General features: G+C 64.0%; 57 protein-coding genes and 1 tRNA gene (1 of these 58 running past the window's edge). 18 read left to right on the forward strand and 40 right to left on the reverse strand.

The window, feature by feature from the left end; genetic code table 11:
* Positions 1–809, reverse strand: an 809-nt coding sequence (locus tag B7449_RS14465; RefSeq protein WP_082084897.1) for an NAD(P)H-hydrate epimerase, incomplete at its 3' end; no start/stop codon positions are given.
* 141 nt (positions 810–950) lie between these two features.
* On the opposite strand from B7449_RS14465, the gene B7449_RS14470 reads away from it, so the two are divergent.
* From B7449_RS14470 to B7449_RS14480, 3 genes are all read left to right on the forward strand, one after another.
* Positions 951–1,403, forward strand: coding sequence for a CopD family protein (locus B7449_RS14470; protein WP_010512931.1), 453 nt, complete (start codon positions 951–953; stop codon positions 1,401–1,403).
* 211 nt (positions 1,404–1,614) lie between these two features.
* On the forward strand, positions 1,615–3,192 hold the full coding sequence (locus B7449_RS14475; protein ID WP_039734610.1) for a DEAD/DEAH box helicase: 1,578 nt from the start codon (positions 1,615–1,617) through the stop codon (positions 3,190–3,192).
* A gap of 29 nt (positions 3,193–3,221) precedes the next feature.
* Positions 3,222–4,496 (forward strand): class I SAM-dependent RNA methyltransferase, encoded by a 1,275-nt coding sequence (locus B7449_RS14480; RefSeq protein ID WP_039734611.1) that lies wholly within the window; start codon positions 3,222–3,224, stop codon positions 4,494–4,496.
* A gap of 76 nt (positions 4,497–4,572) precedes the next feature.
* On the opposite strand, the gene B7449_RS14485 is transcribed toward B7449_RS14480, so the two are convergent.
* From B7449_RS14485 to B7449_RS14525, 9 genes are all read right to left on the reverse strand, one after another.
* On the reverse strand, positions 4,573–4,950 hold the full coding sequence (locus B7449_RS14485) for a HesB/IscA family protein (RefSeq protein WP_010512928.1): 378 nt from the start codon (positions 4,948–4,950) through the stop codon (positions 4,573–4,575).
* A 23-nt stretch (positions 4,951–4,973) separates the two neighbouring features.
* Positions 4,974–5,435: an SUF system Fe-S cluster assembly protein gene (locus B7449_RS14490; RefSeq protein ID WP_039734612.1), complete on the reverse strand. Its 462-nt coding sequence runs from the start codon at positions 5,433–5,435 to the stop codon at positions 4,974–4,976.
* 7 nt (positions 5,436–5,442) lie between these two features.
* The gene (gene sufU, locus B7449_RS14495) at positions 5,443–5,871 is read right to left on the reverse strand and encodes a Fe-S cluster assembly sulfur transfer protein SufU (protein WP_039734613.1); all 429 of its coding nucleotides are present in this window, start codon (positions 5,869–5,871) and stop codon (positions 5,443–5,445) included.
* A 14-nt stretch (positions 5,872–5,885) separates the two neighbouring features.
* On the reverse strand, positions 5,886–7,136 hold the full coding sequence (locus B7449_RS14500) for an aminotransferase class V-fold PLP-dependent enzyme (RefSeq protein ID WP_039734748.1): 1,251 nt from the start codon (positions 7,134–7,136) through the stop codon (positions 5,886–5,888).
* Positions 7,136–8,410 (reverse strand): Fe-S cluster assembly protein SufD, encoded by a 1,275-nt coding sequence (sufD, locus tag B7449_RS14505; RefSeq protein WP_039734614.1) that lies wholly within the window; start codon positions 8,408–8,410, stop codon positions 7,136–7,138. Before sufD ends, B7449_RS14500 begins: the two co-directional genes overlap by 1 nt.
* Positions 8,407–9,180 (reverse strand): Fe-S cluster assembly ATPase SufC, encoded by a 774-nt coding sequence (gene sufC / locus B7449_RS14510; RefSeq protein WP_039734615.1) that lies wholly within the window; start codon positions 9,178–9,180, stop codon positions 8,407–8,409. The genes sufD and sufC overlap by 4 nt, the downstream gene beginning before the upstream one ends.
* 15 nt (positions 9,181–9,195) lie before the next feature.
* A complete protein-coding gene (sufB, locus tag B7449_RS14515; RefSeq protein ID WP_039734616.1) occupies positions 9,196–10,686 on the reverse strand; it encodes a Fe-S cluster assembly protein SufB in 1,491 nt (496 codons plus the stop codon).
* 19 nt (positions 10,687–10,705) lie between these two features.
* Complete coding sequence (locus B7449_RS14520) at positions 10,706–11,167, reverse strand: SUF system Fe-S cluster assembly regulator (protein WP_048883752.1); 462 nt, start codon at positions 11,165–11,167, stop codon at positions 10,706–10,708.
* A 122-nt stretch (positions 11,168–11,289) separates the two neighbouring features.
* Positions 11,290–12,585 (reverse strand): DUF445 domain-containing protein, encoded by a 1,296-nt coding sequence (locus tag B7449_RS14525; protein ID WP_039734618.1) that lies wholly within the window; start codon positions 12,583–12,585, stop codon positions 11,290–11,292.
* Positions 12,586–12,738: 153 nt separating this feature from the next.
* Between B7449_RS14525 and B7449_RS14530 the strand changes: the two genes are divergently transcribed.
* Both B7449_RS14530 and B7449_RS14535 read left to right on the forward strand, forming a co-directional pair.
* Positions 12,739–15,543 (forward strand): phosphoenolpyruvate carboxylase, encoded by a 2,805-nt coding sequence (locus tag B7449_RS14530; protein ID WP_039734619.1) that lies wholly within the window; start codon positions 12,739–12,741, stop codon positions 15,541–15,543.
* A complete protein-coding gene (locus B7449_RS14535; RefSeq protein ID WP_039734620.1) occupies positions 15,524–16,396 on the forward strand; it encodes an MBL fold metallo-hydrolase in 873 nt (290 codons plus the stop codon). Before B7449_RS14530 ends, B7449_RS14535 begins: the two co-directional genes overlap by 20 nt.
* A gap of 457 nt (positions 16,397–16,853) precedes the next feature.
* Here B7449_RS14535 and fusA read toward each other — a convergent pair whose 3' ends face one another.
* The 4 genes from fusA to B7449_RS14555 all read right to left on the reverse strand — a co-directional run bounded on the left by fusA (position 16,854) and on the right by B7449_RS14555 (position 21,845).
* Positions 16,854–18,941, reverse strand: coding sequence for an elongation factor G (gene fusA / locus B7449_RS14540; RefSeq protein WP_039734621.1), 2,088 nt, complete (start codon positions 18,939–18,941; stop codon positions 16,854–16,856).
* Positions 18,942–19,156: 215 nt separating this feature from the next.
* On the reverse strand, positions 19,157–19,456 hold the full coding sequence (rpmB, locus tag B7449_RS14545) for a 50S ribosomal protein L28 (RefSeq protein ID WP_010512914.1): 300 nt from the start codon (positions 19,454–19,456) through the stop codon (positions 19,157–19,159).
* Positions 19,457–19,637: 181 nt separating this feature from the next.
* Positions 19,638–19,904 carry a hypothetical protein gene (locus B7449_RS14550; RefSeq protein WP_010512913.1) on the reverse strand — a complete coding sequence of 89 codons (267 nt, stop codon included), beginning with the start codon at positions 19,902–19,904 and terminating at the stop codon, positions 19,638–19,640.
* Positions 19,905–20,003: 99 nt separating this feature from the next.
* Positions 20,004–21,845: an ABCB family ABC transporter ATP-binding protein/permease gene (locus tag B7449_RS14555; RefSeq protein ID WP_039734622.1), complete on the reverse strand. Its 1,842-nt coding sequence runs from the start codon at positions 21,843–21,845 to the stop codon at positions 20,004–20,006.
* A gap of 112 nt (positions 21,846–21,957) precedes the next feature.
* Between B7449_RS14555 and B7449_RS14560 the strand changes: the two genes are divergently transcribed.
* The 3 genes from B7449_RS14560 to B7449_RS14570 all read left to right on the forward strand — a co-directional run bounded on the left by B7449_RS14560 (position 21,958) and on the right by B7449_RS14570 (position 26,142).
* Positions 21,958–22,809: an NUDIX hydrolase gene (locus B7449_RS14560; protein WP_039734749.1), complete on the forward strand. Its 852-nt coding sequence runs from the start codon at positions 21,958–21,960 to the stop codon at positions 22,807–22,809.
* Between the two features lie 26 nt (positions 22,810–22,835).
* Positions 22,836–24,917 (forward strand): S9 family peptidase, encoded by a 2,082-nt coding sequence (locus B7449_RS14565; protein WP_039734624.1) that lies wholly within the window; start codon positions 22,836–22,838, stop codon positions 24,915–24,917.
* A 70-nt stretch (positions 24,918–24,987) separates the two neighbouring features.
* Positions 24,988–26,142: an AI-2E family transporter gene (locus B7449_RS14570; RefSeq protein WP_039734625.1), complete on the forward strand. Its 1,155-nt coding sequence runs from the start codon at positions 24,988–24,990 to the stop codon at positions 26,140–26,142.
* Positions 26,143–26,235: 93 nt separating this feature from the next.
* On the opposite strand, the gene B7449_RS14575 is transcribed toward B7449_RS14570, so the two are convergent.
* The 7 genes from B7449_RS14575 to B7449_RS14605 form a co-directional block, all read right to left on the reverse strand.
* Positions 26,236–26,309: transfer RNA gene (locus B7449_RS14575), tRNA-Pro, on the reverse strand.
* Positions 26,310–26,393: 84 nt separating this feature from the next.
* Entirely contained in the window at positions 26,394–27,176 is a 783-nt protein-coding gene (locus B7449_RS14580; RefSeq protein WP_039734626.1) for a MerR family transcriptional regulator, read from the reverse strand.
* Positions 27,173–27,496: an integration host factor subunit alpha gene (locus B7449_RS14585; protein ID WP_039734628.1), complete on the reverse strand. Its 324-nt coding sequence runs from the start codon at positions 27,494–27,496 to the stop codon at positions 27,173–27,175. The genes B7449_RS14580 and B7449_RS14585 overlap by 4 nt, the downstream gene beginning before the upstream one ends.
* 99 nt (positions 27,497–27,595) lie before the next feature.
* Positions 27,596–28,567, reverse strand: coding sequence for a beta-ketoacyl-ACP synthase III (locus B7449_RS14590; RefSeq protein ID WP_039734629.1), 972 nt, complete (start codon positions 28,565–28,567; stop codon positions 27,596–27,598).
* Between the two features lie 81 nt (positions 28,568–28,648).
* The gene (plsX, locus tag B7449_RS14595) at positions 28,649–29,740 is read right to left on the reverse strand and encodes a phosphate acyltransferase PlsX (protein ID WP_039734630.1); all 1,092 of its coding nucleotides are present in this window, start codon (positions 29,738–29,740) and stop codon (positions 28,649–28,651) included.
* A gap of 166 nt (positions 29,741–29,906) precedes the next feature.
* Positions 29,907–30,110: a 50S ribosomal protein L32 gene (gene rpmF, locus B7449_RS14600; protein ID WP_010506434.1), complete on the reverse strand. Its 204-nt coding sequence runs from the start codon at positions 30,108–30,110 to the stop codon at positions 29,907–29,909.
* A 173-nt stretch (positions 30,111–30,283) separates the two neighbouring features.
* Positions 30,284–30,814: a YceD family protein gene (locus B7449_RS14605; protein WP_039734631.1), complete on the reverse strand. Its 531-nt coding sequence runs from the start codon at positions 30,812–30,814 to the stop codon at positions 30,284–30,286.
* Positions 30,815–31,003: 189 nt separating this feature from the next.
* Between B7449_RS14605 and B7449_RS14610 the strand changes: the two genes are divergently transcribed.
* A complete protein-coding gene (locus tag B7449_RS14610) occupies positions 31,004–31,573 on the forward strand; it encodes an outer membrane protein assembly factor BamE (protein WP_039734632.1) in 570 nt (189 codons plus the stop codon).
* Positions 31,574–31,591: 18 nt separating this feature from the next.
* On the opposite strand, the gene B7449_RS14615 is transcribed toward B7449_RS14610, so the two are convergent.
* Both B7449_RS14615 and rpsU read right to left on the reverse strand, forming a co-directional pair.
* Positions 31,592–32,989, reverse strand: a complete 1,398-nt coding sequence (locus tag B7449_RS14615; protein WP_039734633.1) for a sensor histidine kinase — start codon at positions 32,987–32,989, stop codon at positions 31,592–31,594.
* Positions 32,990–33,080: 91 nt separating this feature from the next.
* Positions 33,081–33,284 (reverse strand): 30S ribosomal protein S21, encoded by a 204-nt coding sequence (gene rpsU / locus B7449_RS14620; RefSeq protein WP_010506446.1) that lies wholly within the window; start codon positions 33,282–33,284, stop codon positions 33,081–33,083.
* Positions 33,285–33,523: 239 nt separating this feature from the next.
* Here rpsU and def point away from each other — a divergent pair, with 239 nt between their 5' ends.
* The 4 genes from def to B7449_RS14640 are packed head-to-tail and all read left to right on the forward strand — an operon-like array spanning position 33,524 to position 35,970.
* A complete protein-coding gene (def, locus tag B7449_RS14625; RefSeq protein ID WP_010512899.1) occupies positions 33,524–34,054 on the forward strand; it encodes a peptide deformylase in 531 nt (176 codons plus the stop codon).
* Positions 34,051–34,674 (forward strand): COQ9 family protein, encoded by a 624-nt coding sequence (locus B7449_RS14630; protein ID WP_039734634.1) that lies wholly within the window; start codon positions 34,051–34,053, stop codon positions 34,672–34,674. The genes def and B7449_RS14630 overlap by 4 nt, the downstream gene beginning before the upstream one ends.
* A 16-nt stretch (positions 34,675–34,690) precedes the next feature.
* Complete coding sequence (locus B7449_RS14635) at positions 34,691–35,236, forward strand: MarR family winged helix-turn-helix transcriptional regulator (protein WP_235720948.1); 546 nt, start codon at positions 34,691–34,693, stop codon at positions 35,234–35,236.
* Positions 35,233–35,970, forward strand: coding sequence for a response regulator (locus tag B7449_RS14640; protein WP_010512896.1), 738 nt, complete (start codon positions 35,233–35,235; stop codon positions 35,968–35,970). Before B7449_RS14635 ends, B7449_RS14640 begins: the two co-directional genes overlap by 4 nt.
* 181 nt (positions 35,971–36,151) lie before the next feature.
* Here B7449_RS14640 and leuB read toward each other — a convergent pair whose 3' ends face one another.
* From leuB to B7449_RS14705, 13 genes are all read right to left on the reverse strand, one after another.
* Entirely contained in the window at positions 36,152–37,270 is a 1,119-nt protein-coding gene (leuB, locus tag B7449_RS14645; protein ID WP_039734635.1) for a 3-isopropylmalate dehydrogenase, read from the reverse strand.
* Positions 37,271–37,329: 59 nt separating this feature from the next.
* Positions 37,330–37,953, reverse strand: a complete 624-nt coding sequence (gene leuD, locus B7449_RS14650; RefSeq protein WP_039734637.1) for a 3-isopropylmalate dehydratase small subunit — start codon at positions 37,951–37,953, stop codon at positions 37,330–37,332.
* Between the two features lie 2 nt (positions 37,954–37,955).
* Positions 37,956–39,359, reverse strand: coding sequence for a 3-isopropylmalate dehydratase large subunit (gene leuC / locus B7449_RS14655; protein WP_039734639.1), 1,404 nt, complete (start codon positions 39,357–39,359; stop codon positions 37,956–37,958).
* A gap of 139 nt (positions 39,360–39,498) precedes the next feature.
* Entirely contained in the window at positions 39,499–39,894 is a 396-nt protein-coding gene (rplS, locus tag B7449_RS14660) for a 50S ribosomal protein L19 (RefSeq protein ID WP_010506456.1), read from the reverse strand.
* 31 nt (positions 39,895–39,925) lie between these two features.
* On the reverse strand, positions 39,926–40,672 hold the full coding sequence (trmD, locus tag B7449_RS14665; RefSeq protein ID WP_039734641.1) for a tRNA (guanosine(37)-N1)-methyltransferase TrmD: 747 nt from the start codon (positions 40,670–40,672) through the stop codon (positions 39,926–39,928).
* A complete protein-coding gene (gene rimM, locus B7449_RS14670; RefSeq protein WP_039734643.1) occupies positions 40,669–41,220 on the reverse strand; it encodes a ribosome maturation factor RimM in 552 nt (183 codons plus the stop codon). The genes trmD and rimM overlap by 4 nt, the downstream gene beginning before the upstream one ends.
* 45 nt (positions 41,221–41,265) lie before the next feature.
* Positions 41,266–41,610: a 30S ribosomal protein S16 gene (gene rpsP / locus B7449_RS14675; protein ID WP_007399770.1), complete on the reverse strand. Its 345-nt coding sequence runs from the start codon at positions 41,608–41,610 to the stop codon at positions 41,266–41,268.
* 58 nt (positions 41,611–41,668) lie between these two features.
* Positions 41,669–43,063: a signal recognition particle protein gene (ffh, locus tag B7449_RS14680; protein WP_039734645.1), complete on the reverse strand. Its 1,395-nt coding sequence runs from the start codon at positions 43,061–43,063 to the stop codon at positions 41,669–41,671.
* A gap of 192 nt (positions 43,064–43,255) precedes the next feature.
* Positions 43,256–43,777, reverse strand: coding sequence for a periplasmic heavy metal sensor (locus B7449_RS14685; RefSeq protein ID WP_039734647.1), 522 nt, complete (start codon positions 43,775–43,777; stop codon positions 43,256–43,258).
* Between the two features lie 143 nt (positions 43,778–43,920).
* Positions 43,921–44,706 carry a phosphate ABC transporter ATP-binding protein PstB gene (gene pstB / locus B7449_RS14690; RefSeq protein ID WP_039734648.1) on the reverse strand — a complete coding sequence of 262 codons (786 nt, stop codon included), beginning with the start codon at positions 44,704–44,706 and terminating at the stop codon, positions 43,921–43,923.
* The gene (pstA, locus tag B7449_RS14695; RefSeq protein ID WP_039734649.1) at positions 44,703–45,614 is read right to left on the reverse strand and encodes a phosphate ABC transporter permease PstA; all 912 of its coding nucleotides are present in this window, start codon (positions 45,612–45,614) and stop codon (positions 44,703–44,705) included. Before pstA ends, pstB begins: the two co-directional genes overlap by 4 nt.
* Positions 45,615–46,577, reverse strand: a complete 963-nt coding sequence (gene pstC / locus B7449_RS14700) for a phosphate ABC transporter permease subunit PstC (protein WP_039734751.1) — start codon at positions 46,575–46,577, stop codon at positions 45,615–45,617. It abuts the gene before it with no gap.
* Positions 46,578–46,756: 179 nt separating this feature from the next.
* A complete protein-coding gene (locus tag B7449_RS14705) occupies positions 46,757–47,662 on the reverse strand; it encodes a nucleoside hydrolase (protein WP_039734650.1) in 906 nt (301 codons plus the stop codon).
* Here B7449_RS14705 and B7449_RS21105 point away from each other — a divergent pair.
* On the forward strand, positions 47,661–47,837 hold the full coding sequence (locus tag B7449_RS21105; protein WP_158003639.1) for a hypothetical protein: 177 nt from the start codon (positions 47,661–47,663) through the stop codon (positions 47,835–47,837). The two genes, B7449_RS14705 and B7449_RS21105, sit on opposite strands and share 2 nt — an antisense overlap.
* Before the next feature lie 77 nt (positions 47,838–47,914).
* On the opposite strand, the gene rnhA is transcribed toward B7449_RS21105, so the two are convergent.
* The 3 genes from rnhA to ispH are packed head-to-tail and all read right to left on the reverse strand — an operon-like array spanning position 47,915 to position 50,398.
* Positions 47,915–48,415 (reverse strand): ribonuclease HI, encoded by a 501-nt coding sequence (gene rnhA, locus B7449_RS14710; RefSeq protein WP_039734651.1) that lies wholly within the window; start codon positions 48,413–48,415, stop codon positions 47,915–47,917.
* Positions 48,415–49,383, reverse strand: coding sequence for a homoserine kinase (locus B7449_RS14715; protein WP_039734653.1), 969 nt, complete (start codon positions 49,381–49,383; stop codon positions 48,415–48,417). The genes rnhA and B7449_RS14715 overlap by 1 nt, the downstream gene beginning before the upstream one ends.
* A gap of 13 nt (positions 49,384–49,396) precedes the next feature.
* Entirely contained in the window at positions 49,397–50,398 is a 1,002-nt protein-coding gene (gene ispH / locus B7449_RS14720) for a 4-hydroxy-3-methylbut-2-enyl diphosphate reductase (RefSeq protein WP_010512880.1), read from the reverse strand.
* A 250-nt stretch (positions 50,399–50,648) separates the two neighbouring features.
* Here ispH and B7449_RS14725 point away from each other — a divergent pair, with 250 nt between their 5' ends.
* From B7449_RS14725 to B7449_RS14740, 4 genes are all read left to right on the forward strand, one after another.
* On the forward strand, positions 50,649–51,227 hold the full coding sequence (locus tag B7449_RS14725; protein WP_039734654.1) for a hypothetical protein: 579 nt from the start codon (positions 50,649–50,651) through the stop codon (positions 51,225–51,227).
* A gap of 9 nt (positions 51,228–51,236) precedes the next feature.
* A complete protein-coding gene (locus B7449_RS14730; RefSeq protein ID WP_039734655.1) occupies positions 51,237–53,174 on the forward strand; it encodes an OPT family oligopeptide transporter in 1,938 nt (645 codons plus the stop codon).
* Between the two features lie 62 nt (positions 53,175–53,236).
* Positions 53,237–54,910, forward strand: a complete 1,674-nt coding sequence (locus B7449_RS14735; RefSeq protein WP_039734656.1) for a M3 family oligoendopeptidase — start codon at positions 53,237–53,239, stop codon at positions 54,908–54,910.
* Between the two features lie 48 nt (positions 54,911–54,958).
* The gene (locus B7449_RS14740) at positions 54,959–55,255 is read left to right on the forward strand and encodes a hypothetical protein (protein ID WP_039734657.1); all 297 of its coding nucleotides are present in this window, start codon (positions 54,959–54,961) and stop codon (positions 55,253–55,255) included.
* Here B7449_RS14740 and B7449_RS14745 read toward each other — a convergent pair.
* Positions 55,250–55,847 carry the 3' portion of an SAM-dependent methyltransferase gene (locus B7449_RS14745; RefSeq protein WP_039734658.1) on the reverse strand. The gene runs 353 nt beyond the window's last position, so only the last 598 of its 951 coding nucleotides appear in the window; the start codon falls outside the window, past its right edge — the gene reads right to left on this strand; the stop codon is at positions 55,250–55,252. The genes B7449_RS14740 and B7449_RS14745 overlap by 6 nt on opposite strands.

The raw sequence follows: 55,847 nt of genomic DNA on the forward strand, positions 1-55,847 counted from the left end.
AGCCCGGCGCCCGCCGCCCGCGCGCCCGCCGCCGACAGCCGGGCCGCCCCCGGCATTTCGCGCCCGCCACATATGCTGACGACGCCGCGGCTGTATTTATAGCTGGTCGGCCCGCAGGCAGGCGTGCGCCACAGGCCCGGCGCATTATGCCATGTACGAATCGGCACCGACGCCACCGCGTCTTCTCCAATGCCGATATCCGCCAGCACGGTCCGGCCACACAGCGTATGGCCCGGCAACAGCAGATGCCCCGGCTTGAGCCTGCAGAACGTGACCGTCATCTCCACCTGCGGCGCGTATCCCCGGACCGCGCCGGTCGCGCCGTCCACGCCCGTTGGCATGTCGATCGCCACCACACGGGGGGCGGCCTTCAGCACGCAGGCCACGTCCGGGCCGATATCCCGGCTCAGCCCCGCGCCAAACACCGCATCGACCACCAGATCGAAACGGGCGGCATTTTCGGGCGTGAACGCCACGACCGGCCCACGCCACAACGCGGCGGCGGCGGCCGCATCTCCGCCGGGATGCGGCGGCGCCATGGCCGCGACCGAGACCGGCCAGCCTTCCTGCGCCAGCCTGCGCGCAGTCACATACCCGTCACCACCGTTATTGCCTGGACCACACAGCACCAGCACGCGACACGGGCGCATATGCCGACGGATGGCGCGGGCCACGGCCCGGCCCGCATTTTCCATAAGCGTCGCGACCGGCACATGGCGCGCGGCGGCGGCGTCGATGCGCCCCATTTCATCGGGCGTGGGCAGCAGCAGGTGGCGTGCGGCCATATGCGCTGTTTCATCCATGGTCATGATGTCCTTACCCCTTTCGGCAACTTTGGCTGCGTGAGTGGCCTTGCGCATGATACAGGAATGGGGAAACAAGCATTCCGGATCCTGTCCCGTGGCACGGATTGTTCTTTCTTTATCCATCTACCCCCGCAAGGAGGCGTCATGTCCTATTCCATAGTCTGGAGCCTTGTGCTCGCACTCCACATAACCGGCATGGCGGCCTGGGTGGGCGGCATGATCTATGCGGCGTTCGTGCTCAAGCCCAGCCTCGGCCTGCTGGACGGAACGCAGCGCGCCTCCGTTCACCTGCAGACGCTCGGCCGCTTTTTCCGTATCGTATGGCATACCATGCCGACGGTGCTGATTACGGGGTGGCTCCTGATTTATCACGATGGCGGGTTTGCAGTGGTGCCATGGCCGATCAACCTCATGCAGCTGTTCGGGCTGATCATGGCGGGCATATTCGCCCGTATCTATTTTGGCCCCTACCAGAAGGCGCGCCGGGCGCTGCGCCCGCAGCAGGGCACGTTCGACTCGATCCGTTCACTGGTCATGCTCAACACCGGCATCGGCGTGCTGACCATCATCTGTGGCTGCCTGGCCCATCCATTCTGAAAACAGGGAGAAATCCCTCACGTCCCCTTGATTTCCGTTGCAAACATGGGTAGGCACGGGGAATGTGGCACATCAGGGTTTCCAACCCCGACATGCCGCACTCCCCTTCCCTGCATTGCTGCAGGTACATCAGGGACGGCAGCCTGATACAGCGCGACACGGTGGCAATCGGACGGGGCCATATTCATCTGCTGATACGTTCGAGAGTAATTTGAGCGCCAAAAAAACGTCCTCCGCCCCGGCCCGCTCCGCAAAGAAGGCGGCAGCCCCAGCCCCCGCCGCCAGCACGGACGGGGTCGCCCCCACTGACACCCCCGCACCTGCAGATACCGCGGAACAGGAAGCACAGCCCCTGTTTTCCGAACTCGGTCTGTCCGAACCCATCCAGCACGCCATTGATGAGATGGGATACCGTCATCCCACCCCCATCCAGGCGCAGGCCATTCCGTATGTGCTGATGGGGCGCGACGTTCTTGGCGTTGCACAGACCGGGACCGGCAAGACCGCGTCCTTTACCCTGCCCATGCTGGAAATCCTGTCGGGGTCGCGGGCACGCGCGCGGATGCCGCGTTCGCTCATCCTTGAGCCGACGCGTGAGCTGGCGCTGCAGGTCGCGGAAAATTTCGTCAATTACGGCAAGCACCTCAAGCTGACCCATGCGCTGCTGATCGGCGGCGAAAGCATGGCGGAACAGAAGGAAGTGCTGAACCGCGGCGTTGACGTGCTGATCGCCACCCCGGGGCGGCTGATCGACCTGTTTGAACGCGGCGGCCTGCTGCTGACCCAGACCCGGCTACTGGTGATCGATGAAGCGGACCGCATGCTGGACATGGGCTTCATCCCCGATATCGAGAAGATCGTGGCCATGCTGTCGCCGCTGCGCCAGACCATGTTCTTTTCCGCCACCATGGCGCCGGAAATCCGCAGGCTTGCGGACATGTTCCTGCGCAACCCCAAGGAAATCACGGTCAGCCGCCCCTCCTCCGTCGCCTCGACGATCGAGACGGGACTGGCCATTGTCGACGCCAGGGAAAAGCGCCGCGCGCTGCGCAAGCTGCTGCGTGCGTCGGACATGCAGAACGCCATCGTGTTCTGCAACCGCAAGCGCGATGTCGATGTACTGTGCAAATCCCTGGTCAAGCATGGATTTTCGGCAGGCCCGCTGCATGGAGACCTTGCCCAGTCGCTGCGTTTCTCGACGCTTGAGGCGTTCAAGAGCGGCGAACTGAAGATCCTGGTCTGTTCCGATATCGCAGCGCGCGGAATCGACATTGGTGGCCTGTCGCATGTGTTCAATTTCGACGTGCCGTTCCATGCCGAGGATTACGTTCACCGAATCGGCCGCACCGGTCGCGCGGGCCGCACCGGCCATGCCTACACGCTGGCCACGCCGGATGAGGAGGCACTTGTCGTGGCAATCGAGAAACTGACAGGCAGGCCCATTCCCCGAATCGAAATCCCTGGCGTGGAAACGCTGGACTGGTCGGAAGAGCCCCGCGCGGGCAATGGCCGCCGCAAGTCCACCCGCAAGCCCAGCGCCACCACGACCGAGCCAGCTCCCGCCCCAGCCGCCCCCACGGCCACGACCGGGGACGCACCCGCGCCGCGCAAATCGCGCCGGTCGCAGGGGGGCGCGGCGGGGTCATCCGCCACCCCGGCTTCCACGCGTCGCGAGTCCGGGCTGCTGCCCTCCGCCCCCGACCAGCCGGTTACCGGTTTTGGCAATGACGTCCCGGCCTTCATGCAACTGCCACGCCGGGAAAAGTCCGTTATCCCGGCGGACGAATAGGCACGCGGCCAGCAGGCAACAGACAGGGCATGGAGAACGCAGTGACGGATGCCATCCGGGTGGTGGCACTCGGCAATGATGGGGATGGCATAGCCCAGACCCCACAGGGACGGATATTCGTGCCCGGCACGGTACCGGGTGATGAAATCCTGCTGGCGGCCCAGAATGGCACGCACGGCACGCTTGATCGCGTCGTGGCGCCCGGGGCTGACCGCGTGGATGCCCCCTGTGATCTGTTCGGCACCTGTGGTGGATGCCGGCTTCAGGACATGGCGCTGCCTGCCCTGCTGGAATGGAAAACCGGTCGCGTGGCCGAAACCCTGCAACGGGTGGGATTTGATACCATTCCCGCCCCGCAGGCCCATCAGGTCAGCCCGCATGGCAGGCGTCGGGTCGATCTGGCCTTCCGCCGGGTTGAAAAGCAGATCGTGCTGGGACTGCATCGCCGCCGTGGCGATGTGGTCGACATGAGCGAATGCACATTGCTCGACCCCGCGCTGTTTGCCCTGCTGCCCCCCCTGCGCGCCATGCTGCATTCGCTTCCGGCCGTGCATGCCAGGGGTGACCTCCAGATCAACCTGCTGGATAGCGGCCCCGACCTGCTGATTACGATGGACGGCACGCCAGACGCCAATGACCGGCGCATTCTGGCGCAGTTTGGCAAGGCGCATGGCATCCCCCGCATTTCCCTGCAGGGCCGGCCACCGGAAACGCTGGCCCTGACTGGTCCGGTTTTCCATCACTTTGATGACGTGCGTGTCGTGCCGCCACCGGGTGCGTTCCTGCAGCCCGCACGGGCGGGTGAGGCCTTTATCAAGGCAGCCGTTCTGGCGGGTCTGCCCCGCAAGGGTCTGAAGGCAGGCATTATCGAATTATATGCGGGCTGTGGCACGCTGTCCTTCGCACTGGCTGAGCAGGCGAAGGTCCATGCCTATGAAGGTGATCGCGCGGCCCTTGCCTGTCTGAAGCAGGCAAGCGGCGGCACGCGGGTCCTGCCCGCACTGCGTGACCTGAACCGGCAGCCGGTCATGGCGACCGACCTGGGCAAAGCCGCGGCAGTTGTGCTGGACCCACCCCATGCCGGAGCCGGTGCGCAGATTGCCCAGATCGTGGCAGGCAGGCCCCCATGCGTTATTTATGTCAGCTGCAATCCTGCCGCCCTGCTGCGGGATCTGATGCCATTACGCGACGCGGGCTACCGTCTGGATAGTGTCACGGTCATTGACCAGTTCCTGTGGTCAGCGGAAGTCGAATCCGTGTGCGTGCTGACCCTGCCAGGGGCAAACCGCCGTAACCGGCGGTAAACCTGCGAAAGCTTCAGGGAACGCCGCCTTTTTGAAACAAGCGGCACCCAGAAACTTCAATCTGTTCATCCATATGTCAGACGTGGAAGCTTTCCCCGCACCCGCAGCGGCCCTTCTCATTGGGATTGCTGAAGGTAAAGCCGGATTCAAGCTGTTTGACTTCGTAGTCCATGACCGACCCGATCAGGAACAGCGTTGCCTTGCGGTCGACCAGCAGGGTCACCCCCTTGTCCACCACCACTTCGTCACCCGGCCCGGCCTGCTCGACAAAGCTCATGTCATAGGCATGGCCCGAGCAGCCCTTGGTCGAGACAGCAATGCGCAGCAGGTGTCCGGCGTGGTTGGTCTGGTACAGTTTTTCCAGCCGCTGCGCCGCCCGGTCCGTCAGGGTCATAAGTGGCGGCAGGGCACGGCGCGGGGCCGCAGTGGTCGTCGTGGCGTTTTGTTCAGTCATGGCACGTTCCCCTTTTGCTGGGTTCAGAACATGTTCAGGGCAAGGCGCGCATCTTCACTCATGCGCGACATGTCCCAAGGCGGTTCCCACACGATTTCAACCGTGGCGGTGGTAACCGTATCGATCTTTTCCACCGCTTCCCTGACCTGCGCGGGCAGTTCCTGCGCACTGGGGCAGTTGGGGGCTGTCAGCGTCATCTCGACCTTGACCGATCCATCCTCATGCAGGTCGATGGCGTAAATCAGGCCGAGTTCATAGATATTGACCGGAATTTCCGGGTCATACACCGTAGCAATCGCGGCGATGACCGTCTCCTCATCGGGTACGCCTGCACCCTGTGGGGGATCAGCAGGCTTTTCCCCGTCCGGCGTCCATGTTGATACGGGTTCTGCGTGCGGGGCGGGCGTTCCCTCGGCCTCAAGGGAGAAATGCCCGGCTCCCTCTGCCATGCCGATGGCAGGCTCTACCTGATTTTTCTCGTCCATGAGACCTTCACCTGTCTTTATCATCATTGAGCATCTCGATCAGTGCGGACCATGGCAGCATCGCGCAGCGGATACGTGAGCGATGCCGGTGCAATGGCGCAAAAACCGAAAGGTCGCCCAAGCCCTCCGGGGCGATACCTGTTTCAACGGTCGTCACAAGTTCGGCATGCAGCTGGCTGACATGCGCAGGCTTCTGACCCGTCACCCGTTCGGCCATGAGATCGGCGGAGGCCGCGCAGATCGCACATCCCCGCGTTTCATGCCGTACTGCCGCAAGCCGTCCCTGCGCATCGACACTGGCCTGCAGCTTCACCCGGTCACCGCACAGGGGGTTCGATCCCTCCCCATGCCTGTCCGCGTCCGTCAGCGGACCAGCGTAACGCGGTGTCCTGGCCCGTTCCAGCACCACGGTGCGATACAGATCATCCTGCGCCATGCATACTCACGCCATCAGACAAAAAAGCCGCGGATCTGTTCCAGCGTGGCGGCCAGGACGTCAATTTCCTCCGGCGTGGTGTAAATGCCGAAGCTGGCCCGCGCCGTAGCCGTAACCCCCAGCCTGCGCATCAGCGGCTCGGCACAGTGGTGGCCGGCCCGCACCGCGATCCCGTTGCGATCCAGCAGGGTGGCGATGTCATGCGGATGGACATCGTCCATGGTGAATGAAATGACCCCGCCCCGATCCGGCGCGGTCCCGATCACTTTCAGCCCGCTGACATTGCCCAGAACCTTCAGCGCATGGGCCGTCAGGGCTTCCTCATGCGCGCCAATCGCATCGAAGCCGATGGATTCGATATAGGCAAGGGCGGCGCCCAATCCAATGGTCTCGATAATGGCGGGTGTGCCCGCTTCGAATTTATGCGGGACACTGGCCCATGTCGACCGTTCGAACGACACGGTGGAAATCATGTCACCGCCGCCAAGAAAGGGTGGTATGGCATCAAGGATTTCGCGCCGCGCCCACAGCACGCCAATGCCGGTCGGACCATACAGCTTGTGGCCCGTCACCACATAGAAATCGGCATCCAGCGCACGTACGTCCACCCGGCGGTGGACGGCAAGCTGGCTGCCATCGAACAGTACCTTTGCCCCGGCTGCATGCGCCATGTCTGCAATGGCGCGGGCATCGGTAATCGTGCCCAGCACGTTGGACATGTGCGTGATCGCCACCAGCGCCACCCGCCCGTCGGACAGGTTGCGCTCCAGTGCGTCCATATCCAGCGCGCCATCATCGGTAATGGGGGTCACGCGCAGTTCGACACCCGTGCGGTCCCGCAACATCTGCCACGGCACGAGGTTGGCATGGTGTTCCATTTCCGACACCAGCACCACCTGCCCCGGCTTCAGCAGCGAACCGAAGGAATGGGCGACAAGGTTTATCGCCTCGGTGCTGTTGCGGGTGAAAATGATTTCCTCCCGCGCGCCGGCGCCCAGAAAAGCCGCCACCTGATCACGGACGGCTTCGTATGCTTCCGTCGTGCGTTCGCTCATCCAGTACAGGCCACGGTGGATATTGGCGTACTGGGTGCGCATGGTGTCCGCCATGGCATCAATGACCTGCCGTGGCTTCTGCGCCGAGGCCGCACTGTCCAGAAACACAAGATCCCTGCCATGCACCTTCTGCGACAGGATCGGGAAATCGGCCCTGATGCGGCGCAGGCTGCCCGCGATCTCCGTGGGACTGGCGACAGTCTGGTCCATCATGCGATCTCCCGCGTCCACCATGCCTCTACGGCAAGGTTCAGGCTGTCCTTCAGCCGCTGGTCGTCAATCTGGTCCACGACATCATGCAGGAAGGCGCGGATCAGGATGGACCGCGCGGCCGCATCCGGGATACCACGGCTGCGCAGGTAGAACAGCTGGTCATCATCCAGCGCGCCAACAGTGGCGCCATGGCTGCATTTCACATCATCGGCATAGATTTCCAGTTCCGGCTTCGCGTCGATTTCCGCGCCGTCGGACAGCAGAAGCGCCTGGTTCATCTGGTAGCCATCGGTCTTCTGGGCAATGCGCTCGACAAGGATCTTGCCCTGGAACACGCCACGCGCGTGGTCGGACAGGACGTTCTTGATCGTCTGGCGTGATACGCAGTCCGGGGCGGCATGGGTAATCACGCTGGTCAGGTCGCCATGCTGGTGGCCGGACAGAAGCTGCGCGCCATTGACATGCACACTGGCCCCCGCCTGCGTCAGCCCGGCATGGACTTCATGCCGTGACAGGCTGGCCCCCAGCGTCAGCGTGAAGCTGTCATACACGCCCCCCGCCGCAACGCGGGCATGGCTGACCGCCAGATGGACCGCCTGCCTGCCTTCCGCCTGAATGCGGGCATGCGACAGGTAACCCTGTTCCGCAACGGCAATGTCATAAAGCGGGTTGTGCAGGTACTGCCCGTGGCCGACCGATGCATCCAGCAGCGCCAGCCTGGCCCCCGTTTCCACCACAATGCGGTGGCGCGGGTGAAAGGACACTGCCGCGGCCTCCTGCGTCATGCCGATGCTGACCAGCATCAGGCAGCCCGCGTCTACGCCTTCCGGCACGACCAGTTCCAGCCCGTCGCGCGCAAGAACGGTATTCAGCGCAGTGGTGACATCCCCCGCCGGGTCGATCCCGTCATCGGGCAGCGTGCCTGCGGCCAGCGTCGAAATCTTGACGCCCGTGGGCAGTCGTGACCGGCCGGCATCGAAATACCCGTTCACGAACACGACACGGCTGGCAGCCGCGCCAAGGCCGGAAATGGTCTCGACTTCCGCCAGCAGGGTATCGACGGCACCGCCATCCACCGCCTGCGGCGCGGTTGCGAACGGCACATCGGCCAGTGCGCGCAGGGATGTATATTTCCACGCTTCCACCCCCGTGCGCGGCAGGCCGGCATGGCGCAGGAAATCGGCGGCTTTCTGCCGCTGTGCATTGCCCTTTACGTCACCCCGGTCAAGAAAGGCGGCAGCGTTGATCCCGACCGGTGCAATGGCGTTCACGCCGCCTCCGACAGGAACTGGGCGTAACCCTGCGCCTCAAGCTGCCTGGCCAGTTCGGGGCCACCGCTGTGGATGATGCGGCCCTTCGCCATGACATGGATGCGGTCAGGCACGATGTACTCCAGCAGCCGCTGGTGATGGGTGATGACCAGCGCCGAGAAATCGGGCGAGCGCAGGGAATTCACCCCTTCGGCCACGATACGCAGGGCGTCGATGTCCAGCCCGCTATCCGTTTCGTCCAGAATGGCGAAGGACGGCTGGAGCATGCGCATCTGCAGCACCTCGTTGCGCTTTTTCTCGCCACCGGAAAAGCCCACATTGACGTTGCGCTTGAGCATCTCGTCCGACATGGACAGGTGCTTTGTCTCCTTGCGCACGGCCTTGAGGAAGGCCACGGCGTCCAGTTCCTCCTGCCCGCGCGCTCGGCGCACGGCGTTGACGGCGGTGCGCAGGAAGTTGGCATTGTTCACGCCCGGCAGTTCAACCGGCGTCTGGAACGCCAGGAACAGGCCAAGGGCCGCCCGCTCTTCAGGCTCCAGCGCCAGCAGGTCCTGCTCCCTGAAGGTGGCGGAGCCGCCGGTCACTTCATAATCCTCACGCCCCGCCAGCACGTAGGACAGGGTGGACTTGCCCGAACCGTTCGGCCCCATGATGGCGTGCACCTCGCCCGCCGGGATTTCCAGGTCAACGCCACGCAGGATGTCCTTGTGGGTCTCCCCGTCCGAAATACGGGCGCACAGGCCATTGATGCTTACGAATTGCTTGCTCACGTCTTTCAATCCCTGTTAGCCCACGCTGCCTTCTAGGCTGATCTGCAGAAGCTTCTGTGCTTCCACCGCGAATTCCATCGGCAGTTCCTTCAGAACGTCCTTGCAGAACCCGTTCACGATCAGGCCCACCGCGTCCTCTTCCGACAGGCCGCGCTGACGGCAGTAGAACAGCTGGTCTTCTGATATCTTGGATGTCGTTGCCTCATGCTCCACACGCGCGGACATGTTGCGGCTTTCGATATAGGGCACGGTATGCGCCCCGCAACGGTCACCGATCAGCAGGCTGTCGCACTGGGTGAAGTTACGGCTGCCCGATGCCCTGGGCATCATGCGCACCAGCCCGCGATAGGTGCTGTCGGACTGGCCCGCGCTGATGGTCTTGGCGATGATGGTCGAACGCGTATTGCGCCCGATATGGATCATCTTGGTGCCGGTATCGGCCTGCTGGTGGTTGTTGGTCACGGCGACGGAATAGAATTCGCCCACCGATCCCTCACCCTGCAGGATGCATGACGGGTATTTCCACGTAATGGCCGAGCCGGTTTCCACCTGCGTCCATGAAATCTTGGACCGCGCGCCCCGGCACGCACCGCGCTTGGTCACGAAGTTGTAGATGCCGCCCTTCCCGTTTTCATCACCGGGATACCAGTTCTGCACCGTGGAATACTTGATCGAGGCATCTTCCATCGCCACCAGTTCGACCACGGCGGCATGAAGCTGGTTTTCATCGCGCATGGGCGCGGTGCAGCCTTCAAGGTAGGAGACCGAAGCCCCGTCCTCCACCACGATCAGGGTGCGCTCGAACTGCCCCGTATTGCGGGCATTGATACGGAAATAGGTGGACAGTTCCATCGGGCAGCGCACGCCCTTGGGCACGAACACGAAGGACCCGTCGGTAAACACGGCGGCATTCAGCGCGGCATAGAAGTTGTCCGTGACCGGCACCACGCTGCCCAGGTACCTGCGCACCAGTTCGGGGTGTTCCTGCACCGCTTCGGAAATGGGGCAGAAAATCACGCCCGCTTCCTGCAGCGTCTTGCGGAAGGTGGTGGCAACGGACACGCTGTCGAACACGGCGTCAACCGCGACTGGCGCGCGCGCTTCCTGTCCTTCGGGCACTTCCACGCCCGCCAGCATCGCCTGTTCATGCAGCGGGATGCCCAGCTTTTCATACGTGCGCAGCAGTTCGGGATCGACTTCCTCCAGCGACCTGGGGCCGGGCTTCCTGCGCGGGGCGGCGTAGTAATGCACGTCCTGATAGTCGATGGGCGGGTGATGGACCTTGGCCCATGTGGGCTCGCGCATTTCCAGCCAGGACCGGTACGCCTTCAGCCGCCATTCCAGCAGCCATTCCGGTTCGTTCTTGCGCGTGGAAATCAGCCGGATCGTATCTTCATTCAGGCCCTTGGGCGCGATATCCATTTCGATATCGGTCTCGAACCCCCATTTATAGGTGTTCTGGCCCAGGGTTTCGACCGTCTTGCGGGTTTCGGCTACTGCCGGCATGTGTCTTTCCTCCCCTGTTTCAGGCCGTGGCCGCGGGCCCGCTGGGCATGGACGGCGCCTGCAGGCCGCCCAGTCTGTCAATGACTGTATGGTTTTTCATGTCCGCCAGAGTAATGGCGGACAGGGCGTTGCGAATGGCGGCGTTGACCATGTCCCACTGCCCGCCCAGGCCACAGGTGGACCGGGCGTCACAATCCCCGCCATCCACGCATGTCGTCAGCGATATGGGACCGTCGATCGCCTGGATCACGGATGCGATCGAGATTTCCTCCAGCGGGTGGGCCAGCCTGTAGCCGCCACGCGCCCCGCGCTGCGAGGTCACGATGCCCTGCGTCGCCAGAATCTTGAGCACCTTGGCCACGGTGGGTTCGGGGATGCCCGTCGAACGCGACAGGACAGGCGAGGTCGTGACCTCGTTCTTCTGCCCCAGCCGGACCAGAGCCACGACGGCATAATCGGTCAGTTTCGACAGTTTCAGCATTCCGCTCTCCCGTCCGTTCCGGTGGCCATGGCTAATTGGACCGGAACAGTACTGTTTCCTGAAGTTTCAGATGGGCTACCAGCCGCGCGTCGTCAAGTCCAATCGTGTCCAGCGGCCATGCCTTATCCGATCCCGGTTCCAAATATCAGCTGTAATAGCACGGACAGCCCGCACCCGGCCAGAAACCCGACCAGCGTGCCATTCAGCCTGATATACTGCAGATCCTTGCCGACCCGCAGCTCCAGGCGGTCGCTCAGGCTTTCTGCATCCCAGCCATTCACGACTGAGTAAATAAAACGCGACATGCGGTCGCGCAGGAAGGGCAGGCTGCTCATGATCATGCCGCGCGCGCCATCCTCGACCCGTTTGCGCATGCTGGCGTCATGGTACATCTGGTCAGCCAGGCGCTGCAGCGCGTCACGCACGAGCGAGGACAGCCACCCGGTGTCCCCCCTGCTCATATCTTCCTCGATCAGGCGGCGCAGGCGGCGCCACACGTCACTGCTCCATCCGCGCACGCTGTCATGCGTCAGCACGCCCATGACGGCGTCGGTAATCTCGCGCCGGCGCACGGGGTCCTGTTCGATACGGTCGATCTCGGTACGGACCCATGTGGTGAATCCCTCACGCAGTTCTGAATTCTGCGGGTCGATCCGGTCCAGTTCCTGTCCCGCCGCCAGCAGCACCTTGGTCGCAATCGACCCGCCAATGGCCCAGCCCAGCACGCGGCCGCCCTGTTCGCGCACGCGTTCCTCGATCATCATGCGCAGGGCGGGTTCCTTGGCCTTGATCCCCTCCTTCAGCCGCGACAGCAGGAATGACAGCACTTCCTGGTGACAGTCCCCCTCCACCATCGCACGCAGGCTGCGGGTCACGACGGGGGCGATTTCCTCCCCCCCCAGCAGGGTCGGCAGCAGGCGGGCGATGGCGGAACTGGCGCGCCCGTCCTCCAGCCGGTCCAGCACGTGCGGCACGGAGCCCAGCACGGCGCGGTTGACCATGTCCAGCGTCTCTGGCTCCTGCAGTATGTTGCCGATGATGGAGGGCAGGTCGATGCGGCTGAACGCGGCCGCGACTTCCTGTTCCGTGAACACGTTGGTCGAGACGAACCGCCCCAGCGCCTGCGCCAGGCGTTCCTTCTGCGCGGGCAGGATGGCGGTATGCGGAATCGGCAGCCCCATGGGCCTGCGGAACAGCGCGGTCACGGCAAACCAGTCGGCCAGCCCGCCCACGACCCCGGCCTTGGTGCCCGACCGCAGGATTTCCAGCCACGGACGTTCCGCAAGCCAGCCCATCTGCGGCAGGGCGTACCCCGCGACCGTCAGCCCCGCCATGACCGCCAGCAGGCCGGTCGCAGACCGCTTGTGACGCAGCAGCGTACGCCGCGCGTCCTGATCCGTTTGTGGAATACCGTTCATGAAGCCCTTGATACCATTGTCTCCCCTCCAGCCCAAGCAACACTCGGTGTAACGCGCCAAATAGGCGTGAATATGCCATGGTGGACATTGCGGGCTGCCGCCGAACATGGGATTTGGGGAAACCATGACGTTTTTTCATGACAGGACAACACGATGACCGAAGCCGCCGCGCGGACTGTCTCTGACCTGCTGCAACAGGCGGAGCGACTGATTACCAGCCATGACGAAACCGCAACCGGCAGCCCAGTCATGGCGCTGGCGCGCCAGATCGGGCGGCAGATGGCCGGCGGCGCGCTGTCGATGGACACGGTGGAGGAAATCGTGCGCCTGCTGCGCGACCGGGCCTTTGCCGGACGCGCGCACCATATCGCCGCCTATCTGGACGGCCCCGAGGACGGGGCGGTGGCGACGCGCATGCGTGACGTCGCCCGCCGCATCGTGCAGCCGGACCCCGATGACAGCCCCGTGCCCATCGCCCGCTTCCGCGCCGCGATCGAGCGCAGCCGCTTCGCCGCCGTGTTTACCGCGCACCCCACATTCGCCCTGGCCAATCCGGTGTACGAGGCGCTGGCGGACCTTGCCTCCACCAATCCCGCCACGGCCCCGGAGCACGTACCCGCCTTCCTGACGCACCGCCGCGTGGGGCCGCCCACGCTGGATGAGGAATTCACCCTGGCGACGCAGGCCATCCTGCGCGGGCGCAACGCGCTGGACCGGCTGAACACCATCCTGCTGTCCGAAGCGCGGACCCACTGGCCGCAGCTGTGGGCCACGCTGGCGCCGCGTCCCATCATCATGACCAGCTGGGTCGGCTACGACACCGACGGGCGCACCGATATCGGGTGGTGGGACACGCTGCGCCTGCGGCTGCGCATGAAGCAGATGCAGCTTGCCCGCCTGCATGACCAGATCGAACCCGTAAGCAGCTGCGCCAATGATTTGCTGCCCCGCATCCAGACCGCGCTGGACACCGTGGCCGCCCAGATCGCCGCCTGCCCCACCGGGCCGGAACCCGAGGCGGTATCCCGCTTTGCCGATGTGCTGATCACCCGCAGCGCCGACGCGCTGACCAGCACCAACGACCTGAACGCCGCCTTCAGCGAAGCGATCGACGCCGCCGCCCCTGATGACAAGATGGCCCTGGTGGTCGCGCGCGCGGGCTTCATGGCGCATGGCCTGTCGGCTGCGCATACGCATACGCGCCTGAACGCGACACAGTTGCACAACATCGCCCGCCAGCGCCTGGGCATTACCGACAACCCCGACATCCCGGCCCAGCGTCGCGCGCTGATCAGCCGCATGAACGAAGCGCTGGAGACCGTGACCCCGATCGAGATCGACTTCGGATCGCTGCTGATGGAACAGGCCAGCGCGGGACGGCTGATGATGACGGTGCGCCAGATCCTGCGCCACATCGACCGCACCAGCCCCATCCGCTTCCTGATCGCCGAGACCGAGACCGGCTACACCCTGCTGACCGCGCTATGGCTGGCGCGGCTGTACGGGGTGGCGGACATGATCGAGATATCGCCCCTGTTCGAAACGCAGGAAGCACTGGAAAACGGCGAGCAGATCATGGAGGAAGCCCTGCGCTCCCCCCACTGGCGCGCCTACCTGCAGCGCACGCGCAAGCTCAGCCTGCAGTTCGGCTTTTCCGACTCCGGTCGGTATGTGGGCCAGCTGGCCGCGACCTACCTGATCGAACGGTTGCGCATCAAGGTATGCGATCTGCTGCGCAAGTGGGACCTGGCGTTTGTGGAGGTCATCCTGTTCGACACCCACGGCGAAAGCATTGGCCGTGGCGCGCACCCCTACCGGCTGGCGGACCGTTTCGACTACCTCTCCCCGCCGCATGCCCGCGCGCGCTTTACCCGAGCAGGAATCCAGATGCGCGAGGAAACCGCCTTTCAGGGGGGGGACGGCTACCTTCTGTTCGGCACGCAGACACTGGCGGACGCCACCGTCAGCATCATTGCCGAACATGCCTTCGCCACCACTACGCTGGACCGTGACCCGGTTTATGACGAACCCGATTTTTCGGCCGATTTCTTCGCCACCATCGCCAATGGCATGACCGGGCTGGTGGAAGATCCCGGCTATGCCGCCCTTCTGGGCGCGTTCGGGCCGTCGCTGATCGACAAGACGGGGTCCCGTCCCTCCGCGCGACAGAGTGACGCGGCGTCGACCGTGACCCGGATCAAGCACCCCAGCCAGCTTCGCGCCATTCCCAACAATGCCATCCTGCAGCAGCTTGCATGGTGCGCGAACACATTGCAGGGGCTGGGCACGGCGGCGGCGCGCCATCCCGAAACGTTCGAGAAATATCTGGCGGAAAGCCCCCGCTTCCGTCGCGCAATGGACTTTGCCGCCCATGGGCTGGCCCATTCCGACCACGGCGTGCTGCGCGGCGTTATCCGGCTGCTGGACCCTGATATGTGGCTGGAACGCGCCACCACGCAGAAGGACCCGGCCCGGCAGGAAGCCTGCCTGTCGCTTATGCACGGGCTGGAAAACCTCGATTTCTGGGCCAGCACGCAGGCCATGTTCCGGCGCATCCAGTCCGATCACCTCGCCCTGCGCCGCGCATGGCCGGATGCCCCGCGCATGCAGCCCGATGAACTGCTGCTGCATGCCATCCGCATCGCAACCATCGAGCAGATCTGGATGCTGTCCACGCGCATTCCCTATTTCTCGCCCCGGCATGCGTTTTCGCGTGACGTACTGACGCTGAAGGTGCTGTGCTTGGAAATCCCCGGCGTGCTGGCGGAACTGGAACAGATCTTCCCCTACCGTTCGGACGGCAGCTTCGACCTTGATTTCCATGAACCGCACGGCCCCCGGCAGGAAGGCACCTATCACCGCGAATACACCGAGATTTTCGAGCCGATGCAGCGCCTGTTCCAGATGGTGCGCGAAATCAGCACCGGGGTGATGCACCATGTCGGCGCCTTTGGCTAACCCCCCCACAGCGTCGCGCAACGGGTGGCGGATCAGTGAACCGCCCCCGCCATACGGCGTGGCGTTAGCCCAGACCCCCGCCATACGGCGGGTCGTGGCGAACAATCCCGGCCCCATGACCGGCAATGGCACCAACACCTGGCTGGTGGACCATGCCGGGGGATGCGTGATCATTGACCCCGGCAGCGCGGACCCCGCCCATCTTGACGCACTGGTGGCGGCTGCGGGGGATCGCCCCGTAACCCACATCATCCTGACCCATACGCATCGTGACCACCTTGAGGGTGCGCGGCCGCTTGGGGCACGGCTGGGCGTTCCGGTATATGGCTTTCATGCCAGTGCGGAACCGGACTTCACCCCCGACATCGGATTGCGGGATGGGGATGAAATCGCAGGACTGCGGGTGCTGTACACACCGGGACATGCCAGCGATCACATATGCCTTGAAACGGCGGATGGCATCATCTTCACCGGGGATCATGTCATGGGATGGTCCACCACCATGGTGCCCCCTGCCCCGCATGGGTCGGTCCAGCAGTTTCTGGACAGCATGGACTACCTGCTGCAACGCGACGCCCGCCTGCTGCTGCCAGCGCACGGCCCGGCCATACCGCATGTAAAAGCCTGCATCGAGGGACTGGTCGCCCACCGCCGCGCGCGCGAAGAGAGCATCATGGCGCTGCTGCCGGTGGAACCGCGCACGCTGGATGACATCGTGGACAGCATGTACCACAACCTGCGCCCCGGCCTGCGCCGCGCGGCGCGACTGAACCTGCATGCCCATCTGGAAAAGCTGGAACAGGATGGCCGCGTCCGCCATCAGGCGGACAGATGGATGAAGATCATCGCCTGATCGTCTTTCCGGGCGCCATATCACCCGGACGGGCCGGACAGGCTGGAACCCGTCCGTCACCTGAACGAAACCATATGACGAAATACTGCTGTCAGGCGGCGAAAATCGTTCCCCTGCCTGTTCACGCCATCCGCGTATCATCAGTCATCGCTACTGGAAACCGGCAGCTGTCGCACGGCTGCGGGACGCATCAGCACCCGTCACGACGCGGGCTGTAGCGCCCGGAACCGTCCGGGCGTTCCTGCCAGGCAGTTACCGTTTGCCCATTCGACAAGAAAACTGTGCTGAACGGCACGCAGACATGCCGCACAGCCACCGGCTCTCCTTGCATGCATCTGAGCTACGCCCCACGGCGACACATCCAACCGCACATTTCCTGCGCCCTGCGGACAGACACAAAAAAAACCGGCCCCCTTGCGGGAGCCGGTTTCTTTTTGATGCTCTCTTTCGAGAAAGATCAGGCAGATTTCGCCATGATCTCTTCCGCAACGTTGCGGGGCACCGGATCGTAGTGGTGGAACTGCATCGTGAAGGATGCACGACCCTTGGTCATCGAACGCAGGTGCGAGATGTAGCCGAACATTTCCTTCAGCGGCACCATCGCACGGACCATGACGGTCGAACCGGAGGTTTCCTGGCTCTGGATCATGCCACGGCGACGGTTGAGGTCACCCACCACGTCACCAACGTGATCGTTCGGAGTGGTCACTTCCACGTCCATGATCGGCTCAAGAATGACCGGACCGGCCTTCTTCATGCCCTCACGGAAGCAGGCCTTCGCTGCGATTTCGAACGCCAGCGCCGAGGAGTCAACGTCATGGTATTTGCCGTCCAGCAGCGTGAACCTGAAGTCCACCGTGGGGAAACCGGCCAGCACGCCGGTCGAAGCCTGCGCCTGAATACCCTTGTCCACCGCCGGGATGTATTCCTTCGGCACGGAGCCGCCGACGACCTTGTTCTCGAAGGAGATGCCTTCGTTACGCTCGACCGGCGCGAACTCGATCTTCACTTCGGCGAACTGGCCTGAACCACCCGACTGCTTCTTGTGGGTATAGGTTTCGGTGTGTGCCTGGGTGATGGTTTCGCGATACGCAACCTGCGGCGCGCCGATGTTCGCATCCACGCCATATTCACGACGCAGGCGGTCGATGATGATGTCGAGGTGCAGTTCGCCCATGCCGGACAGGATGGTCTGGCCGGTTTCCTGATCGGTCTTCAGGCGCAGCGAGGGATCTTCACCGGACAGCTTCTGCAGCGCCAGCGTCATCTTCTCGACCGCATCCTTCGTCTTCGGCTCGACGGAGATGTCGATGACCGGGATCGGGAAGCTCATGCGTTCCAGCACGACCGGATCAGACGAATCGGCCAGCGTGTCACCCGTCTGCGTGTCCTTCAGGCCCACGAAGGCAGCGATGTCGCCAGCGTGCACTTCCTTCAGTTCCTCACGCTTGTCAGCGTGCATCTGGAAGATACGGCCGATACGTTCCTTGTGGCCCTTCGTGGTGTTCAGCACGGTATCGCCGGTGCGCAGGACGCCACGATAGACGCGCACGAAGGTCAGCGTGCCGTACTTGTCGTTGATGATCTTGAAGGCCAGGCCGGCAAACTTGCCATCCGGGTCAACCGGGATGATCGGCAGCTTGTTTTCGTCGACTTCCTCGTCTTCCGGCGGGGCGATGCGGATGCCTTCCACGTCGTCCGGCGCGGGCAGGAAGTCGATGACGGCGTCAAGCAGGGGCTGCACGCCCTTGTTCTTGAATGCGGTGCCGCACAGCACGGGACGGAAGTCACCCTTGATGGTGCCCTTCTTGATGCAGCGCTTCAGCGTCGCAACGTCCACGTCGCCCTTGTCGAAGTATTCTTCCATCGCCGCGTCATCAACGGACAGCGCGGTGTCCAGAAGGTTCTGGCGCGCTTCGGCGGCCTTTTCCTTCAGGTCGTCGGGAATTTCCTCGTAATGGAACTTTGCACCCAGCTCACCACCTTCCCAGACGATGGCGCGCATCTCGATCAGGTCGACCACGCCGACGAAGTTTTCTTCGGCGCCGATGGGCAGCTGCAGCGGGATCGCGACGATGTCCAGCTTCTCCTTCAGGGTGCTGAAGGCGTAGTAGAAGTCGGCGCCGGTACGGTCCAGCTTGTTGATGAAGATGATGCGGGGCACGTTGTAGCGGTCAGCCAGACGCCAGTTGGTCTCGGACTGCGGCTGCACGCCGGCCACGCCTTCGATGATGAAGATCGCGCCATCAAGCACACGCAGCGAACGGTTGACTTCGATGTTGAAGTCAATGTGGCCCGGGGTGTCGATGATGTTGATGCGGTGGCCTTCCCACTCACACGTCACGGCAGCCGAGGTGATCGTGATGCCGCGCTCACGCTCCTGCGCCATGTAGTCGGTGGTGGTGTTGCCTTCGTGCACCTCACCGATCTTATGGGACACACCGGTGTAGTACAGGATACGCTCGGTGGTGGTGGTCTTGCCGGCATCGATGTGCGCGGTAATACCGATATTGCGAATCAGGGACAGATCAGACTTGGCGGACACGGGGGAACCTCCACAAGACAACACGGGCGCGAACGGGAACCTTTCCCTTTCGCGCCTGCCGGAACCGTAAGCTGCTTCCGCCCTCAGTCTCTTTCAACATGGACGACGCAGACCGGCACAGCGGAACAATGCACCAGACCTCAGTCAGGCTTTATCTACGACAGACGGGCCGCCACCACCCTGCAGCGCGGGGCGGCGAACGGCCCGGTCGCGTATCAGGCGACAGCGGCCTTCTTTTCCTGAACGCGCAGGATGCGGCGCTTCACCGTCAGGGCTTCCGGCGTCAGCTTGCGGTTCGGGGTGGACAGCAGGAACGAGTCCAGGCCGCCATTGTGCTCGACCGTGCGGATGCCGTTGGTGGTCATGCGCATGGGAACCGCCGTGCCGAGGATATCGGACAGCAGGGAGGTTTCCTGCAGGTTGGGCAGGAAGCGGCGACGGGACTTGTTGTTGGCGTGGCTGACGTTGTTGCCCGTCAGCACGCCCTTGCCTGTGATCTGGCAGCGGCGAGACATTTTATCATCCTCGGATATAGCTGTGGCCGAGGCATAAATGCCCGGCAAGGATCGTCTAGATTAGGCGCGGCTTATCGCCAAACCACCGCCAACAGTCAAGATGCATAAGCATGATTCGGCGTTTTTTGTCCGGCATGGGGGGCAAAGCGTGGCTTTTCGCCCCCACTTTCCCCCTGCTGGCTCAGCCTGCCTTCTGGTCGTGGTCGGGGTGCAGCTCGCCCGCCTGAACGCTGTGCAGCGCGTTTTCCAGCATGGCCTGCATGGTTTCGCGCCCCATGGTGCGCGACAGCAGCCCCAGTGACCCGCCCAGCAGCGCGGAGGCAATGGCCACCGGCGGCAGGTTTTCACCCAGCATGTATTCGATGGCCTTGTCCACCACCGCGCCGCAATGGCTCAGTTCGGGGGGGATGGCGTCCCCTTCGGGGGGCTGGTTGTTCGTGTCCGTCATGTCACGGCTCCTTCTAGCGTTCTTCCTGATATGTACTTCCTTGCCGCCGCTGACCAGTGCGGGACGGTCATGCGCACGCCATTATTGCGTGGGGGCGGATCAGGCGCCGGCGGCATCCTCCTCGGCCTGTATCGCCCACATTTCGGCATACAGGCCGCCGCGTTCCAGCAGGGCGCGGTGGGTGCCGCGCTCCAGTATCCGCCCCTGCCCCATCACAAGGATTTCATCCACATCGACAATGGTGGACAGCCGATGGGCGATGATGATGGTCGTGCGGTTGGCGGCCACCGTATGCAGGGCGGTCTGGATATCCTGCTCGGTGCGGGTATCGAGTGCGCTCGTCGCCTCATCCAGCAGCAGGACACGCGGATTCTTCAGGATGGTGCGCGCGATCGCCACGCGCTGCTTTTCACCCCCCGACAGCTTCAGCCCGCGCTCCCCCACCCGGGTGGCGTAGCCTTCGGGCAGGGTCATGATGAAATCATGGATGCAGGCCAGCTTGGCCGCCTGCTCCACCTCCGCCTGCGTGGCGCCCAGGCGACCATAGGCGATGTTGTAGCCGATCGTGTCATTGAACAGGATGGTGTCCTGCGGCACGACGCCCACGGCCCCGCGCAGGGCCGCCTGCGAATAATCGCGGATGTCATGGCCATCAATCAGGATCCGGCCCGATGTCACGTCATAGAACCGGAACAGCAGGCGGCTGATCGTGGACTTGCCCGCACCCGTCGGCCCGACGATGGCCACCCGGTGGCCCGCGGGGACATGGAAGCTGATCCCGCGCAGGATCTCGCGGTCGGGGCGGTAGCTGAAATGCACGTCCTCAAAGCGGATGTCGGCCGCGGGCGCTTCATCCAGCCGCGCGGGCAGGCCGAGCGCATGCGCGGAATCGGTAATGTCGGCCTGTTCGTCCATCAGGGCGAACATGTGTTCAAGGTCCACCAGCGAATTGCGCAGCGAGGAATACACGCTGCCCAGAAAGTTCAGCGGCAGGTAAAGCTGCATGAGGTAGGTGTTGACCAGCACGAAATGCCCCACCGTCATGCGCCCGGCCTCCACATCGCGCCCGGCCATGAGCATGACGATTATCAGGGCCGTGGCGATGATCGCGGCCTGCCCGAAATTCAGCCCGTTGAGCGAGATCTGGGTGCGGATGGCGGCGGTCTCATAGCGCCGCTGGGCGTCCTCGTAGCGCCTGCGCTCGTGCTCCTCGTTGCCGAAATACTTGACCGTCTCGTAATTCAGCAGGCTGTCCAGCGCCTTCCAGCTTGCTTCGCTGTTGATGTCGTTCATCTGGCGCCGCAACCCGATCCGCCACGACGTGAACTTGATGGTGAACAGCACGTAAGCCGCCACCGCCACCAGCATCACCGCCGCGTACCGCCAGTCGAACAGACGCCAGATCACGACAATGACCATCAGCGCCTCTATCAGGGTCGGCGCCACATTGAACACGCCCACGCGCAGCAGGGTCTCGATCGCTTCCGTCCCGCGCGCGATCGCCCGCGTCACCCCGCCCGACTGGCGGTTGAGGTGAAACCGCAGCGAAAGCTGGTGCATGTGCGTGAAGCTGCGCATGGCCGCGATCCGGCTTATGCGATAGCGCAGCGGGGCAAACAGCGCATCGCGCAGTTCCCCCAGCCCCGCCGCCGCCATGCGCAGCAGGCCGTATCCCACGATCAGCACCAGCGGCATCATGGCCGCCCGCCCCGCCGTGGGCTGCAGGGCGTCGATCACCCGGCTGTAGGCATAGGGCACGCCAATGGTGGCGACCTTGGCCGCGATCAGCAGGATGCATACGCCCACCACCCGCAGGCGCGTGCGCGGATCATGCCGGGGCCACAGATAGGGCAGAAGGCCGCGCAGGGTCGCGGCGGCGGAACGTTCCGGCAGGTCCTGCCGGGTCTTGTCGGAAACAGCCATATGAACGCCATGTGGCATACGTTACGGGTTTTGCAACCCATATCTCCCCGCCATTGCCAGACGCCCGGAGGATTGTCAGCCCATGGGGCAGCCGGTATGCCAGCCATGGCCCGAAGGACAGGGATGGATCATGTCACGTAACCTCGATGGTTTTTTTCGTCATATCGCCGCCTGCAACACGGCGGTGCTGCCCGGCGGGCGGCTGGAATTCCGGCTGGGCACGCAGCCTGCCGGGTGGGTGCAGCCCGACCTGCTGCCGATCCTGCTGCGCCATGGCATGACGCATGCGGAAGATCGCGTCACGCTGCCCGACCCCGCCCGGCTGGAACAGGCGGGCGAGGCCATGGCCCGCGAGGGCGTCTACCGCTCCCACCACGAACTGTTTGACGTCTGGACCGACATGGCCCAGCCCCCCGTGGCGCGCATTGACCGCGGGGCGCTGCCGCTGTTTGGCCTTATGGCGGCAGGCGTGCACCTTAACGGGCTTGTACGGCGGCCAGACGGGCTGCACCTGTGGATCGCGCGGCGGTCAATGACCAAACGCCTTGACCCCGGCAAGCTGGACCATCTGGTGGCAGGTGGCATTCCGGCGGGCCACACGGCGGCACAGGCCCTGATCAAGGAAGCGGCGGAGGAAGCCAGCCTGCCCCCCGAACTGGTGGCCCATGCCCGCGCCACGGCGGACATCCGCTACGCACTGGACCGGCCCGAGGGGCTGCGCCGTGACGTGCTGCACTGTTTCGAACTGGAACTGCCAGCCGATTTCGTTCCCACCCCCGCCGATGGGGAGGTGGAGGAATTCCGCCTGATCCCGCTGGAGGAAGCCTATGCGCTGGTCCGCGATACCGATGAGTTCAAGTTCAACGTGAACCTTGTGCTGATCGACCTGTTCCTGCGCACGGGCATGATTGACCCCGCCAGCCCCGAAGGCCAGCGCCTGCGCCGCGGCCTGACCGGCTGGCACGCCCCGAAACCTGACTGAGCCACCGCCCGCGCAAGGACCATGCGATGACCCTTCCCCCCGTTGCCCGCAAGATACCCCGCACCATCACGCAGCTTGGCCGCACACGTCAGGATGAATATGCGTGGATGAAGGACGACAACTGGCAGAACGTGCTGCGCGACCCTTCCGTGCTGCGGCCTGACATTGCCGAACACCTGCGTGCGGAAAATGCCTATACGCAGTCCGTCCTGTCGGGCACGGACGCGCTGCAGGAACAGCTTGTGGCGGAAATGAAGGGCCGGATACAGCCTGACGATACCTATCCCGCCGTCCCCCACGGGCCGTTCTTCTACCAGACCGGCTATGCCCCCGGCGCGCAGTATCCCGTCTACACACGCTATCCCGCAGGCCAGCCACAGGCGGAAGAGGTGCTGCTGGATGTCAACGCGGCGGCCAGCGGGCATGACTATTACGCCGTCGCCACCTCCAGCCACAGTCCCGACCATGCCCTGTTCGCCTATGCCGAGGACACGCAGGGGTCCGAAATCTACCGCATCCACATCCGCCGCCCTGCCGGTGCGGACGGGGCCACCCTGCCGCCCGTGGACAACTGCAGCGGGGCCTTCGTCTTTTCCCCCGACAGCCGCTTCCTGTTCTGGGTCTGGCGAGATGAACACGGCCGCCCGGCCCGCGTCTACCGCCGCCGCATCGGTGAGGATACGGATACGCTGGTATATGAAGAACCCGACCCCGGTTTCTTCGTGGGCGTGGACGCAACGCGTTCGGGCGGCTGGATCATCATTTCCACCGGCAACCACGACACATCCGAATCCTGGCTGGTTCCCGGCCATGACCCGCAGGCTGCGCCCGCCTGCGCCGCGCCGCGCCAGACCGGGCTGATGTACGGGCTGTACCATCAGGGTGATCACTTCATCATCCTGACCAATGCCGATGGCGCATATGACTTCAAGATCATGACCACGCCCGACAGCGCGCCGGGCCGCGACAACTGGCGCGACCTGATCGGGCATGAACCGGGCCGCTACATTACCGACTGCATGGTCTGGTCTGGCCATCTTGCGTGGCGGGAACGGCGCGACGCGAATACGCGCATCGTCATTCGTGACCTTGACGGCCACACCCATGCGCTGGAACCCGATGAGGCCGCCTATGACCTGACATTCGCAGGCGGTTATGAATATGACACGACCGAACTGCGCTACGTTTACCAGTCCCCCACTACGCCACGACAGTGGCATGCACAGGACATGGCAACACGCGCGGACCGGCTGCTCAAGCAGCAGTCCGTGCCCTCGGGCCATGACCCCGCGCAGTACCGCTGCTGGCGCCTGAGCGCGCGGGCCCCGGATGGCGAACAGGTGCCCGTCACCGTGCTGGGACGCCATGATACGCCCATAGACGGCTCCGCCCCGCTGCTGCTGTATGGGTACGGATCATACGGTCACGCGATTGACCCGGTCTTCTCCACCCGCGTGCTCAGCCTTGTGGACCGGGGGTGGTTCTATGCCATTGCCCATGTGCGCGGCGGATCGGAAAAGGGATGGAACTGGTTCCTGGGCGGCCGGGGACGCAACAAGCCCAATACCTTCAGCGATTTCATCGCCTGCGCCACCTCCCTGACCGATGCGGGCTTCGGCGCGCCGGGCCGGATCGTGGCGGACGGGCGATCGGCTGGGGGCATGGTGATGGGCGCGATCGCCAACATGCGGCCCGACCTGTTCGCAGGCATTGTCGCGGTGGTGCCGTTCGTGGATGAACTGAACACCATGTCCGACGACACCCTGCCCCTGACACCGCCGGAATGGCCCGAATGGGGCAACCCGCTGGAAGATGCGGATGCCTATGACCTGATCGCCAGCTATGCCGCGTATGAACAGGTGGCCCCGCGCGCCTATCCCGCCATCCTGGCCATGGGTGGGCTGACCGACCCCCGCGTCACCTACTGGGAACCGGCGAAATGGGTTGCCCGCCTGCGTGATAACAACCGGTCGGACCGGCCCGTCATGCTGCGCACGAACATGGAGGCGGGACACCGGGGGGCGACAGGCCGGTTCGATTCCCTGAAAGAAGCCGCCCTTATTCACGCTTTTGCCCTATGGGCCGTTGAAACGACGCCCGCGACATAGGATTAATGTCTGTGCTGGAACGATCCCGTTAACACCAGCCCCGTATCGACAGAGCCCGTTTTCCAGAGGAATGACCATGACGGATCCCTACAACGCGGAGCAGGATCAGGCAGGCGCCCCCATGCCGGGCCGCCGCGTGGATCCAGCATCCACGATGCAAACCTTCCGGTCATTCAGTGCGACCCAGCGCACGCAGCGGATGGCGCGCGCGGGGCTGGCGCTGTTTTTCGTGCTGCTGGCGCTGTACACCGTGCGCGGTTTCCTGCCATCGCTGATCTGGGGCTGCATATTCGCCATCGCGTCATGGCCGCTTTATGTGCGCGCCCGCACGCGATGGCATTCGCGTGCCCACCGCACGCTGCTGCCTGTCGTGTTCACGCTGGCGATCGCCCTTATTTTCCTGGGGCCGCTGGCCCTGTTCGGGCTTGAGGCAGGACGCGAGGCGGAAAGCGTGCTCAGGCTGCTCAATGATGCGCGGCATTCGGGCATTCCCCTTCCGCCATGGGTCAGCCACCTGCCCTATGGGCGGCAGACGGTCGAGACATGGTGGAATGACCACCTGAAAAACCCCGCCGATGTATCCGCCCTGCTCGGGTCGATGAATATCGGGCAGAGCATGAAGGTCACCCAGCAGCTCGGATCGCAGGTGCTGCATCGGGTGCTGCTGTTCACCTTTGCCATCCTGACACTGTTTTTCCTGCTCAAGGATGGAGATTCGGTCATCCGCCAGTCCCTGAACGTCTCCCGCCGCGCCTTTGGCAAAAGGGGCGAGCGGATTGCGTTGCAGATCATCGCATCCGTCCACGGTTCGGTATCGGGGCTGGTACTGGTGGGAATTGGCGAAGGCATGCTGATGGGCCTTGCATATCTGGTCGCAGGTGCGCCCCATCCCTTCCTGTTTGGCGTGATAACGGCCATTGCGGCCATGATCCCCTTCTGCGCCCTGATCGCCATCAGTGCCGTCGCCCTGATGCTGGTGATCAATACGGGAGCGGTGCTGACGGCCATTGCCATCATCCTGTTCGGGATTGCCGTGATCCTGCTGGCAGACCACCTGGTGCGCCCTGCCCTGATTGGCGGGTCAACGCAGCTTCCCTTCCTGTGGGTGCTGACGGGCATTCTGGGCGGCGCGGAAAGCTGGAACCTGCTGGGGCTGTTTGTCGGGCCTGCCATCATGGCGGTGCTGCACATGCTGTGGCTGAACTGGAGCCGTGCGCGGTACTGACGCACAGGCGGGCAGCAGACACAAAAAAAGCACCCGGTTTCAGGTGCTTCAATCGTGGCGATCGCCCATAATTCTTTATCGCAGACAGGGATATCGGGCAGGCGGGATTCGAACCCACGACCCCCAGTCCCCCAGACTGATGCGCTACCAGGCTGCGCTACTGCCCGCCTGTCTGCGATGCGCAGGGTGTAGCAGGCCAGCCGGGGGACGGCAAGCCACGATATGCGCAAAAATAAAAAAAACCGGATAAATCAGACAGGCACCATTTCACGCAGGGCCTGCAGTTCCACCAGCACGCCGCGCAGGCTTTCACGCAGCATGGCATTTTCACCCTGCAGCCGTTCCAGTTCGATCATAACGATCTGCTCAAGCGGCATTTCGTCTTCATCCGCCACATCGTCGCCCGACGCCGCCGCATCTTCGGACGCAGCAGCGATACTGGGCGCATCATCCACCGGCACCGTATCCTGCGGTGTTTCATGAACCGGAGCAGCGGCTTCCGGCACCTGTATGGTCCCGACAGTTTCTTCGATAATCGTGACCTGTTCGACAGTCATGGTGGCCGGAGGGGGCTGCTCAGGCGGTGCCGGGGTATCTTCGGCGGCAGGTTCTTCAACCTGTGCCTGCGCGACTGGCGGAACCGGCGTGGCCGGTATCCCTGCCGCGCCATACGCGGGGGCGACTTCTGGCGTGACCGGGGCCGCAGGTGCGGCATCGATCACGGGTGAAGGGTCCGCGGCCAGAGCCGTATCCTGCCCCAGTTCCGCCTGCGCCTGCGCGACGGACAGCTTGCGGACATACAGCAGATCGGCAATCTGACGCAGCACCGCAATATCATGCGGGCGATAGTACCGCCGTCCACCCTGCCCCCGCAGCGGACGCAGTTGCGGAAAACGGGATTCCCACATGCGCATGACATGCTGGGCCAGCCCGAGTTCACGCGCGACCTCGTAAATGGGCAGGCTGTCCGTATCCGGCTGGGTCATGGCCTGCATGGACACGGTTTCCGCTGGCGGTTCATGCTGCGTGCTCATTCATCGTCTCCTTCCGGCGGGCCTTCCCCATCGGACTGTCCATTGACATGGGCACGAAGCAGCTGGCTGGGGCGAAACACCAGAACAGAACGCGGAAGAATCGGCACTTCCACCCCTGTTTTCGGGTTACGGCCCGTGCGCTGTCCCTTCTGCCGGACAGAGAACGTGCCAAACCCGCTTATTTTCAAGGTATCGCCGGTTTCAAGTGTCCGTGCCATCCGTTCCAGAATATCTTCCAGAATATCGGCGGATTCATGGCGGGACAGCCCGACCTGATCATATATCTGTTCTGCCAGAGTGGCGCGTGTCACGGTGCTCATGCGTAAACGTTATGCATGAGCGCCATCATCGTCAATTGAATGTATTCAGTGCGCAGGTGGTTTATTGCGCATTCATTTCAATGTGGTACCGAAACGACATTACAGCCGCGCCAGCGCCGAACCCCATGTCAGCCCGCCACCCAGCGCTTCCATCAGCACAAGGTCGCCCTTGCGGATGCGCCCGTCCCGCACGGCTTCGTTCAGCGCCAGGGGAATGGATGCGGCCGATGTATTGGCATGCCGGTCCACCGTCACCACCACGCGTTCCGACGGAAGCGCAAGCTTGCGCGCCACGCCGTCAATGATGCGCAGGTTGGCCTGATGCGGCACAAGCCAGTTCACATCCGCATGGCTCAGGTTATTTGCCGCCAGTGCCTCATCAACCGAAGCGGACAGCTTGCCCACCGCATGGCGGAAGACATCGCGCCCCTGCATGCGCAGATGGGCGGGCCTGTCATGCTGCCCCGTGGCGCCATCGACATACAGCAGGTCGCCATACTGCCCGTCAGAATGCAGGTGGGTGGAGAGGATGCCCGCATCCCCGTCATCTGATCCGGCGGCAGTCAGGAAGGCAGCCCCTGCGCCGTCACCAAACAGCACGCACGTGCCACGGTCCGACCAGTCAAGGATACGCGAATAGACTTCGCTGCCGATCACCAGCGCTGAACGGGCCTGACCGCTGCGAATCAGCGAATCGGCCATGGACAGGGCATAGATGAAGCCCGAGCACGCCGCCGCAAGGTCAAAGCCGAATCCGGACGTCATGCCCAGTTCGGCCTGCACGCGCACGGCAGTCGAGGGGAAGGCCTGATCAGGCGTGCTGGTTGCAACAATGATGGCGTCAACATCGTCCGGCGCGGCGCCGGCATAGTCCAGCGCCCGCCGCGCGGCCTGTGCCGCCATGGAAACGGCGGTATCGTTTTCACCGGCGATATGGCGCTGGCCGATGCCGGTACGCCCCCGGATCCATTCATCGGATGTATCGAGCTGGGACGCCAGTTCATCATTGGTCACGATCCGCTCGGGCAGGTAACCACCGAATCCGGACAGAAGCGAGCGTTTCGCCGTCATGCCTGTTTTTCCACCAATATCATCTCACATGCGCGGGTGGGAACAGCCATGGCAGCCTGCCCCATACCGGATGTTGCAGGGTCAGGATGCAGCCACCGCCTGCTGCGGGTCCGGGGTCACCTTGACGGACGTCAGGTTTTCCATGTGCGCAAGGCGGTCACGTATGCCATCCGTAAAGCGGTGCGTGACCATGTCCATCGCCACATCGACCGCAGCGGCAAACCCTTCGGCATCCGTGCCGCCATGCGACTTGACCACAACACCATTCAGGCCAACGAACACCGCGCCATTGTACCGGCGCGGGTCCAGCCATTCCTTCATCCGCTCCAGCCCTGGACGGACCAGCAGGTAACCGACCCGGCCCAGCAGGCTGGACGTAAAGACCTGCCGCAGGAGGGTGAACGCCATCTTCAGCGCGCCTTCCCCGGTTTTCAGGGCCACGTTGCCGGTAAAGCCGTCGGTCACCACCACGTCGGTCGTGCCCGCCGTAATGTCATGGCCTTCGACAAAGCCGTGGAACTGTCCTGCCAGTGCGCTGCCCCGCAGCACTTCGGCCGCCTGGCGCAGGCGTTCATCGCCCTTCAGTTCTTCCGACCCGACATTCAGCAGCCCGATCGTCGGTGCGGGCAGGCCCAGCACCGCCTTGGCGAAGGCTTCGCCCATGACGGCGAATTCCACAAGGTTGCGCCAGTCGCACGACACATTCGCGCCGAGGTCGAGCATGACCACGTCGCCGCGTGTCGTGGGGCTGAGCGCCGCCATCGCCGGGCGGCTTATGCCGGGGAGTGTCTTGACCACGATCTTGGCCAGCGCCAGCATCGCCCCGCTGTTGCCAGCGGATACGACACCCTGCGCGGCCCCTTTGGCCACCGCGTCCATGGCCAGCCGCATGGAGGAATCGCGCACGCGCAATGCTGCCGTGGGCTTCATGTCCATGGGAATTGCCGAACCGGCCGGAAGGATTGTGCAGATGGCGGCCGCGCGTGGATGGCGGCTCAGAAGGCCGGACAACTTTGCCTCATCCCCCACCAGAAGAATTCTGGCCGAAGGATGTCGGTCTGCCGCAATCGCCAGTCCGGCCACCACAACTTCCGGACCACCATCCCCACCCATGCCATCTATGGCCAGGGTATAGGACCCAGTCTCGGAAAAGGAGGAACCTGTCTCGCTCATGCTCGTCTTGTGCCGGGTAAGGAAGGAACGCGCAAGATCGGGGACGTACACTTTGGCATGTCCCCGCCCCAGCGCGACCCGGACAGGACGGCCTCAGGCACGCCCATCGGCGCAGTCCCTGCGAACTGCGCCTTTGCCGGGTAATGACGCCAGCAGCGTCCTGTTATCAGGCGCGGACCGCCGTCTTCAGCGCCTTGCCGGCGGATGCGACTTCACGGCCGTCATAATGTCCGCAGTGGCTGCAGACGTGATGCGGGCGCTTGAGTTCGCCACAGTTGGAGCATTCCGCATGTGCCGGAACACTGAGTGCCGCGTGGCTGCGGCGCATGCCACGACGGGACGGCGAGGTTTTTCTCTTGGGTACAGCCATGGGCCTGGGCCCCTCCGATCTGGATCACAACCGGCAGGCACACCATCGTGGCGATACACCGGTCAGTTATCAATAATTGAGGGGGGCGCTCTAACAGATCATTTGCACTTGCGCAAGTGATGATGCGCAGGACGCAAAAACCCGCGCCCCCCGTTCCTGCCCCTTCCTTTGCGTCAGTTCTGCTTTTTTTTCAACTCGGCCAGAGCGGAAAAAGGCTGCCTGCGCACGGTTTCTTCGGGTTCGGCGTCTTCACTGCCCGCGAATTCGGCCGGAATCTCGCAGCCCGGCTTGTGCGGGTACGGATCCAGCGCCAGCGAAAGCTCTTCTGCCGCAAGTTCGCCAAGGTCGATGCTGTCGCGGTCATAGGGGACTTCATCGATGGAGAAGGGGTCGATTTCATCATCCTCGCGGAAACGCGCCGCGGGAATGCAGCGCACGGTGAACGATTCCGCCAGCACGTCCTCGAACGCCTCCAGGCTTACGACACATTCCTGTGTCACATGCGCGGTCAGCCAGCCTTCGGCCAGTACTTCCCCATCCTGCCCCGGCGCCAGCCGGTACCGGCAGGACAGGTCACGCAGGCCGGGTATACCGAACCGGCGCGCCAGCCTGCGGCATTCCTCATCCGATGCCTCGACCACCGTTTCCATGCCACGGACCGGGATGCGGCCCACGGCAAGCGGGCGGGAAAATTCTGCATCCATTCGTACTACTCCTGCGCGTCTGTTCACGGGGTCTGCGCCCTGATGTCCGCATGGGTGGAAATATGGCCCTGTCTTTCGTGTTTTTCCACCACCGGGACGATCTGTGATTGACTTCATTTTCCCAATCGGGCACCGGAAAGACGAACCGCTTTTTACGCCAAGCCCCTATTTCAGGATATTTTCCGGACCATGAGGTCACCACAGGTCACTCCGCCCCGCTCGCGTTCATTACGCCTGTTTTCATGCGCTGTCATCGGGGCAGGAATTGCGCTGTCGGGGTGTTCGGTCTTCAAGCCCAGCACCATCCAGCGTGGCTCCCTGGTGGAAGCGGATGATTACAACAAACTGAAAATTGGCGAGACCACGCGCTCTGACGTGATGGACGCAATGGGTTCGCCCACCGGGCGCGCCACATTCGATGACAATACATGGCTGTATGTCTCCATGAAGCAGGTCATCGTCCCCATCAGCTTCCCCCGCGTGCGCAGGCAGGAAGTTGTGGTGCTGACGTTCGACCAGGACGGCATCCTGCGCAACCTGCGCACCCTGCACAAGGATGACGCCCGCTACGTCTCCATGGCGCCGGGAAAGACCCCCACGCCGGGCACCAAGATCAACATCATGCAGCAGATCCTGGGCAATGTGGGCCGTTACAACCCGCTCAGCCAGATGAGCAGCACCTATGGCGGCAGCACCGGCCCGATGAACAGCATGAACGGCGGCCCCGGACATGGCGGGTCGGGCAACTCCCTGCCCTGACATGGCCTGACCTGCCGTTCAGTTTGGCAGGACAATCCTGATGCGCGCGCCCCCCAGTGGCCCGGTTTCCAGCCCGATATGGCCACCATGGGCGTGAATGATGTCGCGCGCGATCGCAAGGCCCAGCCCGGTCCCGCCTTCATTGCCGCTTTCGAATGGGCGGAACACGCTTTCGCGCCGCGATTCCTCCACGCCGCACCCGTTATCATCGACATACAGGAAGATTTCCCGACGCCCGCGCTCGGCTGACAGTTCGATACAGGTCGCGTGCCTGCGGGCATTTTCCACCACATTGTTCAGGACACGACGCAGCGCATTGCCCCGCCCGGTCACGGTCAGGTCCGGGGGCGTGATCGAACCGATCCGGGCCTGCGCTCCCATCCGGCGCAGGGCGATCACGCTTTCCTCGAACAGGTCCTCCACGCGGATGACGGCAGGTTTCTCCGCCCCCTCCCCGCGCGCGAAGGACAGATACCCTTCGATCATATGCTCCATTTCCACGATATCCCCGATCATGTCGGCAATATCGGGCTGCAGGTCGGCGGCGTTGACCATGCCCGTGCGCGGCAGCATGGCCAGTGACAGGCGCAGCCGGGTCAGTGGCGTGCGCAGGTCGTGCGATACACCAGCCAGAACGGTCGTACGCTGTTCCACAAAACGGTTGATACGGTCACGCATACGGTTGAAGGCAATCGCCGCCTTGCGGATTTCCTGCGCGCCCTCGGGCACGATGGGCACGGTGTCGCGCCCCAGTCCGAACAGTTGCGCCGCCCGCGCCAGCCTGCGAATGGCCCGCACCTGATTGCGCATGAACAGCGCCGCGATCAGGAACAGCACCAGCGCACTACCCGACGCCCACGCCACGAACAGCCATACAGGCGCCACGTCCAGCCGTTTGCGCGGGGCCACGACCTGCAGCACCCCGATAGGCGTCTGCACGCCAATCACCACGCGATGACGCGCCTGCTTCCAGTCCACGAAAGTGGGCCAGCGCACAGTCGCCCGCAGGTCACGCACCAGATCGTCATCAATGGGCCCAAGCACATGGTTGGACCCGCTGCGGTTCAGGCTTGCGCCTTCATGCAATGTCATCACCAGCCCGGAGCGGCGGCCGGCATCCTCCAGTATCCATTGCCGGTCGGCGGGGGACGGGTAGCGTTCCAGCAGGTCCAGCGTCAGGGAAATGGTGGTGGCCATGTCGCCAGACAGGCGGCGGGAGACGATCTGCAGGTAATTCCCGTAAAACAGCTCCAGCGAAATGGCCTGCGTTGCCAGCATGGGAATGAACCCGATCAGCAGCATGCGCCCCAGCAGGGACCGCGGCAGGATCCGGCGGATCAGGCGCTCACGCAGCCTGCGCCAGCCCCGTGCCGGGGGCGGCATGTTTTCGGTAAGGGACGGCGACTCCATATCCATGGCTTTACCCTGACTGCGGACACAAAAAAACCGGCTCCCCTAAAGGTGCCGGCTTTTTGCGGGTCAGACCCGAATTCCGATAACGGAGGGCTTAGAAGCCTTCACGCTCCAGACGCTTGCGCTCCATCTTGCGGGCACGACGCACGGCTTCGGCAGCCTCGCGCGCCTTGCGCTCGGACGGCTTTTCATAATGACGACGCAGCTTCATTTCACGGAAGATGCCTTCGCGCTGCATTTTCTTCTTGAGGGCCTTGAGGGCCTGATCAACATTGTTGTCACGAACGAGAACCTGCACTGGGTCGTCAACTCCTGATCTGCCATCCGGTATGGATGATCCATGAAACTGAAACTTGGGGAACGTCCGCCCGAGGCCATTCCCTTCGTGCGATTCCCAAACGGGCCGCACCTATATCACACTCGCGTCCGGCAACACAAATCATTCCCGCATCCGGGGACAAATGATTTTCGTGCTCCGCTTTGCGCGCCAGTGCTGTCATATACATGTTCCCCGAAACAGGAAGGGTGTTTGTGTCCATGACGCTGCTCAAGATCGCCCGCATGGGCCATCCGGTGCTCCTTCAGCCCGCACAGCCGGTTGCCGACCCGCAGGCCCCCGCCATCCGCACGCTGGTGGCCGACATGATCGAAACCATGCTGGACGCGGGCGGCGTTGGACTGGCCGCCCCGCAGGTCCACCAGGGCCTGCGGCTGTTCGTCTACCGCGTGCCCGCCACCCGCAGCAGCGGCGAGGACGATCCCCCCCGCCTGCCCGCCGCCCTGATCAACCCGGTGCTGGAACCGGTTGATGATGAAATGGTTGACCGGATGGAAGGCTGCCTGTCCATTCCCGGCCTGCGTGGCTGGGTGCCGCGGTACCGCCGCATCGCCTGGCGCGGCACAAACGCGGACGGGCAGGAAACCCATGGCATTGCATCTGGCTTTTTGGCCAATGTATTCCAGCATGAATACGACCACCTGAACGGAATCCTCTACCCCATGCGCATGACCGACCTTGGCCGCATGGGATTTGATAGCGAAATGGCACGTTACGGAGAGCGCCCATGAATCTTTCAGCACTGGTTGCCGCCGCGACATCCGCGCTGGAACCGCCCGCGCTCCAGACATCACCACAGGGGGACGCGCTGCTGCGTCGCTTTCTGGCGGACCCGCGCGCGGGCAGCCAGCCATGGACGACCGCCCTGCTGCGCCAGTGCGCGGGGGAAGACGCGGACCTGCTGTTCCCTGACGGCATGGCACAGGTGGCCGAGTCGTGTTTCGACCTCATGGACCGGGACATGCTGGCGGCGACCAACAGCTTCCGCAGCCGCAAGATCAGCCGCCGCGTCCGCGCCGCCGTGCTGTTCCGGCTGGACCACGCCACCCCGCACCGCGCCGCCATACGGCAGGCGCTGGCGGTGCTGATGGTGCCGACCCATGCCCGCGCCCTTGCCCGCACGCTGGGCCGCAGCGTGAACGCGATCTGGCAGGCGGCGGGGGATACTTCCACCGGTTTCACCTATGTCACCAAGCGCATGACACTCAGCGGCGTCTATGTATCCACCCTGCTGTTCTGGCTGACGCGCGGGGGCAATCCTGCCTCGGTCGAGGAATTCCTTGACCGTCGCCTGTCGGAAATCGGGCGCATCACCCGGCTGCGCAACCGGCTGACCGGGCGTATCGCCTGATCCGGGCCAGCCTGACGTGACACCCCCTGTCCGCCCGCCATCCGCCCGCCATGCGCCTGCTGGCGCGGGGGTGGAACTGCTGTTCCTGCGCGACGAGGACATGCGCCAGGCGCAGGACCTGCTCATGCTCGCCTGCCGGTCGTTTACGGCCATCATAGACGACGCGCTGCACGCGCATGGGCTGGGACATGCGCATTACCGCATCATGCAGGCCATAGCGCTCCAGCCCGGCATGGCGGTGGGGGCGCTGCTGGATACGCTGGGCATTACCAAGCAGAGCATGAGCCGCGCGCTGGGTGAACTGCTGTCCATGGACCTTGTACGGCAGGAAACGGCGGCACAGGACAGGCGGCGGCGGCAACTGTACCTGACCACGCGGGGAAGCGAGATTGAAAACCATCTGTTTTCCCTGCAACGTGAGGTCCTGCTGCGTGTGTACCGCAACGCGGGCGGCAAGGCTGTGGACGGCTTTCGCCGCGTCATGCACGGACTGATAGACGAATCGGATGCCCCCGGCGTATCCACCGATGCCCTTCACCACCCCGACCGGAGTTCCCCATGATCCAGACGGCCTGCGACTCCTCCCTGCCCCACGACAGCATGATCGTGGATGCACATGTGGTGGTCGTGGATGATGATCCCCGCCTGCGCCGCCTGCTGCAGCGTTACCTGAGCGAGCAGGGATTCCGCGTCAGCGCGGCGTCCTCCGCGCAGGAAGCGCGGCAGGTCCTGGGCTTCATGCAACCGGATGCGCTGGTGCTGGATATTACCATGCCGGGGGAAAACGGGCTGGAACTGACCCGCGAACTGCGGCGGGAGAAGCTGCATTTCCCCATCCTGCTGCTGACCGCGCGCGGCGAGCCGGAAGACCGGATCATCGGGCTGGAAGCCGGGGCCGATGACTATCTGGCCAAGCCATTTGAGCCGCGCGAACTGCTGTTGCGGCTCAAGGCGCACCTGCGCCGTTTCGTCCCGCCTGCCCCCAGCAGCAACCTGCGGATCGTGCGGCTGGGGGAACTGGAATTCGACCCGGTGCGGGGCCTGCTGTCCAACGCGCAGGGAATCGTGCACCTGACGGGTGGCGAATCGGCTTTGCTGTCGGTCCTGGCCCGCCACCCCAACGAAATCCTGTCACGCACCGACATTGCGACCACGCTGGATATGGAAGAAATCGGGGAACGCGCGGTGGATGTACAGGTCACCCGTCTGCGCCGCCGGATCGAACCCGACCCGCGTGAGCCACGTTTCCTGCAGACCGTGCGTGGCAAGGGCTATGTGCTGAAACCCGGCCTGTAAACGACTGATTTTCAGGCACTGCCTTTTCCCAAAAAGGCCGTGTCTTTCGAAGTTTTTTGGAAAAATCTTCACCGAAAATGTCTGTCTGTTCTGCGGAACATTAACAGCTTCGGAATCAAAAACGGGCTGGCATGAATGTCATGCCAGCCCGTTTCGATAGTCATGCAATAATCTGGATAGGTCAGGCCGCCTTATTCAGCCTGTCCAGTTCGGCCACCACGGCCTCACCCATTCCGGCGGTATTCACTTCCGTCCTGCCCGCGCTCATGATGTCCGGCGTGCGCAGCCCCCTGTCCAGCACGTTGGACACCGCCTTCTCGATCATTGCCGCGTCTTCCTGCATGTCGAACGAATACCGCAGCAGCATGGCGAACGAGAGGATCTGCGCCAGCGGGTTCGCCTTGCCCTGCCCCGCGATATCGGGCGCGCTGCCATGGATCGGTTCATACAGCGCGGGCGTGCGGCCATCCTCGCCCTTTGCGCCCAGTGTGGCCGAAGGCAGCATGCCAAGGCTGCCGGTCAGCATGGAAGCAAGGTCGGACAGCAGGTCACCAAACAGGTTGCCCGTCACGATCACATCAAACTGCCGCGGGTTGCGCACCATCTGCATGGCGCAGTTATCGGCCAGCATGTGACTCAGTTCGACATCACTGTATTCCCGGTCATGCAGTGCGGTCACGACCTCTTTCCACAGCAGGCCGCTTTCCATCACGTTGCACTTCTCGACCGAGCACACGCGGTTGTCACGCTTGCGCGCCAGGTCGAAGGCGACACGGGCCACGCGTTCGATTTCCGCCGTGGTATAGACTTCGGTATTGATGCCGCGACGCGACCCGTCGGGCAGGGTCTCGATCCCGCGCGGGGTGCCGAAATAGATCCCGCCCACCGTCTCGCGCACGATCATGATGTCCAGACCCCGGATGACATCAGGCTTGAGCGTGCTGGCATCCACCAGCGAATCAAACACCTTGGCCGGACGCAGGTTGGCGAACAGGCCCAGTTCCTGACGCAGCTTCAGGATCGCGATTTCGGGCCGGCGGTCAAACCCGGCCGATGCCCATTTCGGGTCGCCCACCGAACCGAACAGGACCGCATCCGCCGCGCGTGCCGCATCAATCACCTGCTGCGTGATCGGCTGACCGTGCACCGCCAGCGACGCACCACCCACCAGATCCTCGCTGATATCGAAACGGATGCCACGCGCCTGCGCCATCCAGTCCATGATGCGCTGTGCTTCCCGCATGATTTCGGGGCCGATGCCATCGCCAGGCAGGATCAGGAGCTTCTTGGGTGCGGACATGACGTTTCCCATCCGGATAATCTGTTTATGAACGGTTTTCTGAGATGCGGCGCGCGCCCTCAGTCAAGGACGATATGCGGGATCCACGGCTGCGCCTTTGCGCGACGCTGCTCAAAGGTCGTGATCGCCTTTTCATGCTGCAGTGTCTGGCCAATATCATCCAGCCCTTCCAGCAGCAGCTGCCTGCGCAGCGGATCGACATCAAAGGGCACTTCCTGCCCGTCGGGGCGGACAATGACCTGCCGCGCCAGATCAACCGTCAGGCGGGAATTGGCGCCCTGGCGGGCGTCCTCCATCAACTGCGTGCACACGTCACGCGGCAGGGCGATAGGCAGGATGCCGTTCTTGAAACAGTTGTTGTTGAAAATATCAGCGAATGACGGCGCGATCACGCAGCGAATGCCGAAATCCAGCAGCGCCCATGGCGCATGCTCACGCGACGACCCACAGCCAAGGTTGTCATAGGTAATCAGGATCTCGGCCTTGCGGTACGGTTCCTGATTCAGCACGAAATCAGGGTTTTCCGTGCCATCGGGCCGGTAGCGCATGCTGTCGAACGCATGCACGCCAAGACCGGAACGCCTGGTGGTCTTGAGAAACCGCGCTGGAATGATCTTGTCGGTATCGATGTTTTCTTCCGGCAGGGGGGCGGCGATAGCCGTAAGAACGGTGAATTTATCCATTGTCAGATCAGCTCCCGCACATCAGTCAGGGTTCCGGTCACGGCGGCGGCAGCGGCCATTGCGGGGGACAGCAGGTGCGTGCGACCGCCAGGGCCCTGCCTGCCCTCGAAATTACGATTGGAGGTGGATGCGCAACGCTGCCCTGGCGTCAGCCGGTCGGGGTTCATGCCAAGACACATGGAACACCCGGCCTCGCGCCATTCAAACCCGGCCTCGAGGAACACCTTGTCCAGCCCCTCTTCTTCCGCCTGCGCCTTCACGATGCCCGACCCGGGCACGATCATCGCCCGCACACCGGGCGCGACCCTGCGGCCCGCCGCAATGCTGGCTGCAGCGCGCAGGTCCTCGATCCGGCTGTTGGTGCAGGAGCCTATGAACACGACATCGACCGGCGTGCCCGCGATCTTCTGCCCGGCTTCCAGTCCCATATAGTCCAGCATGCGCTGCATCTGCGCGCGCCGCGACGGATCGGCTTCACTGGCAGGATCGGGCACGTTTCCGGTCACGGGAATGACGGTTTCGGGGCTGGTGCCCCATGTCAGCACGGGCGTGATGTCTTCCGCGCGCAGTTCCACCACGCGGTCGTAATGGGCCCCTTCGTCGGATGCCAGCGTCTTCCAGTAGGCGACGGCTTCGTCAAACGCCTCGCCCTTTGGCGCGAAGGGACGGCCACGGACATATTCGAACGTGGTCTCGTCAGGTGCGACCAGACCCGCGCGGGCGCCTGCCTCGATCGACATGTTGCAGATCGTCATGCGACCCGCCATGTCGAGTTCACGAATGGCGGACCCCGCGAATTCGATCACATGCCCCGTGCCGCCCGCAGTCCCGATATGGCCGATGATCGCCAGCATGATGTCCTTGGCGGTCACGCCGGGGCCGACCTGTCCCTCGACCACGACCTTCATGTTCTTCGCGGGCTTCTGCAGGATGGTCTGGGTCGCCATCACGTGCTCGACCTCGGACGTGCCGATACCGAACGCCAGTGCCCCCAGCGCACCGTGGGTGGAGGTATGGCTGTCGCCGCACACGATGGTCATGCCCGGCAGGGAAATCCCCTGCTCCGGCCCCACCACATGCACGATGCCCTGACGCGCGGACAGCAGCGGAAAATACGGCACGCCGAATTCCCTGACATTGCGTTCCAGCGTCTCGATCTGGTTGCGGCTGTCAGCTTCCTCGATCGGCAGGGTCCGGTCGGAGGTAGGCACGTTATGGTCCACCACCGCGATCGTGGCATCCGGGTGACGCAGGCGGCGGCCGCTCAGGCGCAGCCCCTCGAACGCCTGCGGGCTTGTGACTTCATGCACAAGGTGACGGTCGATGTAGAGGATGGCCGTCTTGTCCGGGAGGGTTTCGACCACATGGCTGTCCCATATCTTGTCGAACAATGTGCGCGGGGCCATCTTGCTATTCCTCTCCCGGACGGAAACAGGCCGCCATCACGCGCAGGATACGCACGCAACGGGCAGCCATGAATTCTTGCATGAAACGGTTCGCCCGTTTCCACCATGCCTGGCGGGAAACGGGCGAAGGGTCGGCGTATTACTCGGCAGCAGTGGTGGCTGCGGGGGCAGCAACCTCACGCTTGCGCTCGGCAATACGGGCGGACTTGCCGCGACGGCCACGCAGGTAATACAGCTTCGCGCGACGGACCACACCGCGACGGACAACCGTGATGTCCGCAATGGTGGGGGAGTACAGCGGGAACACACGCTCCACGCCTTCACCGTTGGAAATCTTGCGCACGGTGAAGTTGCTGTTCAGGCCCTTGTTGGAGCGGGCGATCACAACGCCTTCGTAGTTCTGCACGCGCTTGCGGGTGCCTTCAACCACTTCCACGCCGACGCGCACGGTGTCGCCCGGTGCGAATTCCGGCACGGCGCGCTTGGCGGTCAGGCGGGCGATCTCTTCCGCCTCGTACTTCTGGATGATGTTCATGATCCGGTCCTCGTTCGATAGGATTTCATGTTCAGTTCAGCCGGTCCGCATCGCCACAGGGGCCAGCGGTCCGGGAAATGTCTTGACCCGTACCCGCCCGGTAGGCGGCCCACAGGTCCGGCCGACGCGCCTGCGTCACCGTCTCGGATGCCGCGCGTCGCCATTTTGCGATCGCGGCATGATGACCGGACAGCAGGACTTCGGGCACGTCGCGCCCGTCCCATTGTGCCGGCTTGGTATAAAGCGGATATTCAAGCAGACCGTCGGAAAAGCTTTCCTCGACCGCGCTTTCGCCCGATCCCATCACGCCCGGCAGCAGCCGCACGCAGGCATCCAGCAGCACGGTCGCCGCCACTTCCCCGCCCGACAGGACGTAATCCCCTATCGAGACCTGTTCAGCACCCGAGGCTTCGAGCACGCGCTCATCCACCCCTTCGTACCGCCCACACAGCACCACGACACCCGGACCCGCCGCATACCGGCGGATGTCCGCCTGCATCAGCCGCCGTCCACGCGGCGTGGGATAGACCAGCGGTCGCCCCGCCAGGTCAATATCGGCAATGGCGCTCGCCACGACATCGGGGCGCATGACCATGCCTGCCCCGCCGCCAAACGGCGTATCATCCACCACCCGATGCCGCCCCAGCCCGTAGTCGCGCATGTCACGCGCCTCCACCGACCAGATGCCACGCTCCAGCGCGCGTCCGGCCAGTGAATGGCCCAAAGTGCCCGGGAACATGTCGGGAAACAGCGTCAGCGCCGTCGCCTGCCACGTCATGGCGCGTCCCCCTGCCCTGCGGTACCGGGAAAGCATTCGACGGGAACCTCGATCTCATCAGGCTGACAGATGGCGATCCATCCCGCGCCAACATTCACCACCGGCACGCAACCTTCGGTAAATGGCAGCAGGATATTGCCACCCGGGCCATCGATTTCAAGGCTGGTGCCCGCGCCGTAGTCATGTACGGCGGCCACACGTCCAACCACGCGATCCGTGCCCTGTTCGCGTGCTTCCAGCCCGACCAGATCAGCGAAATAGAATTCGTCCTCATCGGGTTCGGGCAGGCTGCCGCGGGGCACGTACAGCTTGCGGTTGACCATCTTCCGGGCGGCTTCGCGGCTGTCAATGGCATGGCCTGCCGCGTCATGCAGCCGTGCAATGCCGTTGCCATGCCATGACAGCCGCCACGGGCGACCAAGGTCATCGACCAGCCCGTCATAGGTGGCCAGGTCTTCCGCCACGGCGGTGTAGCTGTGCACGTGCACCAGCCCCCGCACGCCATGCGGACGACCCACCACACCCATCAGGACATGATCGCGGTTCATGGGATGACTGCCTGCCTTTCCTGCCTGTCTATCGCGCCAGCAACCTTACGCTGCGGCTGCTGCAGCAGCGGCGGCGGCACGTTCCTGCGCACGCTTCTTGGGCGCGGACTTCTTGGGCTGCTCGTTCCAGGTCGGCTTCGGCGCCAGGCCTGCGTTACCCAGGAAACGGGCCACGCGGTCGGTCGGCAGCGCGCCGTTGGACAGCCAGTGGGTGATGCGCTCGGCAACCAGACGCACGCGATCGGCGTGGTCGGACGGCAGCATCGGGTTGTAGGACCCTACGCGCTCGATGAAGCGACCATCACGCGGGGAGCGGCTGTCAGCCACGACGATGTGGTAATAGGGACGCTTCTTCGCACCGGCGCGGGCGAGACGGATCTTGAGGCTCATTTAAGACTTCTCCAGACAGAAAAAAGACAAAAGAGAAAACGGAAACGACGTTATGGGATCAGCCGAACGGCGGACGCCCGCCGCCACCGGGGGGCCGCCCCCCATTGGGCATGAGGGCTGACAGGCCCTGACGCATCAGGCCCTTCACCCCCAATTTGCTGAACCGCTTCATCATGGAGGCCATGGAGTCATACTGCTTGAGCAGACGGTTGATCTCCTGCACGGTCGTGCCCGACCCGGCGGCGATGCGCTTCTTGCGTGACGCCTTGATGATGGAGGGCGTGCGCCGCTCCTTGCGGGTCATGGATGAAATGATGGCCTGATGGCGCTTGAGGACGGAGGTATCAAGTTCCTTGTCCCCCAGCGCATCCTTCAGCTTGCCCATGCCGGGCAGCATGCCGAGGATGCCGGAAATCGAGCCCATCTTGTTGATCTGGCGGATCTGCGCCGCGTAATCGTCAAGATCGAACTTGCCCTGCATCATCTTGAGGGCAAGCTTCTCGCTTTCCTCATGATCCAGGGTATCGGCGGCCTTTTCCACCAGGCCTGCGATATCGCCCAGCCCCAGGATACGGCCTGCGACACGCTCGGGATGGAATTCCTCCAGCGCGTCCAGCTTTTCGCCCGAACCGGTCAGCTTGATCGGCGCGCCCGTGATCGCGCGCATGGACAGGGCGGCGCCACCACGGGCATCGCCGTCCATACGGGTCATGACAACGCCGGTCACGCCCACGGCCTCGTTAAAGGCCTTGGCGGTATTGACCGCGTCCTGCCCGGTCATGGCATCGACCACCAGCAGGGTTTCGGCGGGATCGGTCTCGGCACGGATGGCGCGGACCTCATCCATCAGCGCCTCGTCGATCGACAGGCGACCGGCGGTATCGAGGATGACGATGTCATACCCCTCGCGCCGTCCCGTATCCATCGCACGCTGCGCGATCTGGACCGGGGTCTGCCCCGCAATGATCGGAAGCGACGCCACACCCGCACGTTCAGCCAGCTGCGCCAGCTGCAGCTGTGCGGCCGGACGCTGGGTATCCAGGCTGGCCAGCAGCACCTTCTTGCGCTCACGCTGTGCCAGGCGGCGCGCGATCTTGCCCGATGTGGTGGTCTTGCCCGACCCCTGCAGGCCGACCATCAGGATCGGCACGGGCGGGGCCGCGTTCAGGTTGAGGGGAACGGCGCCTGCGCCGCCCAGCGCATCAATCAGCGCGTCATTGACGATCTTGGCGACGGCCTGACCGGGGGAGATGCTGTCCAGCACCTCGTGCCCCACGGCGCGTTCACGGACCTTGTTGACGAAATCCTTGACGACAGGCAGCGCCACGTCGGCGTCCAGCATGGCCAGACGCACCTCGCGCATGGCTTCCGTAACATCGGCTTCCGACAGGGCTCCGCGCTTGGCGAGGCCATCGAACACACCGGAAAGCTTGCCTGACAGGGTTTCGAACAACGTATTTCCCCAAAAGAGGACGCGCCACTGCGCGAACCCTCGCGAAGTGACGTGCCTGATTGTTGGTGGGATTTATCCCCTGTCCCCCTGCCATGTCAAGCATTACGGGACAGGCATAAAAAAACGGCTGCCCGGGCGCATACCGGGCAGCCGCTTTCCAACCCTCAGCCTGCATGAAGCAGGCGAAGCATCTTACTTCTTGGCATCTTCCGGCGCCGGCGGGGCCGTCAGCGCACGCAGCTGCTCATGCAGGCTGGCAACCTTGTCCTGCGTGTCACGGATCTGGTTCAGCTGGTCCGTGGTCAGGATGTCATGAATGCGGATGGCCGTCTGCAGGCGACCAGCTTCATGCTGCTGGTGAATCGCGGTGATCTGCTGCTGCAGGCTGACGATCTGGGCTTCATCAACCTTGCCCGGCACGACCAGCAGGTCCTGGATCTGCTTGTGGAGCTGGTGTTCCTTTTCCATGTCGGCACGGAAATCAGGATGGCTGTCCTGCAGGATGGCCTTCAGCTTCTTGTGCTGCGCGGAGGTCAGCTGCACGTTCCCAAGGAACGGCATGCCGAAGCCACCGGGGGCACCCGGACCACCCATCATGCCGCAGCCACCCGGCGGCGGCGGGGGAGCATGGTGATGCGCGGCGACGGCCTGACCGGAGAAACCTGCAGCCATACCGCCAACGATCGTGGCGGCCAGAATCATTTTCTTCATCATGGGGACCTAGTCTACTCCTGTTATAACTTACCTTCTACCCTGCATGGCGCGCGGTCATCATGCAAGGCCTGTAAGCGTAACGCTACACCAGCGGACATGTTCAATGTGTGCAAACCTTGCTACAAAATGTAAGGCATGCAGCCCTATCCGAAACGGCCTGTAATATAATCCTGCGTGCGGTTTTCACGCGGCGCGGTAAACATGCGGTCGGCGCTGTCGACTTCCACCACCTCCCCCATATAGAAAAAAGCCACCTGATCGGCGCAGCGCGCGGCCTGCTGCAGGTTATGGGTCACGATGGCGATGGTGAAATCCGCCTTCAGTTCATCCAGCAGTTCCTCGATCCGGGCGGTGGACACGGGATCGAGCGCGCTGGTCGGTTCATCAAGCAGGACGACTTCGGGCCGGGTCGCGATGGTCCGCGCGATGCACAGGCGCTGCTGCTGCCCCCCCGACAGCGCCGCCGCCGAATCGTGCAGCCTGTCGCGCACCTCGGGCCACAGGGCGACGCGCTTGAGCACATCCTCCACCCGCGCATCCATGGCGGTACGGTCAAGGCGTTCATGCAGCCGCACGCCAAAGGCGATGTTGTCATAGATCGACATGGGAAACGGCGTGGGCTTCTGGAACACCATGCCGACCCGGGCGCGCAGCACGTTCAGGTTCACCTTCGGACCAAGGATGTTGCAGCCATCGAAAATGACTTCCCCCGTCGCGCGCTGGCCGGGATAAAGGTCGTACATGCGGTTGAGCACACGCAGCAGCGTGGACTTGCCACATCCGGACGGGCCGATCATGCCCGTCACCTGCCCCTGTGGGAAATCGATCGAGATATTCTTGAGCGCATGGTTCGCGCCATAATAGAAATCGAGATTACGCACTGAAATCGCGGCTGGCACCGGCTGTTTTTCTGCCACTGTCATGTTCATTTCCTGTTACGTCCCAGCCCAAGCCGCACGGTTATGTTGATCATAAGGATACCTGCCGTAATCAGCAGCGCCCCGGTCCACGCCAGCGCGGTCCAGTCCTCGTACGCCGCGCCGGCATACTGGTAGATGGTCACCGGCAGGCTGGCCATGGGGGCGGCGGGGGACACCGACCAGTTCATGTTGCCAAGCGAGGTGAACAGCAGGGGCGCCGTCTCGCCCGACACACGGGCAAGGGCCAGCAGGATGCCCGTCGCCACCCCGTCACGCGCGGCGCGCAGGCAGACAAACAGGATGACCCGCCACCGTGGCGCGCCCAGCGCGATCGCCGCCTCACGCATGGACAGCGGCACCAGACGCAGCATGTCCTCGGTTGTGCGCACCACGACCGGCACCACCAGCATGGACAGCGCCAGCGCCCCCGCCATGCCGGAAAAATGCCCTGTCGGCACCACAACGATCATGTAGATGAACAGCCCTACCAGAATGGACGGCGCGGACAGCAGCAGGTCGGATATGAACCGGACCAGGTTGATGAACCGCCCGTCCGTGGCCGTAAATTCCGCAAGGTAGATCCCGACCAGCAGCCCCACCGGCGCACCGATCAGCACGGCCAGCCCGGTCTGGATCAGGCTGCCTACGATGGCGTTGGCAAGACCGCCCCCCTGCCCCGGCGGCAGGGTGACATGCACGAAGGTGACCCAGCGCAGCCCACCCAGCCCGTTGCGCACCAGCACGAACAGGATGGAAAACAGCATGAGCAGCACAAGGATCGTGGCAAGCCAGCACAGGCCCGTCGCCACCCGGTCCACCATGCGCCGGCGCATGTCGGACAGGCTGTCGCCCTGCCACCGGCCGGAGGCACATGGCGCGGAGGTCGCCACGGCTGCCGCATTCTCCCGGCCAGCCATCTATCGGCCCGCCGCCCGGGTGCGCAGCAGCAGCCGCGAACAGACCAGTGTTCCAAGTGAAATCAGCATAAGCAGGAAACCCGCGGCCATCAGCGACGAAAACTTGAGACTTCCCATAGCACTTTCGGGAAATTCCAGCGCAATCAGAGATGCAATGGTATTACCGGGCGAAAACAGCGACCAGCCGATATGGTTCGCATTGCCGATGACGAACGTGATCGCCATCGTCTCCCCCAGTGCGCGGCCCAGTCCCAGCATGATCCCTCCCACCACGGACGTGCGCGACCAGGGCAGGATGATGCGACGCACTACTTCCCACCGCGTCATGCCCAGCCCGTAGGCGCTTTCCTTCAGCACGGCGGGCATGGACAGGAACACGTCGCGCATGACGGCGGAAATGAATGGCGTGATCATGACCGCAAGGATCATGCCCCCCGTCAGGAAGCCGGTGCCATAGGGCGCGCCCCGGAACAGCGGGCCGATCCCCGGCACGCGCCCCAGCGTATGGCTGGCGAACGGTTCCACGTAATGCGCCATGAAGGGCACCAGCACGGCAAACCCCCACATGCCGAAAATAATGGACGGCACCGCCGCCAGAAGCTGGATAAGCGTGCCGATGACACCGGCAATGCGGGCCGATGCGATTTCCGTCAGCCAGACCGCAATGCCAAAAGCCAGCGGCACCGCCAGCGCAATGGCCAGCAGGGCCGTGACCAGCGTGCCGAATACGGGGGCGGCGGCGCCGAAATGCTGGGTAACGGGATTCCACGCCTTGTCCACGATGAAGGCCGGGCCAAACGTCGCGAACGCGCCGCGCGCGCCCCACGCCATGACGGCCACCATGCCCCCCAGCCCCAGCAGGATCAGGGCGGCGGCGCAACGCACAATGGCGGCGAATACGGCGTCACCGTTTCCCCTCACCACCCCCGTCAGGGCTGAAGGGGATGTTGCAGACCGATCCATACAGAAGACCTCCGCGCCGCCACACGCTTCACTGTTCTCAACACTCGCGCCCACGGACGCACCGGAATGCGGGGACCAATACTGGACGGAGCGGCGGTTCTGCAACCGTCATGATCGCCTGTAGCCCAAGTTTGCACCAGATCGTTGTATTTTTGTGCAATTCCGATGGCTCGCGCCGGTCATTTCCGCGCGCTCAGCAGCAGGTCGCGCAGCACGCCGCGCCCCGCATCGACCGACATGCGGTCCAGCAGCAGCACATTGGGCTGCACGCCCGGCGGTCCCATGCGCCGCGCGACGGTCATGCCACGGGTAAACGCCCCGCGACATTCCACATCGACATGCGCCATATGGCCGCTGAAAATCCCCGGGCCGAGCAGCGCCAGCAGCGGGGCCACCGCACGCAGCGACACGTCCACCCCGCTGCCCCGTGCGCCCCCGTTGCGTGCCGCCACCAGTTCCGCATGCACCCGGCCCGCGACCGAAGCCGGCACGCGCCCCATCGGTTCAAGCTGTTCCATCCACACCGCATCCGCCTTCAGGCGCGCCGTGCAGTCCAGCGGCACGAGGGTAACGGGCACGCCCGCCGCCAGCACCGTGGCTGCCGCTTCCGGATCGGCCGCGATGTTGCGTTCGGCCACTGACGTGGCGTCGCCATGCACATGAAATGCCCCGCCATCCACAATCACCCCGTGCAGGTGCGTGCCGATATCGGGCGCCTGCACCAGCGCAAGGGCCAGCGTGGTCAGCGGACCGGAACAGCAGATGCTCACGCTGTCCGGAGGACAGGCACGCACGGCCTGCGCCAGATGCAGCGCCCCCAGGCCGTCCTGCCCCGCGGGCAGATCACCGCCTGCACCCCCGTCCTGCACCATCGGCCCGGGACAGCCCGCATGCACCGCCACATCCTCCAGCCCGTACTGGTGCAACAGGTCGCGTGCGTGGGCCAGCGCCACCGTGACCTCGGCCGCCCTGCCGCTGAACAGCACCAGCACCGGACGCACATGGTCTGGCACCTGCAGCGCCGCCAGCAGGGTCGCCATTCCCTGCGCGCCGGGTGTCAGGTCAAGAATGATGGGGCGTGTCATGAGCATCCGTCCTGCATTGGGTTGCGCGATTACCGATCGTGGTGACGTGTTACAACAGTTCCGTCAACATCCACATATCGCGACTGTCATTACAGGATCACGGACCTGCTGCCCGCTGACAGGAACGGCAAAGGCCTTTATGGCCGTCTTTTTTCAAAAACAGGGCATCTGGTGAAGCTTTTTGAAAACAGCTTCACCAGAAACATCCTGGCAGGAATAGCCGCGTGGCCATGAGGGGCAGGGCCCCACCCCTCATTTCCCGCGTCTGGGATAGGGAATGCCCATCGCATCGCGCGCGGCAGTGGCAAGCTGGTCCACGCGTTCGTTGTTCACGTCACCGGAATGGCCACGGACCCATTTCCATTCGATGTCGTGCTTCGCGCTGACATCCAGCAGCCGCCGCCACAGATCCATGTTCGCCACCGGATCACCGGATGCATTGCGCCACTTGCGCCGCACCCAGCCCGTGCTCCACCGCGTTATGCCATTGCGCACGTATTCGCTGTCGGTATGCAGCACGATGCGGCAGGGACGTTTGAGCGCCTCCAGCGCCTCGGCCGCCGCGGTCAGTTCCATGCGGTTATTGGTGGTTTCCGCCTCGCCACCCGACAGTTCGCGTTCCTGCCCCCGATAACACAGCAATGCGCCCCAGCCACCGGGTCCGGGATTTGGCTTGCACCCCCCATCGGTCCAGATTTCCACCAGGTCGGTGGCGGCGGGAGCGTTTTCAGCGGGAGCGACGTCCTCGTTCATCACAGGAACCCTTCATCCATGCGGGACGCGAAGAATTCCATGCGCGCCAGGTAATCCAGCGGGTCCTTGCGCGTCACCAGCGCATCCACGGGGGTGTTGATCCAGTCGTACAGCCGCGTGAGCGTGAAGCGAATGGCGGCCCCGGTGGCAAGGGTGGCAAGGGCCACGTCCTCCGCATCCTCCAGCGGGCGTACGCGGCGGTAGGCTTCCACCATGGCGCGGGCACGCGCGGGCACGAAACGGATGTCGTCATCAAAGCACCAGGCATTGATGGTAATCGCCAGATCGTAGGCATACCAGTCCGTGCAGGCGAAATAGAAATCGATGATGCCCGACAGTCGGCCATCACGGAAAAAGACATTATCGGGAAACAGGTCAGCATGGATCTGCCCACGCGGCAGGGACGGGTTGTTGCCCGTGCCGGGCCATGCAGGCAGCACGCGCGCCAGCGTCTCCCCGATCGTGCGCACAAGGCCGGGGCGGACATCATCCCCCCCCGCCCGACAGGCCTGCAGCAGGTCCGTCCATGCCTGCGGCCCCATGGAATTGGGGCGTTCGGCAACGTAGCCCTCCCCCAGCAGGTGCAGCCGCGCCAGCGCGTCCCCCACCTGCGCGCACATGTCCACGCTGACCTGCCGCAACCAGCCGCCGGGCAGGAAGGTGGTGATGGCGGCGGGACGCCCGCACAGCGTGCGCAGCGTGCGCCCCTGCCGGTCGGCAACCGGCAGCGGGCACGACAGGCCATGCCGGGCCAGATACTGCATGAGCCCGAGGAACCATGGCAGTTCATCCGGGTTTACCCGACGTTCGTATAACGTCAGGATAAAGGTGGCCTGTGTGGTCTTCAGCAGGAAATTGCTGTTTTCCACACCCTCCGCAATGCCGTGGCAGGCGACGGGCCTGCCGATGTCATAGCCTTCCAGAAACGCAGCCAGCGCATCTTCCGGCACTTCGGTATAGACTGCCATGTAACGATACGGTTCAGCCCAGTGGCGCCGGCAGGCGGAAGGCCACGTTTTCTTCCTTGACGGTAATTTCCTCGATCTCAAGCGTGAACCGCTTGGCAAGGGCCGCCACCATTTCCTGCACCAGCGATTCCGGCGCGGACGCGCCCGCGGTGATTCCCAGCGTGCCAACACCGTCCAGCGCCGACCAGTCCAGCGCGTTCAGGCGCGGCACCAGCAGCGCGCGCGGCGCGCCCGAGCGTTCGGCCACTTCGCGCAGGCGCTGGGAATTGGAGGAGTTGGGCGAGCCGATCACGATCACAAGGTCACAGCCCGGCGCAATCGCCTTGACCGCTTCCTGCCGGTTGGTCGTGGCGTAGCAGATGTCCTCGCGCCGCGGCCCCTCGATCAGGGGGAAGCGATCACGCAGGATATCCACGATTTCCGCCGTATCATCGACCGAAAGCGTGGTCTGGGTAATGAACGCCAGACGCGAGGGATCGGCCGGCTGGACGGTGCGCGCTTCCTCGGCGTCGTTGATCAGGGTGACCGCGCCCGGGGGAAGCTGGCCCATCGTGCCGACCACTTCGGGGTGGCCCGCATGCCCAATCATGAGGATATGGCGGCTTTCCGGCCCGCCATCGGCAAAGTGGCGCTCGGCCTCACGGTGGACCTTGGACACCAGCGGGCATGTCGCATCCAGATACAGCAGGTTGCGGCGCATGGCTTCGGCCGGCACGGTCTTGGGCACGCCGTGGGCGGAAAACACGACCTGACCATCGGCGGGCACTTCATCAAGTTCCTCGACAAAGATCGCGCCCTGCGCTTCCAGCGCCTCGACAACGGTGCGGTTATGGACGATTTCGTGCCGGACATAGACCGGCGCGCCATAACGGCGGATCGCTTCTTCCACCACACGGATGGCGCGATCGACACCGGCGCAGAACCCGCGCGGGCCAGCCAGCAGTACTTTCAGGACACGGGGCGCCGCCTCGGTGGGGGCGGTATTATCGGGCGTATGAATCATCTGGTCGGGCATGGTGTTCCCCAAACATCCGGCGGGCGGTATAGGATACGGGCCGCGATCTGCTACAGTTCCGGCGCCGGTATCCCGTGCGATGGTCCGGCCCTACGCAAACCGCGGCAATGGCGCAAGCCATTTTCCCGTTGATCCTAACGTACTGTGCCATGCCTGTCCTCCCCCGTCGCCCTGCCACCGTCGCGTTGTTCCCCGACCACACCCCGCAGGGCGGGATTCTGTCCACCCCTGACCAACCCGGAATACCCGCATGATTCCTGCCTTCCCGCTGTCGCGCCTGTCACGACGCGCCCTGAAATTCTGCATGCTGGGCGCCGTCCCCCTGCTGGCGGCCTGTTCAAGCGAATCCGATTCGATCGATTTCGCGCCTGCCTGCCCCGTGGTGGAGATCCCCGGTGAGGCGGCCGACTACTACCAGTATTCCGGCAACGACCATGACGTGACCCACCTTGTCGCGCGCGCCAGCCTGACGCGCGTGGTCGGATCATGCGAAGCGGGCGAGCACCGCAGCGTCATGACCAACATGAAAATCGGGCTGCATGTGGAACGCGGCCCGGCGTCGAACGTGAATTTCGTCAACATCCCGTATTTCGTCGCCGTGGTGTTCAATGGCGAGATCAAGAGCAAGAAGGAATTCGTGGCCCACGTATCGTTTGACGACGGGCGCATGCAGGACCTGACCCATACGCGCAACATTCCCATCACCCTGCCGGTATCGCGGCATATCCACAGCGACCAGTACCATATCGAGATCGGCTTCCAGCTGACCAAGGCGCAGCTTGACTTCAACCGCGCGCACCTGGTCATGCCAACCTTCCACAAGATGTAAGGGGCCGCCTTGGCCGGACATTCCCCACAGGCCGAACTGACATGGCGCGGCATCGTGATCGGTGCGCTGATCACCGTCGTTTTCACCGCGTCCAACGTCTATCTGGGGCTGCGGGTCGGGCTGACCATCGCCACCTCCATCCCCGCCGCCGTCATTTCCATGGCGGTGCTGCGGCTGATGGGCGGGGGGACGATCCTTGAAAACAACCTGGTGCAGACGCAGGCTTCAGCCGCGGGCACGCTGGCCTGCGTGTTCGCCAGCCTGCCCGCGCTGGTCATGGCCGGGGTGTGGCAGCGCTTTCCCTTCGTCATGACGGCGGCCCTTACGGCGGCGGGCGGCATGACGGGGGTACTGTTCACCATCCCGCTGCGCCGGGTCATGCTGGCGGACCCGGTCCTGCCCTTTCCCGAAGGGGTGGCGGCTGCCGAAATCCTGCGTGCGGGTGCGGCAGCCGAGGACCGGGGCGGCATCCGCGCGCTGCTGAATGGCGGCATGCTGGCCGCTGCCCTGACATTCGCCTCCACCGGGCTGCGCGTGCTGGGGGATGGCATGACGGCGACCGCCGTATGGGGCATGTCGGCCTTCCGCTTTTCGGCGGGTTTTTCGCCTGCGCTGCTGGGCGCGGGCTATCTGGTCGGGCTGGAAGGCGGCATCGCGATGCTGCTGGGGGCGATACTGACATGGGAAGTCGTCATTCCCGCCATGGCCCACATCCAGCCCAACCCGACGGGCCTGCCTGCCGGGGCGTTCGCCACCAGCCTGTGGAAAGACAGGGCCCGCTTCATTGGCGTGGGGCTGATCGGGATCGCCGCCATATGGACGGTGGCGCGCATGGGACGGCCGCTACTGGACAGCGTGCGTGCGCTGCTGGAGCGCACGCAGGGCGCGGTCAACGCCTGCCCCACCGAAACCGACCTGTCGCCCCGCGCCATACGCATGGTCGCGGGGGGCGCGCTGCTGGTGATCGGCAGCCTGTTTTTCGTATTCGCCCATGCCTCCGCAGGTACCCTGCCTGCGCTGGCGGCCACGGGGGCGGGACTGGCGTGCTGCGTGGGCGTCGGGCTGTTCGTGGCGGCGGCGTGTGGGTACATGGCGGGACTGGTGGGATCGTCCTCATCCCCCATTTCCGGTGTCATCATCCTTGCCGCGATGGGCCTGTCCTGCGTGTTCGTGGCGTTGCGCGCGCTGGGGCTGTTCGCGGGCACCGACGGCCAGCAGTTCGCCATCGGTTTCTGCCTGTATGCCCTGACCGCCATCACTGCGTCCGCCGCGATCGCCAATGACAACCTGCAGGACCTGAAAACCGGCCGCATGGTCGGGGCCACGCCGTGGAAGCAGGAAGCCGTCCTGCTGATCGGCTGCGTGACCGGGGCCGTCATCATTCCACCGGTGCTGAACGTGCTGTACCAGACCTATGGCTTCGTGGGGGCAATGCCACATGCCGGCATGGATGCGACCCGCGCGCTGGCGGCCCCGCAACCTGCGCTGCTGCTGCTGATCACATCGGGCATTTTCCTGCACCAGCTTGACTGGAACATGCTGCTGGCTGGCATGGGGGCGGGATGCGTGCTGATCGGGATCGATGCCTGCCTGCGCCGCACCGGTCGCGGGGCGCTGCCGCCGCTGGCGGTGGGGGTTGGCATCTACCTGCCCATGAGCGTTTCGGCCACGCTGGCCATTGGTGCGATACTGGGTCATGTCGTCACGCGCCTGAACGGCGGGGCGGGCCGCCATCAGGGCACCATGATCGCATCGGGCCTGATCGTGGGGGAAAGCCTGATGGGGGTGATGCTGGCTGGCCTGTCCGCGCTGAGCGGGCGTGACAGCCCGCTTTCGCTTCTGCCCCCCGGCATGGGTGCGACAGCGACCAGCCTTGCGGGGCTGGCCGCGTTCTGCGCGCTGTGCATCTGGTTCTGCATGATGCAGTTGCGACCGCCCCGCAGATAGCACGCCAGATAATCGGGCATGGGCATGGACGCAGGAAAGGTTTCCGTGGCACCCTGCCCCGCATGTTCCGCCATTTTGACAGCCTTGATTTCCCCCGCCCCACCCGCGACGCGCTCGGGCTGCGTTTTGGTCAGGTCTCGACCCTGCTGGACCAGGGCAACGTGCCGGACGCCGCCCGCCTGTTCGACACGATCCGCCGTGATTATGAAAGCTGGTCCGCACTGGTTGACCTGCGCTTTGCACAGGACACCACCAGCCCCGACGCCCGCGCCGACCGCGATTATGCCGATGCCCTGACGCCGCATGTCACGGCGCATGAAGTCGCGCTGAAGCGCAGGCTGCTGGAATATCCCGACCCCACGGCGGTGGCCCAGGTGGTGACCCCGCATACGCTGGAACTGTGGCGGACCGACATCACCACCTTCGACCCCCGCATTGCCGACGCGCTGGAGGAAGAAGCCCGGCTGAGTGGCGAATACACCGCCCTTCTGGCCAGCGCGCGCGTGGAGATCGATGGTACCCACGTCAACCTGTCCGGCCTTGCCCCGTATGCCGAAAGCACCGACCGCGCCATGCGTCACGAGGCCGAGCGGGTCCGGTGGGCGTTTTTTGAACAGAACGCCACGCGCCTCGATACCCTGTTTGACCAGATGGTGCGCCTGCGCCACGGCATGGCGGAAACGCTGGGATATGACACCTATATCCCGCTGGCGTACCGCCGCATGCGCCGGGTCGATTACGGCCCTGCGGATGTCGCGCGCTTCCGTGCCGATGTGCATGAACACGTCGTTCCGCTGGTCCATGACATCCTGCGCAGGCGGTGCGCGACGATGGGGTGGGACGCCGTGTATTCATGGGACGAACCCCTGATCGACCCGAAGGGCAATCCACGCCCGGCAGGCGACCATGACGTGCTGCTGACGCGCGCGCAGACCATGTTTGACCGCATGGGTGGTGATCTGGGTCCGTTTTTTGGACAGATGCGCGATGGCGGCTACCTGGACCTGGTCAACCGCCCCGGCAAGGCCGGTGGCGGGTTCTGCACGTCCTTCCCCACGGTGGGCATGCCGTTCATCTTTGCCAATTTCAACGGCACGCAGCATGACATCAACGTCTTCACCCATGAAATGGGCCATGCCTACCAGAACTGGAAAAGCCGCAGCCTGCCCGCCGTTGACCTGCTGTGGCCGACCATGGACGGGGCCGAAATCAATTCCATGGCGCTGGAATTCCTGACATGGCCCCATATCGACCTGATGGTGGAACCGGGACAGGGTGAGCGGTTCCGGCAGATGCACCTGATCTCCTCCCTGTCGTTCCTGCCGTATGGGGTATGCGTCGATCACTTCCAGACCGAAATCTACGCCAACCCCGCCATGACGCCAGCCGAACGCCACGCCACATGGCGCAGGCTGGAACAGCATTACCTTCCGTGGCGCAACTATGGCGGCCTGTCCCACCCCGCCATGGGGGGACGGTGGCAGGCGCAGGGGCATATCTATCGCTCGCCCTTCTATTACATTGATTACGCGCTGGCGCTGTGCTGCGCGATGCAGTTCTGGATCCGCAGCCGCACGGACATGGATGGCGCATTGCAGGCCTATGTCACGCTGTGCGCGCAGGGTGGGGCGCAACCCTTTACCCGGCTGGTCCGTTCAGCAGGGCTGAAGTCACCCTTCCAGCCGGGCACGCTGGCTGATGTGGTCCGCACGGCGCGCGATATCCTGAACGCCTGATACCGGACGCATGCGGGGCATGCCCGCCATTTTCATCAAGGGGAAGCCATGTCTTCCAACCCGCCCCCGACCGTTACCCGGACCGTGTGCAAGACGCTGGCGGTGCTTGTGCTGACGGGACTGTTCATGCTCAGCCTGCGTTTCAGCGCCACCGTGGCGGGCGCGGTGGACCGCATTGCCGGGACCGGCATGTGGCTGGCCCTGTACCGTCTGGCCGGGGCGAATGACGCAACCGAACAGGAACGCCTGATCGTGATGGCCGTAGCCCTTGTGTGCTGCCTGCTGGCGATCGGGGTGGTGGAAGTGGCGGACAGGCTGATCAGCCGCCGCCGTTCCTCCTCATAACGGATCACGCTGCCAGAAAAAGGTCAGTTCGTGCTTGTTGTGCCACAGGTGCAGCACGCGGCCGCCGGGAATGGCGGCGAAGGCATCCGCCGTGTCATGATCGGTTTCACCCTGGAACTTGATGGTCATGACAATACGCGCCGCGCGGCCCGCGGCGATCCACCGCCGCGCCAGCGCCAGAAGGCGGGCGGGATAGGCGATGATATCGGAAAACAGCCAGTCCACGGGATCACAGCTTTCCGGGTCCAGACCGAACGCGCTTTCGTACCGGCACGTCACATTGGGCAGTCCCGCCACGTTTTCGGCAAGGGGTGAGCGGTCGATGGCGGTGACATGCGCCCCGGAGCTGGCCGCGACCCATGTCCACCCGCCGGGACAGGCCCCAAGGTCAAGGCAGGTTTCCCCCGCCACCGGCCAGCGCCCCAGACGCAGCAGCGCCTCCCACAGCTTGAGATAGGCGCGCGAGGGCGGGTCGGTGCGGTTTTCGACAAACGGAACCTCACCATTCACGAAAGGCGAGGACTTGGTGCGCGACAGCAGCAGCCGGTCGGCGGACAGCAGCGTCCACGCCCCAAGATGGGCATCAGGCGCG

The sequence above is a fragment of the Komagataeibacter intermedius TF2 genome (assembly GCF_000964425.1).
Lineage (GTDB): Bacteria > Pseudomonadota > Alphaproteobacteria > Acetobacterales > Acetobacteraceae > Komagataeibacter > Komagataeibacter intermedius.

What these genes read in the sequence shown, in the direction of transcription:
- B7449_RS14470 (WP_010512931.1), top strand. Translation starts at nt 951, where the DNA reads ATGTCCTATTCCATAGTCTGGAGCCTTGTGCTCGCACTCCACATAACC.
- B7449_RS14480 (WP_039734611.1), top strand. Translation starts at nt 3,222, where the DNA reads ATGGAGAACGCAGTGACGGATGCCATCCGGGTGGTGGCACTCGGCAAT.
- B7449_RS14485 (WP_010512928.1), bottom strand. Translation starts at nt 4,950, where the DNA reads ATGACTGAACAAAACGCCACGACGACCACTGCGGCCCCGCGCCGTGCC.
- B7449_RS14490 (WP_039734612.1), bottom strand. Translation starts at nt 5,435, where the DNA reads ATGGACGAGAAAAATCAGGTAGAGCCTGCCATCGGCATGGCAGAGGGA.
- sufU (WP_039734613.1), bottom strand. Translation starts at nt 5,871, where the DNA reads ATGGCGCAGGATGATCTGTATCGCACCGTGGTGCTGGAACGGGCCAGG.
- B7449_RS14500 (WP_039734748.1), bottom strand. Translation starts at nt 7,136, where the DNA reads ATGGACCAGACTGTCGCCAGTCCCACGGAGATCGCGGGCAGCCTGCGC.
- sufB (WP_039734616.1), bottom strand. Translation starts at nt 10,686, where the DNA reads ATGCCGGCAGTAGCCGAAACCCGCAAGACGGTCGAAACCCTGGGCCAG.
- B7449_RS14520 (WP_048883752.1), bottom strand. Translation starts at nt 11,167, where the DNA reads ATGCTGAAACTGTCGAAACTGACCGATTATGCCGTCGTGGCTCTGGTC.
- B7449_RS14525 (WP_039734618.1), bottom strand. Translation starts at nt 12,585, where the DNA reads ATGAACGGTATTCCACAAACGGATCAGGACGCGCGGCGTACGCTGCTG.
- B7449_RS14530 (WP_039734619.1), top strand. Translation starts at nt 12,739, where the DNA reads ATGACCGAAGCCGCCGCGCGGACTGTCTCTGACCTGCTGCAACAGGCG.
- B7449_RS14535 (WP_039734620.1), top strand. Translation starts at nt 15,524, where the DNA reads ATGTCGGCGCCTTTGGCTAACCCCCCCACAGCGTCGCGCAACGGGTGG.
- rpmB (WP_010512914.1), bottom strand. Translation starts at nt 19,456, where the DNA reads ATGTCTCGCCGCTGCCAGATCACAGGCAAGGGCGTGCTGACGGGCAAC.
- B7449_RS14550 (WP_010512913.1), bottom strand. Translation starts at nt 19,904, where the DNA reads ATGACGGACACGAACAACCAGCCCCCCGAAGGGGACGCCATCCCCCCC.
- B7449_RS14555 (WP_039734622.1), bottom strand. Translation starts at nt 21,845, where the DNA reads ATGCCACATGGCGTTCATATGGCTGTTTCCGACAAGACCCGGCAGGAC.
- B7449_RS14560 (WP_039734749.1), top strand. Translation starts at nt 21,958, where the DNA reads ATGTCACGTAACCTCGATGGTTTTTTTCGTCATATCGCCGCCTGCAAC.
- B7449_RS14565 (WP_039734624.1), top strand. Translation starts at nt 22,836, where the DNA reads ATGACCCTTCCCCCCGTTGCCCGCAAGATACCCCGCACCATCACGCAG.
- B7449_RS14570 (WP_039734625.1), top strand. Translation starts at nt 24,988, where the DNA reads ATGACCATGACGGATCCCTACAACGCGGAGCAGGATCAGGCAGGCGCC.
- B7449_RS14580 (WP_039734626.1), bottom strand. Translation starts at nt 27,176, where the DNA reads ATGAGCACGCAGCATGAACCGCCAGCGGAAACCGTGTCCATGCAGGCC.
- B7449_RS14585 (WP_039734628.1), bottom strand. Translation starts at nt 27,496, where the DNA reads ATGAGCACCGTGACACGCGCCACTCTGGCAGAACAGATATATGATCAG.
- B7449_RS14590 (WP_039734629.1), bottom strand. Translation starts at nt 28,567, where the DNA reads ATGACGGCGAAACGCTCGCTTCTGTCCGGATTCGGTGGTTACCTGCCC.
- plsX (WP_039734630.1), bottom strand. Translation starts at nt 29,740, where the DNA reads ATGAGCGAGACAGGTTCCTCCTTTTCCGAGACTGGGTCCTATACCCTG.
- rpmF (WP_010506434.1), bottom strand. Translation starts at nt 30,110, where the DNA reads ATGGCTGTACCCAAGAGAAAAACCTCGCCGTCCCGTCGTGGCATGCGC.
- B7449_RS14605 (WP_039734631.1), bottom strand. Translation starts at nt 30,814, where the DNA reads ATGGATGCAGAATTTTCCCGCCCGCTTGCCGTGGGCCGCATCCCGGTC.
- B7449_RS14610 (WP_039734632.1), top strand. Translation starts at nt 31,004, where the DNA reads ATGAGGTCACCACAGGTCACTCCGCCCCGCTCGCGTTCATTACGCCTG.
- B7449_RS14615 (WP_039734633.1), bottom strand. Translation starts at nt 32,989, where the DNA reads ATGGATATGGAGTCGCCGTCCCTTACCGAAAACATGCCGCCCCCGGCA.
- def (WP_010512899.1), top strand. Translation starts at nt 33,524, where the DNA reads ATGACGCTGCTCAAGATCGCCCGCATGGGCCATCCGGTGCTCCTTCAG.
- B7449_RS14630 (WP_039734634.1), top strand. Translation starts at nt 34,051, where the DNA reads ATGAATCTTTCAGCACTGGTTGCCGCCGCGACATCCGCGCTGGAACCG.
- B7449_RS14640 (WP_010512896.1), top strand. Translation starts at nt 35,233, where the DNA reads ATGATCCAGACGGCCTGCGACTCCTCCCTGCCCCACGACAGCATGATC.
- leuB (WP_039734635.1), bottom strand. Translation starts at nt 37,270, where the DNA reads ATGTCCGCACCCAAGAAGCTCCTGATCCTGCCTGGCGATGGCATCGGC.
- leuD (WP_039734637.1), bottom strand. Translation starts at nt 37,953, where the DNA reads ATGGATAAATTCACCGTTCTTACGGCTATCGCCGCCCCCCTGCCGGAA.
- leuC (WP_039734639.1), bottom strand. Translation starts at nt 39,359, where the DNA reads ATGGCCCCGCGCACATTGTTCGACAAGATATGGGACAGCCATGTGGTC.
- rplS (WP_010506456.1), bottom strand. Translation starts at nt 39,894, where the DNA reads ATGAACATCATCCAGAAGTACGAGGCGGAAGAGATCGCCCGCCTGACC.
- trmD (WP_039734641.1), bottom strand. Translation starts at nt 40,672, where the DNA reads ATGACGTGGCAGGCGACGGCGCTGACGCTGTTTCCCGACATGTTCCCG.
- rimM (WP_039734643.1), bottom strand. Translation starts at nt 41,220, where the DNA reads ATGAACCGCGATCATGTCCTGATGGGTGTGGTGGGTCGTCCGCATGGC.
- rpsP (WP_007399770.1), bottom strand. Translation starts at nt 41,610, where the DNA reads ATGAGCCTCAAGATCCGTCTCGCCCGCGCCGGTGCGAAGAAGCGTCCC.
- B7449_RS14685 (WP_039734647.1), bottom strand. Translation starts at nt 43,777, where the DNA reads ATGATGAAGAAAATGATTCTGGCCGCCACGATCGTTGGCGGTATGGCT.
- pstB (WP_039734648.1), bottom strand. Translation starts at nt 44,706, where the DNA reads ATGAACATGACAGTGGCAGAAAAACAGCCGGTGCCAGCCGCGATTTCA.
- pstA (WP_039734649.1), bottom strand. Translation starts at nt 45,614, where the DNA reads ATGGCTGGCCGGGAGAATGCGGCAGCCGTGGCGACCTCCGCGCCATGT.
- pstC (WP_039734751.1), bottom strand. Translation starts at nt 46,577, where the DNA reads ATGGATCGGTCTGCAACATCCCCTTCAGCCCTGACGGGGGTGGTGAGG.
- B7449_RS21105 (WP_158003639.1), top strand. Translation starts at nt 47,661, where the DNA reads ATGAGCATCCGTCCTGCATTGGGTTGCGCGATTACCGATCGTGGTGAC.
- B7449_RS14705 (WP_039734650.1), bottom strand. Translation starts at nt 47,662, where the DNA reads ATGACACGCCCCATCATTCTTGACCTGACACCCGGCGCGCAGGGAATG.
- rnhA (WP_039734651.1), bottom strand. Translation starts at nt 48,415, where the DNA reads ATGAACGAGGACGTCGCTCCCGCTGAAAACGCTCCCGCCGCCACCGAC.
- B7449_RS14715 (WP_039734653.1), bottom strand. Translation starts at nt 49,383, where the DNA reads ATGGCAGTCTATACCGAAGTGCCGGAAGATGCGCTGGCTGCGTTTCTG.
- ispH (WP_010512880.1), bottom strand. Translation starts at nt 50,398, where the DNA reads ATGCCCGACCAGATGATTCATACGCCCGATAATACCGCCCCCACCGAG.
- B7449_RS14725 (WP_039734654.1), top strand. Translation starts at nt 50,649, where the DNA reads ATGATTCCTGCCTTCCCGCTGTCGCGCCTGTCACGACGCGCCCTGAAA.
- B7449_RS14735 (WP_039734656.1), top strand. Translation starts at nt 53,237, where the DNA reads ATGTTCCGCCATTTTGACAGCCTTGATTTCCCCCGCCCCACCCGCGAC.
- B7449_RS14740 (WP_039734657.1), top strand. Translation starts at nt 54,959, where the DNA reads ATGTCTTCCAACCCGCCCCCGACCGTTACCCGGACCGTGTGCAAGACG.